This is a genomic window from Solibacillus merdavium, from assembly GCF_014836935.1.
Lineage (GTDB): Bacteria > Bacillota > Bacilli > Bacillales_A > Planococcaceae > Solibacillus > Solibacillus ferritrahens.
Map to the genome: position 1 here is coordinate 115,343 of NZ_JACSPW010000001.1, position 57,671 is coordinate 173,013.

General features: G+C 36.8%; 53 protein-coding genes, 1 riboswitch and 1 other annotated feature (2 of these 55 running past the window's edge). Of the genes, 38 read left to right on the forward strand and 15 right to left on the reverse strand.

Going from position 1 to position 57,671, the window contains the following annotated elements; all coding sequences use genetic code 11:
• Positions 1 to 195, reverse strand: partial view of a tryptophan--tRNA ligase gene (trpS, locus tag H9632_RS00440; RefSeq protein ID WP_191702167.1) — the beginning only. It extends 795 nt beyond the left edge of the window; only the first 195 of its 990 coding nucleotides appear in the window; the start codon lies at positions 193 to 195; its stop codon lies beyond the left edge, outside the window.
• 84 nt (positions 196 to 279) lie between these two features.
• Positions 280 to 508: a binding site (T-box leader), on the reverse strand.
• Positions 509 to 982: 474 nt separating this feature from the next.
• Here trpS and spxA point away from each other — a divergent pair.
• The 4 genes from spxA to pepF all read left to right on the forward strand — a co-directional run bounded on the left by spxA (position 983) and on the right by pepF (position 5,512).
• A complete protein-coding gene (gene spxA, locus H9632_RS00445) occupies positions 983 to 1,381 on the forward strand; it encodes a transcriptional regulator SpxA (RefSeq protein ID WP_008403575.1) in 399 nt (132 codons plus the stop codon).
• Between the two features lie 316 nt (positions 1,382 to 1,697).
• On the forward strand, positions 1,698 to 2,351 hold the full coding sequence (gene mecA, locus H9632_RS00450; RefSeq protein WP_191702168.1) for an adaptor protein MecA: 654 nt from the start codon (positions 1,698 to 1,700) through the stop codon (positions 2,349 to 2,351).
• Between the two features lie 170 nt (positions 2,352 to 2,521).
• On the forward strand, positions 2,522 to 3,646 hold the full coding sequence (locus H9632_RS00455) for a competence protein CoiA (protein ID WP_191702169.1): 1,125 nt from the start codon (positions 2,522 to 2,524) through the stop codon (positions 3,644 to 3,646).
• Positions 3,647 to 3,703: 57 nt separating this feature from the next.
• A complete protein-coding gene (gene pepF, locus H9632_RS00460; RefSeq protein ID WP_191702170.1) occupies positions 3,704 to 5,512 on the forward strand; it encodes an oligoendopeptidase F in 1,809 nt (602 codons plus the stop codon).
• 551 nt (positions 5,513 to 6,063) lie between these two features.
• On the opposite strand, the gene H9632_RS00465 is transcribed toward pepF, so the two are convergent.
• From H9632_RS00465 to H9632_RS00480, 4 genes are all read right to left on the reverse strand, one after another.
• The gene (locus tag H9632_RS00465) at positions 6,064 to 6,870 is read right to left on the reverse strand and encodes a DsbA family protein (RefSeq protein ID WP_191702171.1); all 807 of its coding nucleotides are present in this window, start codon (positions 6,868 to 6,870) and stop codon (positions 6,064 to 6,066) included.
• Positions 6,867 to 7,265, reverse strand: a complete 399-nt coding sequence (locus H9632_RS00470; protein ID WP_191702172.1) for a globin domain-containing protein — start codon at positions 7,263 to 7,265, stop codon at positions 6,867 to 6,869. Before H9632_RS00470 ends, H9632_RS00465 begins: the two co-directional genes overlap by 4 nt.
• Positions 7,266 to 7,556: 291 nt before the next feature.
• On the reverse strand, positions 7,557 to 8,309 hold the full coding sequence (locus H9632_RS00475) for a lytic transglycosylase domain-containing protein (RefSeq protein WP_191702173.1): 753 nt from the start codon (positions 8,307 to 8,309) through the stop codon (positions 7,557 to 7,559).
• Between the two features lie 8 nt (positions 8,310 to 8,317).
• On the reverse strand, positions 8,318 to 8,905 hold the full coding sequence (locus H9632_RS00480) for a CYTH domain-containing protein (protein WP_191702174.1): 588 nt from the start codon (positions 8,903 to 8,905) through the stop codon (positions 8,318 to 8,320).
• Between the two features lie 197 nt (positions 8,906 to 9,102).
• Between H9632_RS00480 and H9632_RS00485 the strand changes: the two genes are divergently transcribed.
• The 6 genes from H9632_RS00485 (at position 9,103) to H9632_RS00510 (ending at position 14,058) form a co-directional block, all read left to right on the forward strand.
• On the forward strand, positions 9,103 to 9,480 hold the full coding sequence (locus H9632_RS00485; RefSeq protein ID WP_191702175.1) for a UPF0738 family protein: 378 nt from the start codon (positions 9,103 to 9,105) through the stop codon (positions 9,478 to 9,480).
• A 167-nt stretch (positions 9,481 to 9,647) separates the two neighbouring features.
• Entirely contained in the window at positions 9,648 to 10,325 is a 678-nt protein-coding gene (locus tag H9632_RS00490) for a GTP pyrophosphokinase (RefSeq protein ID WP_191702176.1), read from the forward strand.
• Positions 10,325 to 11,119, forward strand: a complete 795-nt coding sequence (locus H9632_RS00495) for an NAD kinase (RefSeq protein ID WP_191702177.1) — start codon at positions 10,325 to 10,327, stop codon at positions 11,117 to 11,119. The genes H9632_RS00490 and H9632_RS00495 overlap by 1 nt, the downstream gene beginning before the upstream one ends.
• Before the next feature lie 11 nt (positions 11,120 to 11,130).
• Positions 11,131 to 12,015: an RluA family pseudouridine synthase gene (locus H9632_RS00500; RefSeq protein WP_191702178.1), complete on the forward strand. Its 885-nt coding sequence runs from the start codon at positions 11,131 to 11,133 to the stop codon at positions 12,013 to 12,015.
• Between the two features lie 311 nt (positions 12,016 to 12,326).
• Positions 12,327 to 13,697 (forward strand): magnesium transporter, encoded by a 1,371-nt coding sequence (gene mgtE, locus H9632_RS00505; RefSeq protein ID WP_191702179.1) that lies wholly within the window; start codon positions 12,327 to 12,329, stop codon positions 13,695 to 13,697.
• 40 nt (positions 13,698 to 13,737) lie between these two features.
• On the forward strand, positions 13,738 to 14,058 hold the full coding sequence (locus H9632_RS00510; RefSeq protein WP_225223608.1) for a 4-diphosphocytidyl-2C-methyl-D-erythritol kinase: 321 nt from the start codon (positions 13,738 to 13,740) through the stop codon (positions 14,056 to 14,058).
• 42 nt (positions 14,059 to 14,100) lie between these two features.
• Here H9632_RS00510 and H9632_RS00515 read toward each other — a convergent pair whose 3' ends face one another.
• Complete coding sequence (locus tag H9632_RS00515) at positions 14,101 to 14,613, reverse strand: CotY/CotZ family spore coat protein (RefSeq protein WP_191702181.1); 513 nt, start codon at positions 14,611 to 14,613, stop codon at positions 14,101 to 14,103.
• A 158-nt stretch (positions 14,614 to 14,771) separates the two neighbouring features.
• On the opposite strand from H9632_RS00515, the gene H9632_RS00520 reads away from it, so the two are divergent.
• The 6 genes from H9632_RS00520 (at position 14,772) to H9632_RS00545 (ending at position 17,489) form a co-directional block, all read left to right on the forward strand.
• Positions 14,772 to 15,173: a YhcN/YlaJ family sporulation lipoprotein gene (locus H9632_RS00520; protein ID WP_191702182.1), complete on the forward strand. Its 402-nt coding sequence runs from the start codon at positions 14,772 to 14,774 to the stop codon at positions 15,171 to 15,173.
• A 1-nt stretch (position 15,174) separates the two neighbouring features.
• On the forward strand, positions 15,175 to 15,630 hold the full coding sequence (gene spoVAC / locus H9632_RS00525) for a stage V sporulation protein AC (protein WP_191702183.1): 456 nt from the start codon (positions 15,175 to 15,177) through the stop codon (positions 15,628 to 15,630).
• Positions 15,624 to 16,619, forward strand: coding sequence for a stage V sporulation protein AD (locus tag H9632_RS00530; protein ID WP_191702184.1), 996 nt, complete (start codon positions 15,624 to 15,626; stop codon positions 16,617 to 16,619). The genes spoVAC and H9632_RS00530 overlap by 7 nt, the downstream gene beginning before the upstream one ends.
• Positions 16,616 to 16,990 carry a stage V sporulation protein AE gene (spoVAE, locus tag H9632_RS00535; protein WP_404828997.1) on the forward strand — a complete coding sequence of 125 codons (375 nt, stop codon included), beginning with the start codon at positions 16,616 to 16,618 and terminating at the stop codon, positions 16,988 to 16,990. The genes H9632_RS00530 and spoVAE overlap by 4 nt, the downstream gene beginning before the upstream one ends.
• 62 nt (positions 16,991 to 17,052) lie before the next feature.
• On the forward strand, positions 17,053 to 17,226 hold the full coding sequence (locus tag H9632_RS00540) for a YjcZ family sporulation protein (RefSeq protein ID WP_191702185.1): 174 nt from the start codon (positions 17,053 to 17,055) through the stop codon (positions 17,224 to 17,226).
• 14 nt (positions 17,227 to 17,240) lie between these two features.
• Positions 17,241 to 17,489: a stage VI sporulation protein F gene (locus H9632_RS00545; RefSeq protein WP_191698606.1), complete on the forward strand. Its 249-nt coding sequence runs from the start codon at positions 17,241 to 17,243 to the stop codon at positions 17,487 to 17,489.
• A gap of 170 nt (positions 17,490 to 17,659) precedes the next feature.
• Here the strand turns inward: H9632_RS00545 and H9632_RS00550 are convergent, their stop codons facing one another.
• From H9632_RS00550 to H9632_RS00560, 3 genes are all read right to left on the reverse strand, one after another.
• The gene (locus tag H9632_RS00550) at positions 17,660 to 18,088 is read right to left on the reverse strand and encodes a GNAT family N-acetyltransferase (RefSeq protein WP_191702186.1); all 429 of its coding nucleotides are present in this window, start codon (positions 18,086 to 18,088) and stop codon (positions 17,660 to 17,662) included.
• Positions 18,089 to 18,091: 3 nt separating this feature from the next.
• Positions 18,092 to 18,607: a YjcG family protein gene (locus tag H9632_RS00555; protein WP_191702187.1), complete on the reverse strand. Its 516-nt coding sequence runs from the start codon at positions 18,605 to 18,607 to the stop codon at positions 18,092 to 18,094.
• A gap of 169 nt (positions 18,608 to 18,776) precedes the next feature.
• Positions 18,777 to 19,496 (reverse strand): alpha/beta hydrolase, encoded by a 720-nt coding sequence (locus tag H9632_RS00560; RefSeq protein WP_191702188.1) that lies wholly within the window; start codon positions 19,494 to 19,496, stop codon positions 18,777 to 18,779.
• Between the two features lie 119 nt (positions 19,497 to 19,615).
• On the opposite strand from H9632_RS00560, the gene H9632_RS00565 reads away from it, so the two are divergent.
• From H9632_RS00565 to H9632_RS00635, 15 genes are all read left to right on the forward strand, one after another.
• The gene (locus tag H9632_RS00565; protein ID WP_191702189.1) at positions 19,616 to 20,197 is read left to right on the forward strand and encodes a phosphatidylglycerophosphatase A family protein; all 582 of its coding nucleotides are present in this window, start codon (positions 19,616 to 19,618) and stop codon (positions 20,195 to 20,197) included.
• Positions 20,198 to 20,217: 20 nt separating this feature from the next.
• Positions 20,218 to 20,853, forward strand: a complete 636-nt coding sequence (locus H9632_RS00570; protein WP_191702190.1) for a thermonuclease family protein — start codon at positions 20,218 to 20,220, stop codon at positions 20,851 to 20,853.
• Positions 20,854 to 21,015: 162 nt separating this feature from the next.
• A riboswitch (cobalamin riboswitch) is annotated at positions 21,016 to 21,211 on the forward strand.
• Between the two features lie 170 nt (positions 21,212 to 21,381).
• Positions 21,382 to 27,288, forward strand: coding sequence for an S-layer homology domain-containing protein (locus H9632_RS00575; protein WP_191702191.1), 5,907 nt, complete (start codon positions 21,382 to 21,384; stop codon positions 27,286 to 27,288).
• Positions 27,289 to 27,356: 68 nt separating this feature from the next.
• Entirely contained in the window at positions 27,357 to 28,898 is a 1,542-nt protein-coding gene (locus H9632_RS00580) for an S-layer homology domain-containing protein (protein ID WP_191702192.1), read from the forward strand.
• A complete protein-coding gene (locus H9632_RS00585; RefSeq protein ID WP_191702193.1) occupies positions 28,898 to 29,794 on the forward strand; it encodes a DUF4430 domain-containing protein in 897 nt (298 codons plus the stop codon). Before H9632_RS00580 ends, H9632_RS00585 begins: the two co-directional genes overlap by 1 nt.
• Positions 29,791 to 30,672, forward strand: coding sequence for an energy-coupling factor transporter transmembrane component T (locus H9632_RS00590; RefSeq protein ID WP_191702194.1), 882 nt, complete (start codon positions 29,791 to 29,793; stop codon positions 30,670 to 30,672). Before H9632_RS00585 ends, H9632_RS00590 begins: the two co-directional genes overlap by 4 nt.
• On the forward strand, positions 30,645 to 32,291 hold the full coding sequence (locus H9632_RS00595) for an ABC transporter ATP-binding protein (RefSeq protein ID WP_191702195.1): 1,647 nt from the start codon (positions 30,645 to 30,647) through the stop codon (positions 32,289 to 32,291). The genes H9632_RS00590 and H9632_RS00595 overlap by 28 nt, the downstream gene beginning before the upstream one ends.
• A 173-nt stretch (positions 32,292 to 32,464) precedes the next feature.
• A complete protein-coding gene (locus tag H9632_RS00600; RefSeq protein ID WP_263618311.1) occupies positions 32,465 to 32,971 on the forward strand; it encodes an ECF transporter S component in 507 nt (168 codons plus the stop codon).
• Between the two features lie 343 nt (positions 32,972 to 33,314).
• Positions 33,315 to 34,094, forward strand: coding sequence for a heme uptake protein IsdC (gene isdC / locus H9632_RS00605; RefSeq protein WP_191702197.1), 780 nt, complete (start codon positions 33,315 to 33,317; stop codon positions 34,092 to 34,094).
• 19 nt (positions 34,095 to 34,113) lie between these two features.
• Positions 34,114 to 35,922: an S-layer homology domain-containing protein gene (locus tag H9632_RS00610; RefSeq protein ID WP_191702198.1), complete on the forward strand. Its 1,809-nt coding sequence runs from the start codon at positions 34,114 to 34,116 to the stop codon at positions 35,920 to 35,922.
• A gap of 216 nt (positions 35,923 to 36,138) precedes the next feature.
• Positions 36,139 to 37,044: a heme ABC transporter substrate-binding protein IsdE gene (isdE, locus tag H9632_RS00615; RefSeq protein ID WP_191702199.1), complete on the forward strand. Its 906-nt coding sequence runs from the start codon at positions 36,139 to 36,141 to the stop codon at positions 37,042 to 37,044.
• A 63-nt stretch (positions 37,045 to 37,107) separates the two neighbouring features.
• Complete coding sequence (locus H9632_RS00620) at positions 37,108 to 38,061, forward strand: FecCD family ABC transporter permease (protein WP_191702200.1); 954 nt, start codon at positions 37,108 to 37,110, stop codon at positions 38,059 to 38,061.
• Positions 38,062 to 38,065: 4 nt separating this feature from the next.
• Complete coding sequence (locus H9632_RS00625; protein ID WP_191702201.1) at positions 38,066 to 38,836, forward strand: ABC transporter ATP-binding protein; 771 nt, start codon at positions 38,066 to 38,068, stop codon at positions 38,834 to 38,836.
• Complete coding sequence (gene srtB, locus H9632_RS00630) at positions 38,833 to 39,522, forward strand: class B sortase (protein WP_191702202.1); 690 nt, start codon at positions 38,833 to 38,835, stop codon at positions 39,520 to 39,522. Before H9632_RS00625 ends, srtB begins: the two co-directional genes overlap by 4 nt.
• A 13-nt stretch (positions 39,523 to 39,535) precedes the next feature.
• Positions 39,536 to 40,360 carry an EfeM/EfeO family lipoprotein gene (locus H9632_RS00635; RefSeq protein WP_191702203.1) on the forward strand — a complete coding sequence of 275 codons (825 nt, stop codon included), beginning with the start codon at positions 39,536 to 39,538 and terminating at the stop codon, positions 40,358 to 40,360.
• Positions 40,361 to 40,471: 111 nt separating this feature from the next.
• Here H9632_RS00635 and H9632_RS00640 read toward each other — a convergent pair whose 3' ends face one another.
• Positions 40,472 to 40,906: a hypothetical protein gene (locus tag H9632_RS00640; protein WP_191702204.1), complete on the reverse strand. Its 435-nt coding sequence runs from the start codon at positions 40,904 to 40,906 to the stop codon at positions 40,472 to 40,474.
• A gap of 179 nt (positions 40,907 to 41,085) precedes the next feature.
• Positions 41,086 to 41,238: a hypothetical protein gene (locus tag H9632_RS00645; protein WP_191702205.1), complete on the reverse strand. Its 153-nt coding sequence runs from the start codon at positions 41,236 to 41,238 to the stop codon at positions 41,086 to 41,088.
• A 244-nt stretch (positions 41,239 to 41,482) separates the two neighbouring features.
• Here H9632_RS00645 and H9632_RS00650 point away from each other — a divergent pair, with 244 nt between their 5' ends.
• Positions 41,483 to 42,871 (forward strand): aldehyde dehydrogenase, encoded by a 1,389-nt coding sequence (locus tag H9632_RS00650; protein WP_191702206.1) that lies wholly within the window; start codon positions 41,483 to 41,485, stop codon positions 42,869 to 42,871.
• A gap of 57 nt (positions 42,872 to 42,928) precedes the next feature.
• On the opposite strand, the gene H9632_RS00655 is transcribed toward H9632_RS00650, so the two are convergent.
• Complete coding sequence (locus tag H9632_RS00655) at positions 42,929 to 44,503, reverse strand: two-component system sensor histidine kinase NtrB (RefSeq protein WP_191702207.1); 1,575 nt, start codon at positions 44,501 to 44,503, stop codon at positions 42,929 to 42,931.
• A 371-nt stretch (positions 44,504 to 44,874) separates the two neighbouring features.
• Between H9632_RS00655 and H9632_RS00660 the strand changes: the two genes are divergently transcribed.
• The 3 genes from H9632_RS00660 to H9632_RS00670 all read left to right on the forward strand — a co-directional run bounded on the left by H9632_RS00660 (position 44,875) and on the right by H9632_RS00670 (position 48,623).
• Entirely contained in the window at positions 44,875 to 46,344 is a 1,470-nt protein-coding gene (locus tag H9632_RS00660; RefSeq protein ID WP_191702208.1) for a UDP-N-acetylmuramoyl-L-alanyl-D-glutamate--2,6-diaminopimelate ligase, read from the forward strand.
• 68 nt (positions 46,345 to 46,412) lie between these two features.
• Complete coding sequence (locus H9632_RS00665; protein WP_318247661.1) at positions 46,413 to 46,985, forward strand: VanZ family protein; 573 nt, start codon at positions 46,413 to 46,415, stop codon at positions 46,983 to 46,985.
• 66 nt (positions 46,986 to 47,051) lie between these two features.
• On the forward strand, positions 47,052 to 48,623 hold the full coding sequence (locus H9632_RS00670) for a peptide chain release factor 3 (RefSeq protein WP_191702209.1): 1,572 nt from the start codon (positions 47,052 to 47,054) through the stop codon (positions 48,621 to 48,623).
• A 61-nt stretch (positions 48,624 to 48,684) separates the two neighbouring features.
• Here the strand turns inward: H9632_RS00670 and H9632_RS00675 are convergent, their stop codons facing one another.
• A complete protein-coding gene (locus tag H9632_RS00675) occupies positions 48,685 to 49,491 on the reverse strand; it encodes an NRDE family protein (RefSeq protein ID WP_191702210.1) in 807 nt (268 codons plus the stop codon).
• 143 nt (positions 49,492 to 49,634) lie between these two features.
• On the opposite strand from H9632_RS00675, the gene H9632_RS00680 reads away from it, so the two are divergent.
• The 3 genes from H9632_RS00680 to H9632_RS00690 all read left to right on the forward strand — a co-directional run bounded on the left by H9632_RS00680 (position 49,635) and on the right by H9632_RS00690 (position 55,397).
• Positions 49,635 to 52,679, forward strand: a complete 3,045-nt coding sequence (locus H9632_RS00680) for an efflux RND transporter permease subunit (protein ID WP_191702211.1) — start codon at positions 49,635 to 49,637, stop codon at positions 52,677 to 52,679.
• A 502-nt stretch (positions 52,680 to 53,181) separates the two neighbouring features.
• Positions 53,182 to 53,946 carry a TerC family protein gene (locus H9632_RS00685; RefSeq protein WP_191702212.1) on the forward strand — a complete coding sequence of 255 codons (765 nt, stop codon included), beginning with the start codon at positions 53,182 to 53,184 and terminating at the stop codon, positions 53,944 to 53,946.
• 101 nt (positions 53,947 to 54,047) lie between these two features.
• A complete protein-coding gene (locus tag H9632_RS00690; protein WP_225223610.1) occupies positions 54,048 to 55,397 on the forward strand; it encodes a TrkH family potassium uptake protein in 1,350 nt (449 codons plus the stop codon).
• Between the two features lie 79 nt (positions 55,398 to 55,476).
• Here the strand turns inward: H9632_RS00690 and H9632_RS00695 are convergent, their stop codons facing one another.
• Positions 55,477 to 55,764, reverse strand: coding sequence for a transposase (locus H9632_RS00695; protein WP_191702213.1), 288 nt, complete (start codon positions 55,762 to 55,764; stop codon positions 55,477 to 55,479).
• A 198-nt stretch (positions 55,765 to 55,962) separates the two neighbouring features.
• Positions 55,963 to 57,671, reverse strand: the 3' portion of a protein-coding gene (locus H9632_RS00700) for a B12-binding domain-containing radical SAM protein (protein ID WP_191702214.1). It continues 25 nt past the right edge of the window; the window shows 1,709 of its 1,734 coding nt (coding positions 26-1,734); its start codon lies beyond the right edge, outside the window; the stop codon is at positions 55,963 to 55,965.

Below are 57,671 nucleotides of genomic sequence, written 5' to 3' on the forward strand. Positions count from 1 at the left end.
GTACATCGCTGCTAATGAGCGGATATTTTTGCGTAATTCCAATCGATCTTGTGGAACGGTAATGGCATGTTGGTCAACGATGCAGTAAATTGCATTATTGTCATTCTGTAGTGCAGGGAATTGTTTAATTGCACCGATATAGTTTCCTAAAGTAATTGTTCCTGTTGGCTGTACGCCTGAAAAGATGGTTTTCATTGGGGGTTCCTCCTTAAAATGGGTAAATCGAATTTTTTTCAAAAACTGAAAAAAACATCATGCGTCCTCTATTAAATAAATAATAGAAGGGACGAATGATGTTGAAATCCGCGGTACCACCCAGCTTGCCTTAATTGGCCACTCTTCTTCGTAACGTGAAGGGAACGAGCTTAACTAATGGGACTTATACGTTGAAGTCCTTTCATCAAGCTAACTCGGAAGTCCATTCCATTTAATGAATGATCTGTTTGCACCAACCACAGATTCTCTAGGCACTCGTTTTAAATGTACTACTCTTCGTCATCGTTTTTCGTAATCGTTATAATAATCTTGAAAGTGATTATAACGCAAATATCGAAAAGAAAGCAATTGTTTTATTTGAAAGAAATAGGAATAAAAATGCATTGTAGTGGAAATAGTAGTAAAATAACAAGCTGATTATTTGAAACAACAATTCTTCGCTTAGTTTGTTTCTCAATTATATTTGAATAAATGAGAAAAAACATTCGGCCTATTAAGTTTAAGTCTATTAGCATCGGGGTACAAAAATGGTGTAGCACAAAAATAAAGAAAGTGCGCTTAATAGAGAAAAATATGTAATAAAAATTATTACGGTAGTTGAATTATTTGTTGACAATGTGTATTCAAACAAGGCGTATTCATGTATAATAGGAACAGAATCTTAAATTAAATTAATTCTAAACTAAGTATTATATATTTACGCTTCTATATGAAATGAAGCAGCATATATCAGTTGAATTGAAATCAATTAGAGAGGAGTGAGACAATGTTAGTAACATTATTTACTTCACCAAGTTGTACTTCATGTCGAAAAGCAAAAGCATGGTTAGAGGAACATGATATCCCATATACAGAGCGCAATATTTTTTCGGAGCCACTTACAATTAGTGAAATTAAAGAAATTTTACGAATGACAGAAGATGGTACAGATGAAATTATTTCAACGCGATCTAAAATTTTCCAAAAATTAAATGTAGATGTTGAAACATTGCCATTGCAAAGATTATACGAACTAATACAGGAGTATCCAGGTCTTCTGCGTCGACCGATTATTTTGGACGAAAAACGTTTGCAAGTCGGCTATAATGAAGATGAAATCCGTCGATTCCTGCCTCGTAAAGTACGTGCTTACCAGCTGCAGGAAGCACAACGCATGGTTAACTAAATAAAAGACACTCATGATGCTACGGTTGCCTAGGGTGCAATTGTGGCATCTTTTTTTTTATTTTCGAACATATTAATAGTGATTCTTTAATACTTGATTTAAAATGATGCGTGCAATACAATTTCAATTATTCAAATAATTTATGCTGAATAATGTTTTTTCTTTTCATTTTTATCCAAACCATCATACAATAGAATTATAGATACTTCCCATTTATTAAAAGTATCTTAGTTCCGATGCAATAGAGCGTAATATTGTAGCATTTTGGAATATAATTGACGTTCTATACAATGACTGTGAAGGGAGTTGAGGTCTAATGGACATCGAACGCATTAATGAAAATACGTTAAAACTATTTATTACGTATAGTGATATCGAAGACCGTGGTTATACGCGTGAAGAAATTTGGTACAATCGCGCTAAGGGAGAAGAGCTCTTTTGGGATATCATTGGCGAAGTAAATACAGATGATTATTTCGACTTGGATGGTCCGATTTGGATTCATATTAATGCTTCTGAAAGTGGGTTAGAAGTCGTTGTAACGCGTGCATCTGTAGGGAATGATTCCGAAACTTCATCGATGGTTGGTACTTTTGAAGACGACCTTCATATAGCAGATCAATTAAACGAAATGGAAGAATCGATTTTCAATGCAATTGGTAAGGCAGCCAAAGATGAAGAGCAAACGCTTGAAAATGCACGATTCCGATTTAAAGATATTGATGAGCTAGTGCCTCTTGCAAAACGCGCAGCCCCGTTGGGAATTAAGTCTGTGCTGTATAAATGGGAGGACTACTACTATTTATATGTAGAGTTAGAAAACCTGGAAATCCAAGAAGCGAAAAATGTCGTTGCATTATGCAGTGAATATTTATCCGCTTCCAAAGTAACGGGTCACCGTCTGGACGAATACGCGGAGACAATCATTCCAGAAGACTGCTTTGAAACAATTATCACATATTTTGAATAATCAAGCAGTAGTTGAAGCCACCTGAAATTCCGAGGTGGCTTTTTTGTTTTGAAAGGGGTGCTTGCTTCTTAATGAAACTTATTGAAAATATCACTTTCCCACTAGTTACTAATTGTAAGTTGAAAGCTTTTATTCATTTGCTTACGATAGATAAAAAGGAGTGAAAGGTATTGCTGGTCGCACTGACAGAAAAACAACAGTTACTTTATTTAACGACAAAGCTATCAGAACAGGATCTGCAACAATTAAAGCAACAACGGCAGTTTTATTGTCCCCAATGCAAGGAGAAGCTTTTACTAAAAGCGGGACAGATTAAAATTCCTCACTTTGCACATTCTAAAAACAGTAATTGTGTCTCATTATTTTCAGAGCGGGAATCGGCCGCCCATTTATTAGGCAAGCAACAATTATTTCAGCTATTCACAAAACTAAAGCTGCAACCAATGCTTGAGCCATATTTGCCCTTTCTCGGTCAAAGACCTGATATTTTCATTTCTAAAAAGGACAGGCAATATGCCATCGAATTCCAATGCAGCCCAATTTCGCAGGAACTTTTTTTACAGCGAACAAAGGGGTATTTAAAGGCAAATATTACACCGATTTGGCTATTACACACACCTCAAAAATTTCAAGCATCAGGAATTATGAAAATTTCAATTAACTATTTCAATGCTCAATTTATTCAACAGTATAAAAATCAATATTTCCTCCTAACCTATGATGTAAAAAGTAAAAATTTTTACTATATGAGTAACTTAATTCATATTAATAAAATGCAGTACTTTGCATTCGTTAAAAAACTTCCACTACATCAACAGCAATTCCCATTCCTTATTCCCGAGAAACTCCCTAAGGAAGTATTCCGTCAGGTACTCACGAGTTTTAGAAAGTATCGAGATCAATATTTGCGACCTCGTTTAATGTTGAGCAAAAAGGGGGTCAATGACCGGTTTTTACGCGCTCTGTATGAACTGCATTTAACGACCACTAATTTACCGGTTTTTTTGGGGATTCCTGTATTGAATACGACTGCTTTTGATAGTTTTTGTTTAGAGTGGCAAGTACAATTATTTTATTTTATGAAATGTCACAACCTTATCCCCAAAACGATGAATCGAAAGGCTATTCCATATTTTTTAAAATGGAGTGATATGGAACAAACGAGTGAAAGGAAAGTGGCAGTTGAGCAGTATTTAAAAATATTAAGAGCGCTGAATATTGAGCAAGTACATGAAAAAATTAACTTAAATAAACTTTTTGAAGTTCTATACGACCAATGGGTTGCAATTGGATAGTGAAATTGATTAAATAGACTTATAATTTCGAATTTCGGAATATTAGGAGGCAAATGAATGGCAAAGCAAATTTTAACACGTGAAGAAGTACCTGAGCATTTAACTTGGGATTTAACATCAATTTTTGAGTCGGATGATGCTTGGGAAGCAGAGCTGAAAGAAGTGGACCAGTTATCCAAACAAGCTTCGGATTTTAAAGGGAAAGTAGCAGACAGCGCGGAAAGTTTATACAATACATTGCAATTTAGTGATGCATTATATGAGCGTCTACACAAATTATATGTGTATTCTCATTTAAAGCATGACCAGGATACAACGAACGGCAAATATCAGGATTTGGACGGTCGAGTACGTTCTGTTATTACAAATGTAGGAGCTGCATGGTCATTTATTACTCCTGAAATTTTAGCGTTGGATGAAGCGACATTAAACAGCTATGTGGATAGCTATGAACCGCTTGCTTTATACAAACAGAGCCTTAAAGAAATTAACTTAGGTCGTCCGCACGTATTATCTGCGGAAAAAGAAGAGTTGCTAGCGCAAATGTCGGAAGTCGCTTCTTCAGCGAGCAAAACATTCAGTGCACTAAATAATGCCGATCTGGAATTCCCGAAAATTATTGGTGAAGATGGGGAAGAAGTTCAAATTACACACGGTAATTACATCACAATGCTGGAAAGTGATAATCGTGAAGTACGTGAATCAGCATTTAAAGCAGTATACAAAACGTATGGCCAATATAAAAACACATTTGCGACAACTTTGGCAGGGAATGTGAAAGCACATAATGCCAATGCAAAAATCCGTAATTACGATTCAGCGCGTCATGCTGCGTTGAGCAATAACTTTATTCCTGAAAAAGTATACGATCAACTTATTTCAACAATTCATGACTATTTACCAGCACTACATCGCTACGTGGAGCTGCGCAAAAAGGTTTTAGGTGTAGATGAATTGCATATGTATGACCTATTTACACCTCTTGTAAAAGAAGTGAAAATGGAAGTAACATACGAAGAAGCAATGAAAACGATGGTTGAAAGCTTTGCGCCTTTAGGTAAGGAATATCAAGAAATTGTACAAAAAGGTTTGGATAGCCGTTGGGTTGACGTGTTGGAAAACAAAGGGAAACGCAGTGGTGCCTATTCATCAGGTACATTCGGTACAAACCCATATGTTTTAATGAACTGGCAAAACAATGTGAACAATCTATACACTTTGGCACATGAATTTGGTCACTCGATGCATAGCTATTATTCACGTGAAAATCAGCCATACCAATATTCAGATTACTCGATTTTCGTTGCGGAAGTTGCTTCAACATGCAATGAAGAGCTTCTATTTGATCATTTAATGAACACGCTAGATGATGAAAAGAAAAAAATATATTTGTTGAATCAATGGTTAGATGGATTCCGCGGCACAGTATTCCGCCAGACTATGTTTGCTGAATTTGAGCATATGACTCATGAGTTGGATGCTAAAGGCGAATCAATTACGGCTGAGAAGTTAACATCAATCTACTATGATTTGAACAAACAATATTTTGGGGACTCGATGACAGTAGATGAAGAAATCGGTCTTGAATGGGCACGCATCCCACACTTCTATTACAACTATTACGTATACCAATATGCAACAGGACAATCTGCTGCGACAGCATTATCTAAGCAAATATTGGAAGAGGGCGAGTCTGCAGTTGAGCGTTATATTAACAACTTCCTAAAAGCTGGTTGCTCAGACTTCCCAATTGAAGTATTAAAAGCAGCAGGTGTAGATATGGAATCACCAGAACCAATCGCGCTTGCATGTAAAGTATTCGAAGAGAAGTTAGAAGAACTTGAAAAATTATTATTAAATAATTAATTGTTTGTGAAAACGCATCTGTTTCAGGTGCGTTTTTTGCTTTTAAAAATAGAAATTTTGTATTTAAAGTTATGTATTTCCTAAAAAAATTTTTGCAGCAAATAGGTAACAAATGTATATATATCAATGATTTGAGAGCTTTTTAGTTTTCAGCATAATATATGGGATGTTTCAGATTTGAAAACGCTTACTATATGGCGAAATTGTGAAATTATAAAAGAATTATTGCAAGGAATATTATTTCATGATAGAGTAATATTTGTGAAATAAATCACATAACAAACATACACCCCTTTGTTTGAACGTGAACATTTCTCCCATCCCCTTTGTGAAAAAGAGGCGTCTTATTTCTCGAGAATAAGGCGCCTCTTTTATTTTTTTACTCCATGACTATCTATATTATTGTTTTCCGGATTATCTCCATTTATTTATACTTATTGTTTCAAACTTCAATAAATATTATAGGACAAAAAAACCAGCTCGCTTAAATGCGTCGCTGGCTAAAATAAATATATAAGGGCAATTAAATTATATTGTAATTATAAATTGTGCTATTTTGCACGCCATAGTGTTATTTCATCAGTCATAATACGTTCTACTTTTTGTTGAAGCATCCGTTTTTTTAGTTCACGTTCAGCAAGCTGTTCATTGATTGAATAAATTTCTGCTACTTCCGCAGTCGTCAAAATGCTGAAATGATCGAATAAATCATCTAATGTAGGAACGGGTTGGCGATTTAATTCTTCACCGAGTAATTCTGCTAAAATATGTTCATATACTTCATAATTGTATGAACCACTTACTTTTAATCCTTCATCTTCAATGCATTCGTTGAAAAATACAATGCTTGGAATTTCCTCTACTTCCATTTCACGCGTTAAGTATAAATCACATTGAAATGCACGGGCAGCTTCTTTGGAACCAAAGTCAGATACGAATTCATCCATATCCAAGTTAACTTGCTGCGCAATTTCTATTAATGTTGCATGAGAATTAATATTTCGGGTATTAAGAACCGCTACTTCCTGAACTTTGTTTAAATAGCGGAAACCAGCTCGCTTTCCTTGCAGTTCGGCGGCTTTAATTGCGATTGAAGGTAGTGCAGGATGTGTAATATCCAATTCCGCTCCGGAAACACAGCCTTTCATACGGCTAGTAATGCTGTTTAAAGCAGAAAGTTCCGTACTGAGGACATATCGACATGTAAAGTAATGACCATATTCTACCTGAAGCTTACGTAATGTCATTTGCATAAGTAATGCTTTTTCACAAAGAGGGTCAATGAAAATATAAAGCTCAATTGGTTTATTACATGTGGATGGTGCTACAGGTTGCTGTAAAAGTTGGACATTATTCACTCAAATCCCTCCTCATCATTTGGGGCATTAACCATATGGTGAGCAGTCATTACGAGACGCTTATAGTAAACTTCGCGGAATTTACCGTCTAAGCCAACCTCGTCCATCGCTTCTGCCATACATTCTAGCCATGCCTGGGCACGATCGGGTGTAATTTTAAAATGCATATGTCGGGCACGCATCATTGGATGACCGTGTTCTTCAGTGAAGAGATTAGGACCCCCTAGATACTGCGTTTGGAATTGTATTTGTTTACGAATTGTTTCACTTAAATCATCTGGGAAAATAGGAATTAATAATGGATGCTTCGCCACTCGAGAGTAGAACGCGTTAATTAATTCAGAAAGCTTTTCAGCGCCGAGTTCCTCATAAGGAATCGTAAAATTTCGATTCATTAGTTATACTCCTTTGTGTCTTTCTTTGCCCATAAATGAAATACGAATGATGTTTCCGTTATATAAATTTCATTTAGGCGTTACATTCATTCTAGCAACGGAATGATGTTTTAACAAATAAAGTGCCCTGCAAATAATTTGTAGGGCTCTTTACATCCATATAAACTATGCTAGAAACGCATATATATAGTAGGTTTATTTGTTTATTAAAAAATTTTATCGTAGGAACATTTACATGTTAAAAATCTATATACTCACATCAATTTAAAAATGAAATCGTTTTTCTATAAGCTATACGTTTACATAGTTCATTACTTTTTTTACATAATTCTGAGTTTCCTGGAAAGGTGGAATTCCTCCATATTTCTTTACATTTCCTGGACCGGCATTATATGCGGCAAGTGCTGTTTCTATATTGTTATCAAATTGGTCCAGCATTTGACGTAAGTATTTAGCCCCTCCCATAATATTCTGTTCTGGATCAAAGCGGTCTTTCACCCCTAAATAGCTTGCTGTTGCAGGCATTAGTTGCATTAAACCCGATGCCCCGGCAGAACTAATGGCAGACGCATTGAAATTCGACTCCTGCTTCATTACTGCGGTAATTAATTTTTCCGGAATATTGAATTTTTTTGCGGCAGCCGTAATTTCAGCCTGATACTTTTCTGCCCCATTAAAGAAATTATTTACATCGATTTTACGAGTATAATCTGTCATATATGATTCAAGATTGATTGGTGGTACGTTCGTTGCTTGAAGGTGTTGAGTACCTGCTGAATCCGTTGAGTTTGTTGAATTTTCTAACAAAAATGAAGCGATATAATTATTGGTAGGTGAATTTTGCAGCTCTGTATTTGTGAATTGCTGTAAAGTACCTACATCGCCAAGTCCATTAAGGGATTGCCCATTTAAAATATCACTCATTAAATCAGAAAATAAAGTTGAATTCGATGAGGATAACGTACTCGAGCCTGGTTGGTGTGATGTATTTATGTTTTGTATTGCCTGTAGTTCCAACAATGACTTCATTGATGAAATATCCATGACAGCACCTAGCCTTTCTGATTATTCAATGCCATCATAAATCGCACAATTTTCTTTTGTGCGGGCTGTGGCTCAATTGAATGGTTTACTAAAAATGTTGAAAAAATCTTTTTTCCAATCTTTTCATCATTTGTCTCATATTCTACCTCATAATCGTCGCAGTGCAAATAAAAAGAATGATCGAACACAAGTAAGCCACCCTCGTATGGTATCTCTACTCGGTCTGTTGTCAATGTTCCGTAGCAGTGTAACGTGTTCATAGGAATGTCAAAAAGTGCTAAACGCTCATTTACAGCAGGCAATAAAATGCTCTTGCCAGCCAGCATTTGGTCGGCTTGTTCCCTTGTTATAAAATCGGTTGTTTCTAAATGTTGATGTTCTGATGTTTTTTCTTTTAATGTACACTCGATTGTTTCTCCAATCTCTCGAATTCGCAGCGCACATTGGAGTTCCTTTAAATGGTTCCCGGATGTATCAAAGTAATGGTTAACTTGACGAATAATCTGCTCTGGCTGTATAGAAAAGGCCTGAAGAAGCCCTTCATATTGAGCTTTTGTTATAATATTTTTAAATTCTATTTCGATATGCTGTGTCATTTTTTAATCTTCCTTTGCTGTCTTGGTTTTTCTTTTAAATCACTAAAACGAAACTGCACCAATTGATAGTCCTATGGTAAAATATGAAGTGAAGGTCCGTAGAGGATGGCATAGATTTTTCAACATAAATTTCATGCCCGTTTAAAAAAAATGCAACATAACACGTTGAGGCGTTATTGAAAAAGGAGTTCAATTCATTGAGAAATGTATATATAGTTAATCAATTTCAAGCAGTACATAATGAAATCCATTTTATTTTAAATGAAAAGAAACAACTTAGCCAATTACAACCTGTAGGACAAGTGATTGTTGATTCGGATAATGAGGCGTTTCTTTATATCATAGAAGAAAATGATGCATATAGTTATATTGGTTTTCCACAAGCTATATGGTCGCAATTAGTACAAATGTTAAAGTCAGGGCAACAGCCATATTTAAAAGTAGAAGATGGTTTGATGCCTCTTAATCAGTTTACCGATGAATTAAAAGGATTGCTTTACAATATAGTAGGAAACAGTAACTATGGTAATCGCTTTGTAGAGGCCGTAGAAAAGGAATTTGCTGATTTTTTGTAAAGAGTGAATCTGCAGTTTAAAGGTGTTGAAATGAAAAAAAGCGTCATTTCGTGCGATTTAAGTGTGAAATGTGTTTTTCTTATGCACAAGAAGTATAATTGTTTGAAACAACGTGTTTTGGAATAGTGTGATATGAAAGTACTATTTCAAGTTGGGGGGCTTTGTAAATGGGGCAGTGGGAAGTATTTTTAAGTCCATACCGACAGGCAGTGGACGAACTGAAAATTAAATTAAAAGGAATGCGTTCGCAGTTCGGGATCATGAGTGCAAATTCACCAATTGAATTCGTAACAGGTCGCGTTAAACCACTTGCGAGTATATATGATAAATCGTTTGATAAAGGGATACCATTTGAACCGAATCCGCGCCTAGGCAATGAATTACAGGATATTGCAGGCGTACGTATCATGTGCCAATTTGTGGACGATATTGCTACAGTGACGGAATTGATTCACCAGCGTAATGATATGAAGGTTATTGAAGAAAAGGATTATATTACACATAGTAAACCGAGTGGCTACCGCTCCCATCATATAATTGTAGAATATCCTGTAGAAACGATTCAGGGCCGCATTGTTGTCGTTGCCGAAATTCAAATCCGTACATTGGCCATGAACTTTTGGGCATCTATCGAGCATTCATTAAACTATAAGTATAAGGGAATTTTCCCAGAAGAAATAAAAAATCGATTGCAAAGTGCGGCTGAGGCGGCATTTCGTCTGGATGAGGAAATGTCCTCAATTAAAAGTGAAATCCATGAGGCCCAAGCATATTTTAGTGAAGTAAAAGAAGCAACTAATACAGCTATTCATAAGTCAACTGACAAAGAGGAGCGTGAAAGCTAATGAAGTTTGCAATTCAATCACGCAGAGATGACCAATCAAATGAATTGATGGAGCTCGCAAAATCTTATTTAATCGATTTCGGGTTGAAATTTGATGAGGAAGAGCCTGAAATTGTTCTTTCCATTGGCGGCGATGGGACATTATTGCATGCATTTCATCGCTATTTGCATCGTTTGGACAAAACAGCATTTGTTGGTATCCATACTGGGCATTTAGGTTTTTATGCTGATTGGAAACCTTCCGAGCTGGAAAAGTTAGTATTGTCTATTGCTAAAAGAGAATTTAACGTAGTTGAATATCCGCTGTTGGAAGTGCAGGTACATCGCCATCACTCGGACTCCAGCACTTATTTGGCACTGAATGAAGCTACGATAAAATCTCCGGACGTTACTCTTGTAATGGATGTTGAGCTAAATGGGGAGCATTTCGAACGGTTCCGTGGTGATGGATTGTGTATTTCGACACCATCCGGCAGTACAGCATACAATAAAGCTTTAGGTGGAGCAATTATCCATCCAACATTACAAGCGTTTCAAATTACAGAAATGGCTTCGATCAACAATCGTGTCTTTCGTACTGTAGGTTCATCCTTAGTGTTGCCTGCACATCATAATTGTGTATTAAAGCCAGTCCATGAGCAGCAATTTAATATGACGGTAGACCACATAAGCATGACGGAAACAGATGTAAAGTCGATTACCTTCAATGTTGCAAATGAAAAAGTGCGATTTGCGCGCTTCCGACCATTTCCATTTTGGGAACGTGTACATGATTCATTTGTGTCGAATGAATAGAATGAGGTTATATGGATAAAAGATTTCAATTACAATTTGTTAATTCAATAGAAAACACGCTGTTGCGTGATGCGATTGCTCAATGGGGAATTTCGAAGCGTGCTTTGACTGCCATCAAGTTTGATGGTGGTGAACTTTTGGTCAATGGGGAAGAAAAAAATGTACGGCATAAGCTTAAAATTGGGGATGTTGTAACAATTATTTTTCCGCAAGAGGAAGTTAGCGAAGGTCTGGCCGCACAAGTAGGTGCTTTAGCCATTGTGTATGAAGATGAGGCATTACTCATATTGGACAAGCCCTCTTTTATGAATTCAATCCCTTCAAGAGAGCAGCTAAACGGCAGCATCGCAAATTATGTATATGGTTATTTCGTTCAACAGCAACTCGCTTCTACGGTGCATATTGTTACACGACTCGACCGTGATACATCAGGACTGATGGTAATTGCGAAACATCGTCACATACACCATATCATGAGTGGTCAGCAAAAAAATGGATGCATTCATCGTGAATATGAAGCAATTGTAGAAGGGTATGTAGAACAAGATCAACAGTCTATAATTTTACCAATCGGACGAAAAGATACCAGTATTATTGAACGTGAAGTCCGTGCTGATGGTCAATTTGCACATACAGATGTATCGGTAATAGCGCGTAAAAATAATATGTCTCATATTCGCCTTAAGCTCCATACTGGGAGAACGCATCAAATACGAGTTCATATGGCTCATATAGGGCATCCGTTAGTAGGGGACGAATTATACGGTGGAAGTAGGAAATTAATAAACCGTCAAGCACTCCATTGTCGAAGTATACAGTTCGAACATCCATTAACGAAAGAAAATATGCATTTTTGCAGCAAGCTCCCAACTGAAATATCGAGTCTTATTATTTAATAGAAGATGCCAATTCCTGAATTGGTGTCTTTTATTTTTTGATGAAAAAGGGAATATACTGGAGAGGGACTATCTGAAAGTTGTTTATATATATGCATAGAAGGATTTCACACAATGGATATTTTTAATCTAACCGCATAGTAAAGACAATATTTTCCCTCCTTGACGAACTGGAAAAATTAATAATAAAATAGTTCGTTGCTATATTAATATTGATTATGGCAATATGAAAGTTAATTTTGATGTTGCGAAAATTGGAAATTGTAAGCATATAATAGAATTACTACAGTAATTGAAAGGAGGGGACAAGCATGATAGAGGAAAAAAAGAATGAAGTCCAGTATGATGAGGAATTTTTGCGAATGCTACTCGATGAGGAAAATATTGAGGCATTCCGTGAACATTTTTTAGTTCTCCATCCATTTGATCAAGCAAAGTTTTACGAAGAGGTAGGTCCAGATATAAGGCAGGTTATTTATCGTTACTTGTCTCCTCAGGAAATGGCCATTATTTTTGAGTCGACAGAAATTGAAGATGATGAATATGAAAATTATTTAAATGAAATGGATCCATCCTATGGTGCTGCGATGCTAGGATTTATGTATACCGATAATGCGGTGGATATATTAAATGAATTAGACACTGAGCAACGAGAAAATTACTTAGATATGATGGATGACGAAACTGTTGATGAGATCAATGAGCTTTTAGGCTATGAGGAATACACAGCAGGGGCAATCATGACAACTGAGTATGTTTCGGTTCTGGAGAGTTCAACTGTTCGTGAAGCGATGCGGGTATTACGCCAAGAAGCGCAGACTGCCGAAACCATTTATTATATTTTTGTTGTCGACAGCGCTCATCGACTACTTGGTGTCATGACGTTACGAGAATTGATTGTCGCAGAAGGAGATTTATATATTCGTGATATTATGAGTGATCGTGTCCTTTCGGTGAAGGTGACCGACGACCAGGAAAATGTCGCAAACTTAATGAAAGACTATGACTTTTTGGCAATTCCGGTTATTAATGAAAATCGAGAACTCCAGGGCATCATTACATTCGATGATATTATCGATGTTATTGAAGAAGAAGCAGAAGATGACTACTCAAAACTTGCGGGTATTTCGGACATGGATGACAATGATGCAGGACCGATTCGAGCAGCAGGAAAACGTTTGCCTTGGTTGATTATTTTATTATTTTTAGGGATGCTTACGTCAGGATTAATGGGGATATTTGAAGCAACTCTCGATAAAGTCGCATTACTAGCAACGTTCATTCCACTCATTTCTGGCACATCAGGAAATAGTGGTACACAGGCACTAGCTGTAGCAATTCGTGGTATTGCAACAGGAGATATCGGAGGCAAAAGTAAGTTCAAGCTTGTCCTTCGTGAATTAAGTACAGGTATAATTATGGGATTGGTCAGTGGTGCTATTGTAGTGGGGATTATTTTCTTTTGGAAAGGTACCTTGATAGTAGGTTTACTTGTCGGGGCATCGATCTGTTGTTCCATTGTTGTCGCCACATTAGCGGGATCATTTATTCCGATTATCATGCATAAGCTTGGTGTCGACCCTGCCGTTGCATCAGGTCCTTTTATTACGACATTAAACGACGTCACGAGTATTGTTATTTATTTAGGATTGGCTACGACCTTTATTGGTCTAATTCTATAAGTAACGATTTGAAACTTTATTGCATATTGTATGAAAAAGGATGTGGAATGTGGAAATTCATCCATTACTTTTTATTGCAAGTCCGAGTTATATTCAAGAAAAGAAAATTGAGGAGGAAAGTACGTCTATTTATGTACGTCCTATCCCTGAAAAAATTGAAAACTCCCTCATTGCCCGACAGCTTAATTATTTCTCCAAGCCAATGAAGGAGCCAAGAATGTTATTGTTTATTTTACAATCAGGTGAAAGAATACATGCTTCCATTGATAAAATAAATGGCAGTCAAGTATTATTGAATTGTTTTCAGACAAAGCGCTGGATCCATGCAAATGAAATTGTAATGATTCATCATACGGTTTAAAATGAGGAGCCAATTATTTGGCTCCTCATTTTTATATTTCAATTAGTCACAAATGCCAAGGTCCACATCATCGATACATTGAACAGCACAGAAGCAATCTAAATCAACTGTAATACAGCTGTCTGAAGCTTCGAATTGTGTAACTCTACATACTTCACGGAAATCAATCTTAGAACCACAGTTACTTAATAAATCTACTGGATCCCCATTTGAATCTTCTGGTATTAGAACTCGTAATGTTGCACAGCAGCCATCAAAAATATCCTCTACACGGAAATAAATCGATACACATGGAGAAGACGATCCGTTACCTGAAAATGTAGCAAAGAACGGTGAGCCATCTTTATTTAATAATGTAAACACACGTGTATCAGCATTTGAACGTGCAGGGTTAACAATTCCTCCAAGTGGCTCTAAGAAGCAGTTTGTTGTACATTTATTACAATCATCCTGTACTGCAGCATTTTGAATTTCTAAAATTGCGCGAACAACTTCACAAACACACCCTTTTGAAGAGTGATTGCCTGAATCACTATTTCCTCTTCCACAACCCATAATTTTCACCTCCTAAAACTTAACTCTATCTAAAATATGACCTGTTTCCTGAAAGAATCGGGCGAATGATGGGGCTTTATAAAACTTCCTTGGGCCAATGAATAATTCAAAATACGACAGGTTATACTTGGAGAAAAATGGACATAAGGGGGACTGTCATGCGAAAAGCGCTCTTAGGAATAAGTTTAATTGTAATTCTTACTGGTTGTGGTGATCGTGAGAAGGTAGTGACTTATTCGAAAACAGACAATACGCAACATCAGCATGAAGTTGAAAAACTTTTTGAAAAGGATTCAGAAATTGAACAAGTAAATATTGTCGTAATTGAAAATGAATTATTTGTAGCAATGCAACTAAAGCCTTTAAAAAAGTGGAATCGTAAAAAAATTGAAGATCGTTGGCAGAAGAAGTTAGAAAAGCAATTTGCCAATACTACAGTAAATGTTTCGGCTGATTTTAAAATGTTTTGGGAGTCGACCAAACTTATGGAAGAAAAGGATCAAAAAAAAATGATGGAAGAATTACAGCATTTAAAAAAGCTTGCGAAGGAGGAAACGTAATTTGAAACAACAACAATACAATACTTTAAAGGATCAAATTACACCAAAAATACCTATACTCATAAACTGTTTAAAGGCTTTTGTTGTGGGCGGTTTAATTTGCTCTATAGGACAAGCAATATCATTTTTATACATGATCTTTTTTGATTTCACGGAAAAGACTGTGGGCAATCCGACTGTAGCAACGATGGTTTTTCTCGCAATGCTTTTAACCGGGTTTGGTCAATATCGGAAACTCGGACAGTTTGCGGGGGCCGGAAGCGCTGTACCTGTAACTGGGTTTGGAAACGCGGTAATTTCTGCAGCAATTGAACATAGATCCGAAGGGCTTGTTTTAGGCGTAGGTGGCAATATGTTTAAACTTGCAGGATCAGTTATTTTATTCGGAGTTGTATCCGCTTTTTTTGTGGCGCTAATTAAATTGATATTAGTATCGGTAGGTGTCGCATCATGGTGATCGTATTTCAATCAAAACCAGCAATTCTTTCTTCGGGCGTTGTTGTAGGTCCATTAGAAAAGCGGAGTGTTTTCCAAACATATTTTGATAAGATAAGTCAGGATGAACGGGTTCAAAAATCCACGAATGAGCAAGGTAATACAATGCTCATCTCAGATGCTTGTCAAATAATATTGAAGAAATCGAATTTAAATAATTTGGATATCGATTATTTATTAGGCGGCGATTTAGTCAATCAAATGACACCTACAAATTTTGCCGCACGTGAACTGGCGGTTTCATTTATAGGACTGTTTTCAGCATGCGCAACCTCTGTTTCATCGATGATAATTGCAGCTTTGTTAACAGAACTCGGCGCAAGTGATTTCGCTATTGCTGGAGCATCTAGTCAGCACAATTCTGTCGAACGACAATTCCGTTATCCTATTGACTATGGTTCTCAAAAACCAGCTACTTCACAATGGACTGTAACTGCTGCAGGATTTGTTTTAATCGGAAAACATGAGCAAAAGCTTCCATATATAGAAGCGGCGACTGTGGGGAAAGTGATTGATTATGGTGCAACAGATCCCTATCATATGGGCGGAGCAATGGCGCCAGCAGCATTTGATACAATTCAAGCGCATTTACAAAAGCGCTCACAAAAACTGGAAGATTATGATGTTATTATGACTGGTGATTTAGGGAAAATCGGATTAAAAATTTTAATTGCAATGTTCGCACAAAGCGGTGTGAAAAAAGAAGATTTATCAAGATTCCGTGATGCAGGTGCAGAGTTTTATGGGGAAGATGCATCGTTTTTAGCAGGGGCAAGTGGTCCAGGCTGTTCAGCTGCAGTTTATAGTGGCTACATGATGGAACAATTTAAAACAGGCCGCTATAAGCGCGTATTATTAGTAGCAACTGGTGCACTTTTATCGCCGCTTACTTTTCAGCAGGGTGACACAATCCCGTGCACAGCACATGCAATCGAAATTGGAATGGGGTGAGGACAATCGGCTTTTCATTTTTATTGGCATTCGTAGTAGGTGGTATCATTTGTGTAATAGGGCAGTTAATAATGAATATAGGAAAGTTGACACCCGGTCATACATTATCAATATTAGTCGTAGCAGGAGCGATTTTAGATGGACTTAACTTATATGAGCCTCTGATTAATTTGGCAGGAGCAGGTGCGACAGTACCCATTACCTCTTTTGGGAATTCGTTAACACATGGGGCGTTGGCTGAGGCTGAAAAACATGGTTGGATTGGTGTTTTAACAGGCATGTTTGAGGTGACGAGTTCTGGAATAAGTGCAGCCATTATATTTGGATTTATTGCAGCATTAATATTTAAACCAAAAGGCAAAGTAGACTAGACGAATACCCTCCTTTTTCTTGTGTGTATGCATACACTACAAAATAGAAAGGGGGGTTTAGTATGTCAGGATACGGATATGGTTGGCAACAACAACAACAAGGTTGGCAGCAAGGTTGCGATTATGGATATCCAAGTTATGGATCTCCAGGTTATGGCGGTAGCAATAGTGGCACGTTTGTACTAATTGTTGTACTATTCATTTTACTTATTATCGTTGGTAGCGTGATCATTTAAGGAGGTATTTTCAAATGGAACGTTCATTTTTTAAAAATATTGAGCGTAAAACAGGCGTTGACTTTGATGAAATTATGAATCTTGCAAATGCATTGACATATGCAGATTTTTCGGATGAAAAGCAAGTTCGTAAAATCGTCAAAAAAGTGAGTAAACTAGCAAATAAACCGGTATCTAGTGAGCTAGAAGAAAAAATCGTGGCATCAATCATTCAGGACGGTAAATCATTAGATTTTTCAAAAATCGAAAAAATGATGAAATAAAGTTCACTGCAGTTCAAGATATGAGATAATCTGGAAAGACACGTGAATACAGATTGTGCTTATTTTTAGCAACATCTATAACAATGATAGCCACCAAGCAAATCTACTTGGTGGCTATCGTTTCCTATAAATAGATATAACATATCATATGGAAAGAATAATACAATCTTTTAAATACTCTTTTCCATGGCACGATGCGGAATGCCGGCGTCCATGAACTCAGGAGAAATTACAGCGAACTCCAACTTTTCGTAGAAAGGTACGGCATAGCTTTGAGCATTAAGCTTAAGCTTTTTAAATGCTGCATTTTTTGCATATTCTTCCACTGCCTGCATAATTAATACACCGAGGCGCTTCCCTCGATAGCTATTCAAAACACATACTCGCTCCACCTTGCCAACTTTTGGCTCGATTTCACGTAGACGCGCTGTAGCAATCGTATTTTCACCTTCATTTACAAGAAAGTGGATGGCTGTTTCATCATATTCGTCTATTTCTAAGCTTAGTGGAACACCTTGCTCTTTGACGAAAACTTCTTTCCGTAAAGCATATGCGCGTTCACGGTCTTCGTCAGTTGTTACTAACTTTACTTCAAACACGTATTACTCAGCTCCAGTCAATTTGTATGTTTCATAAGTTGTCCATGAGCCATCTTCTAATTGGTACAGTAAATGGAAACGATCGATTACATCCTTTTCATCAACACCTACCATGCGCAGCTGACCATAAACATCATCATGTTCGGAAGCGCTCAACTTTTGTGCAATTGTAATATGTGGTACAAAGACATGCTTTGGCGCACCAAAATTGATTTTTTCTTGAATCAGCTTTTGAATGTTTTCCAATTGCGGTGTTGGATCAATTCGGAAAAAAATCGTATTCGTAATAGGGTAAAATGAACTGATTCGTGAAGCATGAATTTGTAAAGGGGCAAATTGTGATGCCACCTGCTGTAAATTGCTGGATATTTGATCCATTTGGGCTTCATCCGCATCAAATGCATCTTTCAAAGTAATGTGAGGTGTAATTAACGCATAATGTGGGTCATAACGTTTGCGATAAGTGTTCGCTAAATCTTGTATTTTCTTAGATGGAAAAGCAACAATACCATATTTCAAATTCATTACCCCCTAGAAAATTATTCAAATTTTATCAGCCTTTAGGTGCCCAATTTTCCCTTGGGAAATTTTTTCAGTAAATTAAAAAAACTGGACATTAATACCCCGTAGGCGCAATTGATATAAGTATAACAGAAAAAACTATGAATAAACATTTAAGAACCCATTATTATCCGAAAATTTCAATTAATGCGCGTTTTAAATCGGGCTTCCAATATGTCCATGTATGATTGCCATCGAATTCATCATAAAAGGTCTCAATCCCATGGTTTATCAACAATTGGTGAAGTTCACGGTTTGGTGTCAGAAAATCTTTGACGGTATTATCTTTTAAAGTCACTTTATCTTCTTGTAGTCCGATAATATGGTACACCGAAAGAAAATTGATGTTGTTTGCACTGCGAACAGCTTGTAATACATATTCATCTACATAAGGCGATTGCAAAGCAGCTTTACCGAAAATATTTGGATAATGGATAGCAGTCATTAATGAAATCGTTGCAGCCATGGAATCTCCGATTAAAGCGCGCCCGCCACCTATTTGTGCCGTTGAGTACTCTTCGTCTAAGTAAGGCACAAGCTCATGCGCCAAAAATCGCATATATGCTTCAAATTGGTCGCCTGTTGGAGTATATTTTCGCTTACGATCCACATAATTTTTGTATGGGACACCGACGATAATTGTATTTTCGATAATATAGCCATCTATTAGTTCGTCCGCTAAACGTGGTATGCCACCAAGCTGGAAGTAATCTTTACCATCGGAAGCGATTAAGATGTTATATTCGTACAGTGGAGAATAGTTTGCTGGAATATAAATTAACAGCTCCAACTCCTCGTTTAATGCCTTGCTAAAAAAAGCAACGTCTTTTACTGTGCCTTTTTCCAAAGTTGTCACCCCTGTCTATTGATGTATTCAAAATTGTATCATAAAGAAAAATAAAGGTGTAATATAGAGGGTAGACAAGTGAATGGGCGCTTAATATAAATAAAGGTGAGGATATATTTATGCATAATAAAAGAATTCGTGTACATTCAGATGAAGTGACGAAAGCTACACATGACGCTCTAGAACGCCGCCATGTAACTATTGAAGATATTGCTGAAATCGTTTATACGATGCAATCCCCATATAATGAAGGTTTAACGATTGAACATTGTATTCAGTCGGTTGAACGTGTGCTAACTAAACGTGAAGTACAGCATGCGGTCTTAGTCGGAATAGAACTTGATGAACTAGCCGAAAAAAGGTTATTATCTGCGCCGCTTCAAGCTATAATTGAATCAGATGAAGGGTTGTTTGGGGTGGATGAAACACTGGCATTAGGTTCTGTATTTACTTATGGAAGCATTGCGGTGACAACATTCGGTCATTTAGATAAGCAAAAGATCGGTATTATTGAGAAGCTTGATACAAAGGCTGGGGAATCAGTTAATACATTTTTGGATGATTTAGTTGGAAGTATTGCGGCTTGTGCAGCATCACGCCTGGCACACCGTATGCGCGATTTAGAAGAAGAAGGCGGGACATTTGCAGATATTCCCCCGGTTGAATTAGGACCTGCACCAAAGTTGAACACGGAGATATAGAAAGGGTTTAAACGATAACAATGGAATTAAAAGATATTAAAACGCTCATTACGAGTGGAACAATCATTTTAGCAGTAGGGTTATATTTAGTATTCAGCGAACCGAAGCAAGAGACAGAGCAGACAGATTCACCGGCAATTACAGAGCAAAATAGTGCATATAACATTACACCTGAAATGGTAATGGACAAAACAGGGAAACAACTGGTTGATGTGAAGTTTTTAAATGCTAATGACGGAGATACATTCAATGTTGAAATTGATGGTAAAACAGAGCGAGTGCGCTTACTTATGATCGATACACCTGAAATGAACTATAATAAAGGCGAACCGATGCCATATGCTGAAGAAGCGAAGGCACGTACTACCGCGTTATTGGAAAAGGCGGATTCAGTTCAGCTATTGTTCGACAAAGGTCCAGAAACGGATAATTATGACCGGCTGTTAGCATACGCATTTGTTGATAATATCAGCTTGCATGAAGTTTTATTAAGTGAAGGCCTTGCTGCAGTGCGTTATGTAAATAAACCGAACGATACATTGGAAAAAGAGCTGCTGGAAATTCAACAACAGGCTGAACAGAAAAAACTCAATATTTGGGCCCACGACAATTACTTACAGCATGACGGATTTCATCCAGAAGAAGTGAGTAAGTAAATAGATTTCTCTTAAAAAAATTGACTATATGCAAATCGAGAAGGTTCGATTTGCATAAGTCTTTTTTTATTTACAGTGGAAACAATTTTTGAAAAATATATTTGTTCTCTCGAAACATTTTGAAGATTTGGAAGTGATATGGTACACTCATTGTTATGTGAATAAGGATTGCAGAATAAAGGTGCTCAATTTGAGCTTAAAAGGGAATTCGGTGAAAAACCGAAGCTGTTTCCGCAACTGTAAATGTAGACGACCACAGAGTATACCACTGTCGAATGAAGAAAAATGCTTCTAGTAGATGGGAAGGTTCTGAATGGGATACATGAGCCAGGAGACCTACCTTTATTTTATCGTATTAACTCTCTTCGGAAGCTAGGAGAACTTACGGCAAATAGACGGGCAGGTATATTTTATACCCTTTTTTTCTGTTGTTTACCGGTGTTTCTCTAAATGGAGAAGCACCGTTTTTTTGTTGTAGAGAGTTAAGAGCAAAAACATTCACTATAACAAAATAGGAGGTTTTTGTAAGTGAAAATTTATAAAAAGTGGTTAAGTATTGCGATTATATTCATATTGTCATTTTCGCTATTATCACCCGCTGCAATCGTGAAAGGGCAAGGATTTGAAGCAGAAGAATCAAATGCCACTTCTAGTACATACAACCATGATGAACAGAGTCTTCACCCTAATGATGAGACGTCAAAGAATGCACCTTCATTACCGACAACGAGTGACAGTGCGCAAATCAATTCCTCAAACTTATCTGAAGTTCTCCCTTCAGGCTATGTGACGGTATCAGTAGAAAAATTTACACTTGGACAAGGATATGCAATTGACCCCATCCAAGTTCCTTTTTATGAAGGGGAAATGGCAGGACAAGTAGTTGCCAGAGTACTTGGAAGTGGTAACTATAATAATGGTATGGATGAAGAAAATATCTCATACCTTGCGAATATTAAAGATGCAGAAAGCACTGTTAATATTCCGACATATATTCAGAAGGAAATTTTGAAAAGCGGTTCTACAATAGGAGCGAGAACTAACAGCGACTGGCTTGGACAGTTTGACTATACCGATATGTCAGGCTGGATGTATACTGCCAATCATAAATTGCCGGATGTAGGTATGAGTGAATATGAAGTTACAGACGGAAGTGTAATTCGGTTACAGTTTACAGTATACGGTTACGGTGGTGACCTTGGTTTTAGTTTTGAATTACCCTATATCGAAGTCGCTAACAAAGACAGGCTTACAGCAAAGGTTGCCGAAATTAATAGTAATCCGGATAAAGGAGTAATTTTAGCTAATCAAAGTGTAAAATCTGCCTACGACGCTGCTTATGAACAGTTAAAAGATATGGAAAGCAGTCAAACAAATATTGATGACGCTTTAAAACAATTAGAAGCTGCTCTTGAGGGGCAAGTAGATGTAATAATAACTGATAAAACTGTATTACAAACAGCAGTTAATACTGCTGAAGTAAATAAAGATTCAGTAAAAATAAGCTCTAATGGCAAAGATGTGGAACCTATAGAGTATTGGGTTACTCAAGCCGAGTTTGACGCTTATACAAATATCATTGTTTCTGCACAACAGCTTATTGCAGATCAAGCAGTAATTCAAGATACTATCGATGCTAAAGTTTTGGCACTAAATCAAGCAACAGATTCATTTAATGCAGTAAAAAAAGAAGGATTAAAAAATGCTGTACCTACAGTAAATGAAGTGAAATTCACTATTGCACCAAAGACCGTTACATTCAAGCTTTTTGATGCTAACAATCAGGAAGTAAATATCGGAACTGGTGTTGTAGGTACGTATAAAGTATATACAGCAAATTTACAAGCCGGTGATTACCGTTATGAAGGTTTTGACAGCAGCGAGAAAAGTGTTGGTGGTGGTAAACTAACTGTTACAACTGAACCAAAGCAGGAATATCAGTTCCGTCAGCTTAATTTTAAGGCAACCAACACAAACTGGAAAGTCGGAAATGACTATACCATTAAAGTAGGCCTGGATAGCTACGACGACACGTCATTAAAGTTTGGTGATGAACTGTCAAGTGGTCACATACCTGTATTAGGTCTCACAGGAAAAACATACTTTTACTCTTTTGAACCTATTTCAACACACAAGGAATACACAGCTCTAAAAAATAGTATTACAGTAACAATTGCAGGATCGGCACAATCAATTAGCGGGTCCATTCCTTTTTCAGGGAATGTAACATTCACAGTACCTCTGGAAGCGGAATTGTTTTTAGGACGAAAAATTAAACATTTCATTTCATTTGAAGAAATTAAGCCTGAAGGTGAAGCGACTGTAAATAGTAATGGAACAAAAACATTTTCGTACAAGCTTGCTAACAATGGGCAATATAACTACCGTGTTAGCCAAGAAGGAAAACTTACAAATACAGGTATATTTACAGCCAACGCACAAAATGCTGCCTTGGAAGTCACACAAAAGCAGCTGGATATTTTATCACCGAGAGCAGTCTTAAATAAAGGTACACATTTCGAGGGGAATATTTATCTAAATATCAACGAACAAAACCATTTAAAATTAAGTCAAGGCGATAACTTTAAATTGCTTCCTCTTCGTAGTTGGCAAGCTCTAATAGATGGCATTACGAACTACTTCTTCGAGCCTGATTTTAACTATGAAATCATTACAGGTAATGACGTAGTTGAAATTGAGCCTGGAAAACCAGGGAGCTATGCCATAGTAAAAGCAATAAAAAATGGGACAGCTATTGTAAAAGTTACGTACGATGCTCTGAAGGTTAATGGTTCAACAGATATTAAAGCGGCAGATGATGCGTATAGCGCCATTTGGCCAGAAAATGTCGGTGTATTCGTAGTAACTGTTGGTCAAGGTAAAACAGGTATTTCAACAGGAATTGAAAGTAATAAAGAACGTAATCAAAAGGCAAATGAAAAAAAGGTAAATAACCTTCAAAACGGCATTTATGATGCAGATATTGATAGTGTTTACTATGTTAAAGGTGAGCCGGGAGCGTTTTTCAAATTTACGCCAACTGCCAATAGTACAGTAAGTATTTTACGCCCTGAAATTAATCATGCAGCAGGTACTGTTTCTTATGGCAATGCTGAATTTTCAACAGAAAATATAACGTTAAACGAAGATGGTTCTTATACGGTATTACTAACTGAAGGACGTAATATAGTTAAAGTTGAGAAGGACGGTAAGGCTGAATATCATGTAATGACTGCGCGTCCGCTTGACATAACAATTGAGAATGTTACAAATCCTAATGGGGAAATTGCAGCAGGAGATAAAGTGAAAGTTACATTTAAAGGTATTTCTTTCCCGGCCAACAAATTATCAGGAATATATAATTTCCGTGGTCAATTAAAATACCTAGGTGGAAATAATCATACATCCATTGTTGGTCAAGCAGTTCAATATAATATGACAACAATTGGAAACAGTATAACTTTTACAATTCCAGAAGACTATGAGGGCGAATACAGTTTGCATGATGGTCATATCCAATTAAGCTTTTTCGGAAGTCCTATCGGTGACCATCGAAATATTAACCCAACTGTAGGGGCAAATCCTAACTTTGCTGCTTCCGAAATAGAGGCATACTACGGCATTTTCCCGAAAATTACAATTATCGATGGTCCTGTTGATAAAACCAAACTACAGACATCGATTATTGAGGCTGGAGTAAATAAAGATTCCGTAAAAATAAGCAATGATGGAAAAGATATAGATCCAACAGAATATTGGGTAACGCAAGCGGAAGTAGATACTTATACAAATATCATTGTCTCAGCACAACAACTACTTGCAGATGAGAATAAAACACAAGTTGCAATCGATGCAAAAGTATTAGCATTAAACCAATCCACGGAAACATTTAATCAAGCGAAAAAATTAGGTGCAAAATCTAAAGTAATTATACCAACTCAACAGGCTTACAATACTGTTGGAAAATACATGATAGATAAATTACCGAATCCTAAATTCGGCAGTGAATGGTGGATTATTACTTTAGCTCGTGGTGGATATGAAGTTCCTGAATCCTATTACAACACTTATTACAATAATGTAGTGGACTATGTCATTTCAAAAAATGGCGACTTAGATCAAAGGAAATACACAGAGTATTCACGTCTAATCATTGCTCTTACCGCTATTGGAAAAGATCCTTCAAATGTCGGCGGCTATAATTTAATTGAAAAACTGTCAGATTACGATAAAGTCGTTTGGCAAGGTGTAAATGGTGCCTATTTTGCATTAATTGCGCTGGATACTTGGGGATTCGACTTACCAAATTCAGCAACTACTACACGTGAGAAACTGATTGATTTTATTTTAGATAAACAACTAGCAGACAAAGGCTGGGCTCTATCAGGAACTAAGGCAGATCCTGATATGACAGGGATGGCTATCCAATCGTTAGCGCCATATTACAACAGTAACCCACAAGTAAAAGAATCTGTTGATCATGCATTAGCTACATTATCTGCTATTCAAGAGGAAAATGGCGGCTATAAATCATGGAATACAGAAAATGCTGAAAGTGCAGCGCAAGTTATCACAGCACTAGCTAGCTTAGGAATAGATGCAAATCAAGACCCTCGTTTTAATAAGGTCATCTCGAATATTATGACCTACTACAGTAAAGAAGATGGTGGCTTTAAACATGTTCTGACTGAAACGAAAGCGAATGGTATGGCAACTGAACAGGTAGGATATACATTAGCTGCCTATCATCGCTTGTTAAACGGGCAAACAGCACTTTATGATATGACCGATACTAAGCAAAATAATCCATCAAATCCAGGAAACGGTGGAAACAATCCATCAAATCCGGGAGATGATGAAAATAATCCTTCTAAACCTGGTGACAGTGAAAATGGAAGTAAACCTGGCGCTGGAGGAGGAAATAACAGTCCAGGTGGTAATCTCGCATACGGCAAAACAACATTCCTAATTAAAATTTCCTCATCGGAAATTCCATTAAGAGCAACAACTGTTGATTTATTCCCAGGGGAAACAGTAGTTGACGTGTTAAAGCGTGTAACAGCAGAGAACGGTATTTCGTTAAGTTACCGTGAAACGCAATATGGTACTTATATTGAAGGTATAGCAGGTCTTTATGAGTTTGATCGTGGTCCATTAAGTGGATGGATGTATCGTGTAAATGGAAGCTTCCCATCATACTCTGCGGGAATTTATACGTTATCTCCCGGTGATACTGTTGAATGGCTGTACACACTGGATCTAGGAAAAGATATTGGCGGCTATGTGGATGGAATCGAAAATGGTTCAGCACCTGGTGCCACTCCTGGTGGAGGAGCAGAGTGTAAGGACGAAACAAAGGATTGTAAAGAAAAAAATAAATGTACAGATGAAGATAAACAATGTACAGAAGAACCAAGCAAGGATGAAGACAGTGAGGAAGAAAGCAAAGAGAATACAAAAGCTGAAATAACAGTTGAAGATGGCAGTGACAAAGCATTTATTACAGCTGAGAATATTCAGAAATACCTTGAAAATGATATGCAAACACTTGTCATTAAAATTAATGGCAAAAATTTAGAACTCCCAACGTCTTCATTAAAAAGCATTATTCTTGCAGAAGATGAAAAATTAGTTGCCTCTATTGTTTCAAGTACTGAGAGCAAAGAATTTACGGTGAATTTTGGAGTTGAGACTTCACAAGGACAAATAAAGCCTATTTCTCTGGGCAAAGAATATGTGAAAGTAACGCTACCAGCTGATGAGGTGAAACCAAATACTGTTGTTCTACAGCTTATTGATGGCGAGTATAAGCCTGTTCCACATAAAGTGATTAACGGCGAAATTGTATTATTTACAAAAATAAGCGGTACATTTGTCATTATTGAAAAGCAAGTTACTTTTAAAGATATAGAAAAGCTTGCAAATAAAGATGAAATAGAGTTTTTAGCCAGCCGTCTTATAATTCAAGGTAAAACTCCGGAGACGTTTGAACCAAACAAGCCAATAACACGTGCACAATTTGCCGCATTAGTTAGCCGGGCGCTGGGATTACAAACATCAGGAGAAAATCCGTTTAATGATACATCGGGCAAATGGTATGAGAAAGATATCCAAGCACTGTTTGAGGCCGGCATTACGAAAGGTACAACTGCTTCCACATTTAATCCGGAAGCGCCAATTACACGTCAGCAGGCAGCCGCATTTACAGGACGTATCCTTGAATATCTAAATGTAATGGCTAAGGAAAATGGTGACATTCATTTCAAAGATGCTAATAGAATCAGCGCTGAATATTTACGTTATATTGAGCTATTAAGCAGCCTCGATATTATGACAGGTAAAGAAGACGGAACATTTGATCCAAGAGAAAGTTTAACGAGATCGCAAACAGCAAAAATCCTGAAACGTGCGTTAACTATAGCAGACATGATGTAATTTCAAACTAACCCAATAGCACTTTGCTTTTGGGTTAGTATCTTTTAACTAGAATTGGGGATATCTAAATGAAGCAAAAATTAACGATGTTTATTATGCTACTACTTGCTGTTTTATTAATAGTTACACCCGTTTCTGCACAAAGTATTTCAACAATAGATGCTTATAAAACGACGGGTGATTATATTGTAAAACAAGCACCAAGTCCTAAGTTCGGTGATGAATGGTTTATTATTGCACTTGCTCGCGGTGAATATAATGTTCCAAAAAATTATTATGAAACGTATTATGAAAACGTTCTAAAACATATTCAGTCCATGAAAGGTGAATTACACAATCGTAAATATACGGAGTATTCACGTCTAATAATTGCTCTTACTTCAATTGGAAAAGATCCAACTAATGTAGGAGGATATAATTTAGTTGAAAAATTGGGGGATTTCGATAAAGTCATTTGGCAAGGTCCGAATGGTGCCTATTTTGCATTAATTGCGTTAGACACTTGGAACTTTGAACTTCCAAAAAGTGCTACGACTACAAGAGAAAAATTAGTAGATCATATTTTATCAAAGCAATTAGCTGATGGTGGATGGGACTTATCCGGAATGAAAGCAGATCCTGATATGACTGCAATGGCCGTGCAGGCACTGTCTACCTATAAAGATCGACCAAATGTAGAAAAATCAATAAATCGAGCGTTAGATACTTTACAAAAAATACAGGACGTTAATGGTGGTTATAAAAGCTGGGGAACATCCAACTCGGAAAGTGTAGCTCAAGTTATTACTGCATTATCCAGTATAGATATAGATTCAAAAGAGGATGCACGATTCTCTAAAGCATTCAATAGCTTTTTTACTTTCTACAATGCTAAAGATGGTGGGTTCAAGCATGTATTGACTGAAACAGCTTCTAACGGTATGGCAACAGAGCAGGCTTCCTATACACTGGCAGCCTATAATCGACTTTTGGCAGGAAAAACAAAATTATATGACATGTCGGATACAAAGAAAAATAAGCCTTCAACACCTGTTGAGCAAGAGAAACCAATTATAGCTCCTACTAAATTAAGCTTTAAAGATATTCAATCACATTGGGCAAAGGGTGATATTGAAGCTGCGGTAGCTAAAGGCTTATTAAAAGGATATGAGGATAATACGTTTAAGCCAAATAATCATTTAACACGTGTCCAAGCTGTATCCATTTTAGTTCGTTCATTAAACTTGACGAGTACACAACAAGCGCCATTTACAGATATAGACCGTTATAGTGAAATTACGAAAAAAGAAATCGCAGCAGCGTATGAGGCAAAACTATTAACCGTCAATTCAGGTGAATTTTTACCATCGGCACCTATAACACGTGAGGAATTATCGATTATGCTTTATCGTGCCTATACGTCTATAAATGGTCAAGCTTATATACCGAGCAAGGTAGTACCATTAAACGATATTAACAAGCTTTCGAATGAGTCAAAAAATGCGATTGCTTTATTATATGATTTTAATATTGCACAAGGTTCTAATGGAGCGTTTCAACCATTCAATTCATTAACAAGAGCGCATGCCGCAAAAATGTTTATTAACTTTTTAAAGGTAGTGGATAAATAATGAAAAGAACAATTCGCTTACTAACAGTTGTTATCTTCGTTTTTTTATTAGCGGCGTGTAATATTCAATCAGTCGAACAATATGAACAAATGAAAGAACAAGAGCGAAGTTTAGATTCAAAGTCTAAAATAGGCCAAGAACAAACAGTAAATCAGGAAATAAAAGATTCAGAAAAAAATCATGAAAATATAAAAGAAGATAAATCAGAATCAGATAATGAAGAAGCTAGCCCTCCAAAAAAAGAGGAAACTTCAGAAATAAATAATAAGAAACAACCAATAGAAAACCAGGAAAAGAAAGTGGAAGCTAAAGAAGAAGCAAAGGACTCGATAAAGTCAGAGCGGCAGCCTCACAAAGAATTACCGCCAAAAGAGGAGACTTCCAATAAAAAAACTGCTACTGATAATCAGAAAGTAGAAAAGCCGAAGCAGGTTCCTGTCGAAAAAAGTGAACTTCTAGCTGAAAAAAAGAAAACTGTTACAATTGCAATTCGCGTAGACACTTTGCTTAAAAATTGGGATAAGTTAGATCCAGCACTACAAAGTGATAAATATGTACCTAAAAACGGAGTCATATTAAAGCCGACAACGTACGAGCTATTATCTGAAAAAGATACCGTTTGGGACGTTCTACAACGTGCAACGAAAGAACATAAAATTCAACTTGAATATCAAGGGGCAAACGAAAATATTTATAACAGTGTTTATATAGAGGGAATTAATCATCTATATGAATTTAGCGCGGGTGAATTAAGTGGATGGATGTATAAAGTGAACGGTGTGTATCCTAATTATGGCTGTAGTCAATATGTTTTGAAAGATGGCGATGTAATAGAATGGCATTACACAGTTGATTTAGGACGCGATTTAGGACATGTCTGGAAAAGCAGCGAATGAAATCATTTGAAACTTTTCATCCACTGGTTATTTTCGCTTTTTTTGCTGCAGCTATTGGACTATCAATGTTTTTTATGCACCCGGCTTATTTAGTGATTACTATTTTCCTAGCAGTAAGCCTGAATATCGCCTTACGTAGAGGGCAGTTTTTTAAGGATTGGAAGCTATATGTTCCTTTATTTTTCCTTATGGCTATTATAAATCCATTAATTAGCCATAATGGGAAACTAGTATTGTTTTATATAAATTACAATGCCATTACAGTAGAGGCAATTGTTTACGGATTAAGCATTGCCACAATGATTGTTTCAATTATCCTATGGTTTAGCTGCTATAACGAAACGATAACTACAGATAAGTTTATTTACTTATTCGGTAAAATATCGCCGGTATTCTCTTTAACGTTATCGATTAGCTTAAGGTTAGTGCCACGTTTTCAACAGCAATTACACAAAATATCAAATGCTCAAAAGGTAATTGGCATGGATTATCGAAGTGGATCCTTATTACACCGTATTAAATGTACTCTTCGAATTATATCCATTCTAATTACTTGGGCATTGGACAATGCAATAGATACGGCAGATTCCATGAAGGCGAGAGGTTATGGTATAGGGAAGCGGACATCCTTCTCTTTATTTATTTTTGAACGTCGCGACGGAATAGTTTTGCTTTTCATTATGTTCCTTTTAATGGTGAATATTTGGGCAAGTATAATAGGTACAACAACTTTTTATTTTTATCCGACTTTTTCAATCATTCAATGGGATTTAAAAAATATCCTATTTTATTGCAGTTATTTTCTCCTGCTTGCTATCCCAATAATAATCGAGATAAAGGGGGGAATCGAATGGAAATTGTTAAAGTCGAAAATGTAAGCTTTACATATCCAAATGAGTCAAAACCCATTTTGAAAAACATTAATTTAACTGTTGAACAAGGTGAATTCATTATTCTAATTGGTCAATCTGGTTGTGGAAAAAGTACATTACTACGACATTTTAAAAGTGAACTTTCTCCTCATGGTAAGAAAGCAGGTACATTTTTTTATGATGGTAAAAGGTTGGATGAAGTTATGCCTGAAAAGGCCGCATCGGAAATTGGCTATGTCTTTCAAAACCCGGACAATCAAATTGTAACGGATAAGGTTTGGCATGAATTAGCATTCGGTTTAGAAAGCTTGGGAGTAGATAAACATACGATGCGTAGGAGAGTAGCGGAAATGGCTAATTTCTTTGGTATTCAGAAGTGGTTTCACCAAAAAACTTCAGAGTTATCTGGAGGACAGAAACAGCTTTTAAACTTAGCCTCAATTATGGTGATGCAACCAAAACTACTATTGTTAGACGAACCAACATCTCAGCTTGATCCGATTGCTGCTATGGAGTTTATTCAAACGTTAAACCGTTTAAATAAAGAATTAGGCATAACTATAATATTGGTTGAGCATCGTCTTGAGGAGGTCCTTCCTATTGCTGACCGTGTTTTAATAATGGAAAAGGGGGACTTATTATTTGATGGCGACCCCCGGGAAATTATCAATACATTACCCCCAAAACATGAATTGATTACAGCATTGCCAACAGCTACAAAAATGTACCACCTATTAGATGGTGAAGGACCAGTACCTCTGACGATTCGAGAAGGACGAAAATGGCTAGCAAAGAAAAAGGTCGATTTACATACTGGGAAACAGCTTCCTGTGGCCAGTGGCATTTCTAATACAATAGTTTTGGAAGCAAAAGATGTAGCTTTCCGTTATGAAAAAAATGCTACTGATATTATCCAGCACTTAAATTTACAAGTGAAAAAAGGAGAATTTCTAACTATTATCGGAGGTAATGGAACAGGGAAATCAACGGTCTTGTCATTATTGGCTGGCTTACAAAAACCATATCGAGGGAAGATTCTCCTGCACGATAAATTATTGAAAACTTATCGTAATAAAGAGCTTTATCAAAAATTTATAACATTGTTACCACAGGAACCTAAAACATTGTTTGTTCAAAAAACGGTAAAGCAAGAGTTGGAAGATACAGCAAAATATCATAATATTTTGGATGATAAAGTTGAGGAAATGATAATGCAATTTCAGCTAATTCATTTACTGCAGCGGCACCCCTATGATTTAAGTGGTGGTGAGCAGCAGAAATTAGCCCTTGCAAAGCTATTATTAATAGAGCCGGAAATATTACTGCTAGATGAGCCGACAAAAGGGCTGGATGCTTATGCAAAAGAAGAATTGGCTACTATTTTGAAAAAACTACAAGTAAATGGACTGACAATTGTTATGGTGACACATGATATTGAATTTTCTGCTCAGCATAGTAGTCGCTGTGCTTTATTATTTGATGGAAATATCGTTTCAGAGGCTGATCCGCGTACTTTTTATAGTGGAAATAACTTTTATACTACTGCTGCACACCGTATTGCTAGAGGAATAATGAATGAAGTAATTGTTTGTGACGATTTGGTGATATTATGCAAAAAAGATTAAGTCTCATAATTTCTTTAGTTATCATTTTTATATTCATCCCTCTCACTTTATACGCCGGCATTGTACTGTTTAATGATAGAAAATATTATTTTATATCAATCATGATAATAATTTTAGCATCGATTCCATTTTTCCTTTCGTTTGAGAGAAGGAAGCCACAGCCTAGAGAGATATTGATAATAGCAGTTATGTCAGCCATTTCTGTCACAGGGCGTGCATTATTTGTTATTACACCGGGTTTTAAGCCTGTTGCAGCAATTGCAGCAATAACAGGTTTTTCACTTGGAGCTGAGGCAGGTTTTTTAACAGGTGCTATATCTGCTCTTGTATCCAATATGTTCTTTGGTCAAGGACCTTGGACTCCTTTTCAAATGTTTATGTGGGGAATGATTGGTTTTATTGGCGGACTATTAGGAAGGACAGGAATTATGCATAAAAAAATACCACTTATATTATTTGGGATTTTTGCGGGCATCCTATTTTCGTTTGGCATGGATATTTGGGGGACGATGTCTTTATATGGAGTGTTTAGCATGGAAGCTTATATAGTTGCTCTGACGTCAGCAGTTCCATTTACGATTGTTTATGCAGTGTCCAACGTAATTTTTTTATTAATACTTGCAAGGCCAATTCGTGAAAAGTTGGAGCGGATTAATAATAAATACGGGACATTTCAGTAAAAGGTATAGGGCAAGTGAAATTCGGTATAAGGAAAAAAGTTCAATTTCTTCTCTGTTAGACTGTAGACGAACTCGTATAAATTCGAGTTTGCTTACAGTCTTTTTTAATTAAATATAGGTTGAAAAATACCTAAGTGAAAAGTATATAATAATACAGTATAAATATAGTCAAGTTAAAATAACGACAAATTTATGAAGTTTTAATCGATTCACAAAAATTTTATACTAAAGAAGAATGTTGGTATTTGAGAAACAATCACTTTTATGGCATGCTATATAATGGCATTGAGAAATATTCTCTATTAGTTAATTACATATTATGAAGAAAAGGAGGAGAATTCGTATGAAAAAAAACTTCTTCATGATTTTTGCGGCGCTTTTTTTGGTAGCGTTTACTTTGCCAAACACTTCATTTGCTGCAATTGCCGATGGGACTTACGAAGTGAACTATCAAGTAAATAAACCTGGCAGCAATTCGGCTTCCATGGCTAATGATTATTTTTTAAAGCCTGCCAAGTTAATTGTAAATAACGGTAAGATGACAATGCAGCTTACGATAAAAAACAGTAGCTGGGTTACAGAGTTTAAACCTCCGGGCGGGGCAAAAGTAATTAGTACAAATGAGTCTGCAGGTCAACGTACTGTTCAGTTTCCAGTGTCGAATGCAAATTTAGTAACAATCGCCATGAAAATAGATATTGATGATATTGATTACCACCATGCCTATAGTGTGGATTTTGTATTCAACAGTTCAGGTTTACCAGAAGCAAAAGTGGACGAGCCTAAAGCGCAGGTAAAGCCAGTAAAAGAGGAAACAAATCAAGCAACATCTGCTAAGGAGTCAACAACACAATCGTCAGGAAGTAATACTTCTTCAAATAAAACAGCACCATCAACTGAACCACAAAAAACAGAATCATCAACAGAGCAAGCAACTACAGAAGCAAATACAGATGATTCTACAAAGACAGATGAAGAAAATGCATCTGAAATGGCGCAAGCTGAAAATTCAGAGGTAGTAGAAAATCCGGAGACGAGCGATGAATTACCGCTTGTGGCGATGATGTTATTCATCGTAGCGGCGATTGTATTTATTCGCACAAAACAAACAAAAACAAGATAGAAAATTGGAGGAAATGAAAATGGTTAAAAAATCAAAAGCAACAAAAGCGGTCTTGGCATCGCTATTAGCAACATCTGCAATTGTACCAGCAATGGCAGTATCTGCTGAAGTAGGTGGGGAAACGACTCGTACGGGTGAAGCAACAACTACTGCAGCGGCAAAGACGATTGATTTTAAAGTAGATGCCCCTGAATCTTTACAGCGCTTTATTCCTACTACAGGTAAATTAGTTGAGCGAAATGGTCAGCAATTTATTAATCTGGAATTATCTGACGCAGTATTAGGTATGGTAAATAGCGTAACAGTAGCGGGTCAACCAGCAATGGCTGAATTTAACGGAAAAAAACATATTAATATTCCAGTAACAGCTGATTATGCGCCAGTGGAAGTAACTTTAAATATGACAATTACTTTCGTTGGTAAAGATCCGGTAGATTATAAAGTTACATTAACTCCAGATGCAAAATCAATAAAAGAAGCAACAGAAACAACTAAACCCGTTGAAGAAGCAAAAGAAGAAAAAATCTTCAAAGTAGGTAAAACATTCGATTCAGTAGCAGACGGTACTTATGATATTAAGTGGGATGCTTATAAAGATAAAGTAGGAAACTACAAAGCAATTACAAGCCATTTTTCACCTGATGCAAAATTAATCGTAAAAGATGGCAAATATTCAGTACAGCTAACTATTACTGAAGATTCAAAAGCAATGGTACCGGATGTAACAATTGCGGGTAAAAATGTTGTTGCAAAAGATGGCATCGTTACTTTAGAAATTCCATCAATCAGTGATTTACATGAAGCTTCAGTACACGTTGTTGTACCTGCAATGAATATGGATAAACCTTATCCATTTGGCTTCGCTATTGAAACGGCTAACTTAGAATTACCAAAAGCAGAAGCTGCACCAGCACCAGCTCCGGTTGAAGCAACAAAAATGCCTGTTACTGTATTTAAAGATGGAACAAAAGAACAATCAATTATGCAAGGCACATATTTAGCTAATGAAGTAATGGTTACTTCTACTGAGGGCGGATACGATGTTGATGTAACATTCCCACAAGGTCAATGGTTAAATGACTTCAAAGTTGAAGGTGCGACAGTAGCATTGAAATCAGAAGAAACTGTAGGGAAAAATACAGTTCAAATTTACACGATCTCATTAAAAGATATTAATGAGATTTATAATGCAACTGTTGATTTAACAGTTGATGCTGCTGGTGTAAAATATGATTCAGTTCATAAAGTACAATTACAATTCGGTGAAAAGAAACCAGTTCCTGTAGCAGCTCCATTTAAAGATATTGCTAACAACGGAAACAAAGATGCAATCGTTAATCTATTCAACAAAGGTATTTTCATCGCTGCAGACAACTTTAATCCAGGCAATAACGTTACACGTGCTCAGTTCGCTTTAATGTTAAACCGTGCATTAAAATTAGATGTACCAGCAAAAGCGGCGTTCACAGATATCGTGAAATATGGTGACGAAGCGAAAAAAGCGATTAACGCTTTAAATGGTTATGGCATCATCAATGGTAAAACAGCTACTACATTCGCACCTGCACAAGATGTGACTCGTAAACAAGCTGCATTAATGATCTACCGTTTATTAGAGAAGAATGGTTATACTGCAACTGGCGATACAGCTAAATTCTCTGATATGCCAAAAGAAGTGGAAGCTTCAAAAGCAATTTCTGAATTAAATAAATTAGGTATTATTTCTGGTTTTGAAGGTAAGTTTAATCCAGAAAACAAATTAACTCGTTCACAAATGGCTAAAATTTTAAACAATACTTTAACAGTTGTTGAAGGTTTAAAAAAATAATTAAATGAACTGCAGACGGTTTGAGTAACGGATTTTAAAAAAGCCATCAGCAAATAGTTATAGTAGGTAGGGTTGTGTTAAAAGTGTTACTTTTAGCGCAGCCCCAATCCTATTTTTACGAAAAATATTTATAAGATGACGCTTAAATTGAAGTAAAATTCCATCTATGTTGGAGATGAAATTTTACTTCAGTTTAAACACTAGGAGGAAAAATAAATGAAAAAGTGGCTTATCGGACTCGCACTAAGTGGTGCTGTACTTGCGGGTTGCGGAGATGGAGAGAAACAAACAGAAAACGCCGAAACAGTGGCAGAAAATACGGCTTCAGGCCAAGCGTCTGCTATAGAAGAAGAGCATCGAATTATTGCGGGAACAGTGGTAATCGCGCAAATTCTGGATCGATTAAATCTTAATGCTGTAGCGATTCCCGATACGGTTAAGGAATTGCCCTCGCGTTTTGATGGACTGCCTGACATTGGAAATGCGATGGACCCTGACGCAGAAATTATTAAGTCACTTAATCCTACTGAGGTATTGTCAGTTTCAACATTGGAATATGATTTAAAGGATAAATTTGAACAATTAAAAATTCCTGTAGATTTTGTGGATCTAACAAGTATTGAAGCAATGATGGATGAGATAACGGTACTTGGAGAGCGCTACAATCGTGTAGAAGAAGCGAAACTATTAAATGATGAGTTACAGACGGAAATTGATGCAGTAAAAGTAGCTGCAAGTGATAAAGAAAAACCACGTGTCTTGATTTTACTAGGTGTACCAGGCAGTTATTTAGTAGCAACAGAAAATTCGTACGCGGGCGACTTAGTTCGTTTAGCCGGCGGGGAAAATGTAATGGCCGGTCAGGATGCAGAATATTTGCCTTCTAACACTGAATATTTATATTCTTCAAATCCTGATATAATTTTACGTTTAGCTCACGGCATGCCAGATGAAGTAATAAAAATGTTTGATGAAGAATTTGTGAAAAATGATGTTTGGAAACATTTTAATGCAGTGAAAAATGGACAAGTATTTGATCTAGAAGAAGAGTTATTCGGTACGACAGCAGCATTGAATGTACCAGATGCACTTCATCAATTGGAGAAAATTTTCTATCAATAACAATGTGAAAAAGCAAAGCCTTGAGGGAGGTTTTGCTGTTTCCTTACATAAAGGGTGTTTGCTGTGACAAAAAAAATCATTAGCTTTATAGCTGTTGCTGTTTTATTAATCATAACTGTTATTTATGCCGCGACAACTGGCAGTATCCAAATGTCATTTATTGAATTTATAACAAATTTTTTTAATCCAGATAATGCAGATATGGCTGCCATTAAAGACTTGCGCTTTCCACGAATTATCGTTGCATTATTTGCTGGAGCAGCGTTATCAGTTGCGGGCGTATTGCTGCAGGCCATTATGAGAAATCCATTAGCCGATGCAGGATTTATTGGAATTTCCGCCGGGGCAGCATTTACTAAACTATTTATTGTTAGCTTCGTACCAACACTATTTTTCTTCACGCCTATCGCGGCATTTATCGGTGGTGCGCTAGCTTGTTTCTTCGTTTTTTTACTTTCATGGAAATCAGGATTGAATCCATTAAAATTAATATTGGTCGGCATTGCGATTAATGCAATGTTTTCTGGTCTTACAGAAGCAATGATTAGCTTTGGTGCTTCTGCATCAGGATCGATTACATCTAATTTATCATTTAAAACTTGGGATGACGTATCGTTAATCGTAACATACGGCTCAATCGGACTTATTTTGGCAATAATTTTATATGCTTCCTGTAATGTCCTCGTGCTATCTGATAAAACAGCTAAAAGTGTGGGCTTTAACGTAACGGCTGCAAGAATAGTTATCGCCGCTGTTGCCGTTCTATTGGCGGCGGCTTCGGTTGTCGTAGCAGGTGTCATTTCTTTTGTCGGAATATTAGTGCCACATATTGCGCGCCGACTTGTTGGTTATGATCATAAAGTGCTGATTCCTTTTACAGCACTATTAGGAGCATTTATTATATTATTAGCAGACACGTTAGGTCGTACGATGTTTAGCCCGATGGAAGTGCCGGCTTCGACAATTATGGCGATTATCGGTGGTCCGTTCCTCATATTTTTACTTAGAAAAGAGTGACAAAATGGAAATTAAACAAGTAGTCGTTTCGCATGATGGTAAGGCGCGGCATTTAAATGAAGTATCCACAGTCATTCCGAAAGGGAAAGTAACGACAATAATTGGTCCAAATGGTTGTGGGAAGTCGACATTATTAAGTGTAATGTCACGAAACAAGGTTCCGCTCGAAGGGAAAGCTACTCTTGAAAACCGAGATTTAGTCGAATATAAACCGAAAGAATTCGCAAAAAAGTTTGCGATTGTTTATCAGCAAAATGATATTCCGGCAGATTTAACTGTGGAGAAGCTTGTCATGTATGGTCGCATGCCACATAATTCCCTATTTAAAAAGAAGACTAATGAAGATGAAGAGGCAGTAACATGGGCATTGCAATGTACGAATTTACTTGGTAAACGGCATAATGATTTATCTGCCCTATCAGGTGGGGAGCGTCAACGAGTATGGATTGCGATGGCACTTGCTCAGCAATCTGAAATACTGTGCCTGGATGAGCCGACAACGTATTTGGATATTTATTATCAACTTGAACTGTTAGAGCTTGTAAAGCAATTAAATGAACAATATGGTTTAACGATTGTCATGGTTCTTCATGATATTAATCAGGCAATTCGGTACAGTGACCATGTTATTCTAATGAAAGCCGGAAAAATCATTGCAGAAGGCCTTCCACGCGATGTCATTACAAAGGAAGTCATTAAGGAAGTATACGGTGTCAATTCCGTGTTTCATGAAGATGAAAAACTGGGACTTTATATGATGCCGTTAAGCATATGATTATGCGACAATGGATTCGTGTATTGAGCGCAGTTGTAATGATTGTTTGTGCAGTTATCGTTGTTCGGCATTACTTAGGATATAGTGAAGTAAACGAAAAGCTAGAACAGGCACAGCAAACAATGGAACTAGGTGAGCTTAAGGAACTTCAGCAACAAAATAATAATATCATCGGGTGGCTTACATTGGAAAATACCCGATTAAATAATCCTGTATTACAAACGGATAATAATGAATTTTACTTAAAGCATAATTATTTAGATGAAAAAAGTCGTGGTGGAAGTATTTTTGCTGATTTCCGAAATGATGTAATGGAAGATCGGCATACGATTTTTTATGGGCATGTTTTACGTAATGGTACGATGTTTGGCGATTTAACGAAGTTTAACGAGCAAGCTTATGCAGTAGAGCATGCTGTTTTTTATTATGAGACAGATGCCAATCGCTATGCTCTGCATGTATTTGCTGCATATGAAACGACAACAGATTTTTATTATATCGAAACGCAATTTACGAATGATACATTTGACCAGTTCTTATTAGATATTCAACAAAAATCTTCAATAAAAATGCCAGTCGAAGTAGCAAATTCTGATAAAATCGCGACTTTTTCGACTTGTACGACATCCCCTGACGACAAAGAACGATTTGTTGTTCATACAAAGGTAGTCGAACTAGAAAAATAAGAGGTGAATCAATATGAAAAACAGAAAAAAAATAATGTTTGCTTTGCTTGCAGTAGGATTATTGTCTGCATGTGGCACAAAAGAGGAAAATCCAGTAACAGAGCCTGTAGAACAGCAAGAAATTAAAATAGATGTAGCTGACGAGGCAGAGCAGTATAAATCACTAGTATTGGGGCAAACGGACAGCTTCACAGCAGATACCGAGCTTCTTGCCACATATGTGAAAGAAGGGAAGCTGGAAGAAGCACAAAAGCTATATCCTTTAGTAACAATGTACTATGAACGAATGCAGCCTCTTGCGTCAAATTTTCAGGAGCTTGACGTGAAAATTAATAGTGAAGTAGAAGAGGGAAAAGAAGCGGAGGCATCGGGCTTCCAAAGTTTGGCCCATGGATTATTTGTAGAGAAAAAAACTGCAGGCTATGAGGGAGTTGCCGATGAGCTTGTTGAAAATGTGAAGGCATTACAGTCAGAGCTTCCTACGATGGATGTTTCCGAAAATAATGTGTTAGCTTCAGCTATAACGATGTTCAACACGATGGCAACGAACCGTTTGTCTGCACAAAGCATTTCTAATAATGAAGTATACGCTGTCAAAGCACAGACAGAAGCTGCGGAAGATTTATTGGAGATATTTATTCCCCGCGTCTCGACAGAAAGTGCTGAAACTACATCAGAAGCTTTGAAAGAATTAAATGAAATTGTCGCTTATTATGAAGTAGGAAAAGAAGACTATGTGAACTATAGCTTCTTTACAGCAAAACAAAAAGAAGAGCTGAAAACAGCTGTTCAGCGTGTAGGCTCTGCATTACAGGAAATGAATGATTCATTGAAATAAATGTTCGAATGTAACAGAGAACAATACAAAAAAGCAGTACAAATTTTTTAAGTTAGGTAAAAATTTGTACTGCTTTTTTTGTATGGAGTATAGATTATGTCCAGGCTCTTTTTAGTTTAAAGCTGCATGCTTTATATATTGTTTTGCCGCTTGAGGTATATCTTTATATGAGATTTCATTAATTGTTTGAAGTGTTTGAGCATCGAATGCCAATGTGAATACTTCCGTATTTTTATTTTGCACCGGTCTGAACCATTTCAATGTGACATCATTTAAAGCTTCTACATGCTGGAGCTCATTTAATAAATTGTAACTGTCTTTTAACAATGTAGTTTCATGTAAAAATTCAGTTGCCTGAAGTGAAATGGTAACATTATGTTTATCATCCATTGGTGTGATTTCAATATTAAGTATAATATTTTCAATAAATTGTTGGAGCACAATTTCAGATATGGCAAGCATCGTTTGGAGCTTCAACTGTTCCGGAGAAACAGCAGCTTGGGCCTCTTCAATCGATTCTAGATGTTCCAAATTGTTTTTTTTCATAATATATTGTACTGAAATGACACAGACGAAAATAAGTAAAAATATTAGCATGAATTTCAGCATTTTATTTAAAATAAGGATGACCTCCTATGGACTTTGACCAAATTTCTATTATATATAGTCATTATGCCATAGAAAAATGCAAAAAAGGACTGACAAATGTGACAGTCCTTTTACGGTTAAGTATTTTGTTCTTCATGAGGAATTGTAGCAACAAATTCGTCGAAGTATAAAAATGATTCATCCTCTAGCTGCTTAATCTTTTGTTCATTTAATCCAACAGATAATGGTCCAGAAAAAATTTCGCCCCACCAAGTTTCAGTCATAATCATTTATATAGCCTCCTTGTACGATTGTTTTACAGTAGTATTATGTCTGTTTAATTAATTACTTATGAATTTCCCACTTAGACTTTCCAGTAAACATTTTTCAGGAAATTGATATTACCTCCTTACATAACTTCCTTGCTAATATTTGAAGGAATTAATTTTAACTTTGTAGTAGTTATTACTATAGTTAATATGTGTGAACAGCTATAATTTATGCATACATTTCTTTTTGAAAGGATGATAAAAAATGAATTTTACTGCACAAGATGTAGAACAAATGATTGAAGATCAACGCTCGTTTTATTTTACCGGCGCCACAAAAAACATAGAATATCGTAAAGAACACCTCATATTATTAAAGGAAACAATAAAAAAATATGAGGAACAAGTAATAGAAGCATTAGCACTGGATTTAAGAAAAAGTGAATTTGAGGCGTATTCCACTGAAATCGGAATTGTCTATGATAGTATTTCCTATTTCTTGAAAAATATAGATGGCTGGATGGAACCAGAGCCTGTGAAAACACCCATACATTTCCAACCCGCCAAAAGTTACATTGTCCGTGAACCATATGGGGTTACATTAATTATTGGACCTTTCAATTATCCTTTTCAATTAATTATGGAGCCATTAATCGGGGCGATTATCGGAGGCAATACAGCGATTGTCAAACCATCTGAAACTGCCGTTCATACTGCAATTATGGTAAAGAAAATTTTAGAGGAAGTTTTCCCACCTCATTATGTTCGTGTTGTGGAAGGTGAAAGAGAGGAAGTTACTGCCCTGATTCATGCGCCATTTGACTATATTTTCTTTACGGGTAGTGTAGCTGTTGGGAAAGTAGTAGCAAAGGCTGCTGCAGAGCGTCTAACACCTATTGCATTGGAACTTGGAGGCAAGAGCCCTGCCATAGTAGATCAAACCGCTAATTTAGACGTGGCGGCAAAACGTATTGTTTGGGGGAAATTTAATAATACAGGGCAAACATGTGTAGCACCTGATTATTTGCTTGTTCACTCTTCAGTAGCTAAAAAGTTTACACGTTTACTTAAGAAAACGATTCGTGAATTCTTTGGAGATGATGCACAGCAAAGTCCGGACTATGGGCGAATAATCAATGAGCGCCAATTTGACCGTCTACAAACTATATTGGATAACGAACGTGATACGGTAACATTTGGTGGTCGAACGGATCGAGAAGATCTATATATGGAGCCTACAGTGTTGGAAAATATTACGTGGGATCGTCCATCAATGGAAGATGAGCTATTTGGACCAATATTACCGATTTTGACTTACGAGCAATTACCAAAAGCGATTCATGAAATACGCCAATTGCCTAAGCCATTAAGTGCCTATCTGTTTTCCGAAAATGAAAAGGCAATCGCTTATTTCCTACAGGAGCTGCCATTTGGCGGAGGCTGTATAAATGATGTTATTACACATGTAGGAAATACTCATTTACCGTTTGGAGGGGTTGGTCCTTCAGGCGTAAAATCCTATCATGGAAAGGCAAGCTTCGAGAACTTTACACACCCTAAATCGATTATGCAGCGCTCTAATAAGCTGGCAAATAGTTTACTATATCCGCCGTACAAACAAAAAGTCAAACTTGTACGTACGATTATGAAGTAACAGTAGTAATGCATTTAAAGAGGCTTTCTTGAACAACGATTCAAGAAAGCCTCAATTCTAATTTTCCATTAATACTGGAAATGATAATAATATTTCTGTCCCTACGTTCAGTTGACTATTGATTTTAATTGTTCCATTGTGATCTTGAATGATTTTGTTTATGATAACCATTCCGAGACCGGTACCTGCAGTTTTCGTTGTATAAAAAGGCTCAAAAATCCGATCCAATACTTGGGGGGAAATACCGCATCCCGTATCGACTATACTAATGTATATGTCTTTCTCATCTTTGCATACTTCTACCGTAATTATTCCACCATCTGATATTGCTTCAATAGCATTTTTAAATAAATTTATAAATACTTGTTTAATTTGATTTTTATTACCTAAAATAGTCATGTGGGAATATTCATTCGAAATATTTACGGTAATGGATTTTTGTTGAAGCTCATATTGGAAAAAATTCGCTACTTCTGTTAAGGCTTCCACTAAGTTAATCGGTATAAACTGATTTGGTTGTGGTTTTGATAATACAAGGAACTCAGATAAAATCAATTCTATTCGCTCTGTTTCGCTTTGGATAAGCTTTGTATACTCATAGTATGGCGAATTGGGGTTTTCATTCATCATTTGAACATAACCGGAAATGACAGTCATGGGGTTACGTATCTCATGTGCAACCCCGGCAGCAAGTTCACCGACAAGCTTTAATTTTTCGGATTGCAAAATTAGATTTTCATTTTCCTTAATATATGAAATGTCCCGTGAAATTACAGATGACGCTATTATTTCGCCGTGTGGACTTAAAATCGGAGACAAAGAGATTTGGGCATCAAACACCGTACCATCTTTTTTCATATCAATTGATTCAAATAAATGGAAGCTTTGTCTCTGTTTCAGCATGTTTATCCGCTTTTTGGCCTCTTCTTTATGTTCTGGAGGAACAAGGGGCAATTTCCTTCCGATTGCTTCATCCTTTGTCCAGCCATATAATTTTTCAAATGCAGGATTCACCGCAATCACACGATCTTCCAAATCAAATACCGCAATTGCATCATTAGCCTGCTCGAAAAACAAATGTAAATACGCATGTTTGGAATTCAAATAATATTCACGGTCAATTGCACTTTTCTCTAACTTTAACCAAATATTTTTAATAAAGTAACTTTGACCAATACTCATGATACAAACTGCAATTAAAAAACCGAGAAGTAAAAGATAACCATCCGATTTAAAACTTAGATATGGAATCATCGATAACTTATCCAAAATAAAAATCTCAATGAACACTAGAGCAATGTTGATGAAAGTAATAATAAATGAACGGTAAATTGTTAATATCGCTATAAGCCAGATAAAAGTATAAAACGAAAGTATAGTTACATTTTGATAGTTAAAAAGGAAAACGATCATATGCCAGGTACAAATCAAAATAATTTGAAGTACTTTTGGCGGCGTTTTCACATAATACAAGGCAAAAAGTATAAGACAACTTCCAATACTAATACCTAAAAAATAATAAGGTTGATTGAACAGCTGTGAAACAATGACTGTGGTAAAAATAAGCGTCGAGAAAAAATAAGTAATAACCATAAGCAAGTTGCGCTTATTCAGAATTTCATTTTGCTGCATAAAACACCTCGGATAAGTAATAATAACTGTAATCATACAGTAATTTCTAATGTCGATAAATGGCGAATTTTGATATGATAGATATAACGTATAAATAAAATAGGTGAACAAAGAGAAGTCTTTATATAAATACGGTATTTTAGTTCATAATTTCTGGACGTTGAGTCAATAACTAGAAAATTGAACTTATGTATTATATGTCCAAAGTCCTTATTTTGCAAACATGTTTATTTTGTACGGGATCATTACAGTTAATGAAAAGCATGGAAATTTCAATCTATGAGCAGTATGATGGTTAATACATATAAATAACAATACTTAACTGAAAAAATTAGATTCGCAAGTATATTGCAAGTGTGGGGGAAAAAATTATGTATGCAGAAGAGCTTTTAAGTACACTCATGCAAAAGAAAATAGTAGGGCAATTGCCGAAGATGATTACGGATATTGCGATTGACTCTCGCAGTGTACAGCCGAACAGTGTGTTTATTTGCATTAAAGGTTTTACGGTAGATGGTCATGATTATGCGCAAAAAGCTGTCGATGCGGGTGCAACAATTATCGTAACAGAGCGTCTATTGGAGTTAGAGGGCGTCATTGCACAAGTAATCGTTAAGAATACGACACGTACATTAGGTATTCTAGCAGCAAAGTTTTTTGACTACCCATCGAAAGACATTATGATGATTGGGGTAACAGGTACAAACGGGAAAACAAGTGTATCTGGCATTATCCACAACATTCTAATTGGATTAGGTGAAAAGTCAGCATTGTCTGGTACGATAGGATTCAATTTAAATGGCGTACTATATGAATCGGCCAACACAACTAGTGACTCTTTAAATACTCAGCAAATGATTTTCCGAGCTAAAAGTGAAGGCTGCCGTGCGATGGTAATGGAAGTTTCGTCACATGGTTTAGCACTTGGTCGTTTAGCAGGCGTCGATTATGATGTCGCGGTATTTACAAATTTGACACATGATCATTTAGATTTCCATGGAACGATGGAAAACTACGGTAACACGAAAGGCTTGTTGTTCTCTCAGCTTGGTCAGGACCTGGAAAAGAACAAGCATGTCGTATTAAATGCAGATGATCCATGGTCAGAGCGCTACGCCCAAATAACGCCGTTTCCGATTTGGACATATGGCCTAAAAAATAATGCTATATTCCGCGCAGTAAATTGCCACTATGAAAATGGGATGACACAATTTGATATGGAAACACCTGAAGGTACATTCCCAGTGACTATGCATTTGTTGGGGGAATTCAATATTTACAATGTACTTGCAGCAACAGCGGTGTTTTATGCACGTGGCTTCCCGATTGAAGTCATTATTGAGCAGATTGAGATGCTTCCACCGGTCAAAGGTCGTATGGAAAAAGTGGAATCGGATCTACCGATTCAAATTTTTATTGATTACGCACATACACCGGATGCAATTGAAAAAGCGATCAATGCGGCCCTTCCATATAAAAAACCGGAAAATAAATTGATTTTCCTTGTTGGAACGGGTGGTGGCCGTGACAAAACGAAGCGTCCAACGATGGCAGAAAAGGCATCAGTTGCAGATTATGTTGTACTTACAACCGACGATCCACGCTATGAGGAGTACGACAGTATTACAGGCGATTTAGCTAAAGGGATGCTGCATAATAACTATGCATGTATCGGTGATCGTGCAGAAGCCGTTAGACATGCTGTGAGCGTAGCAAATCCTGGTGATATTATTATTTTTGCCGGTAAAGGACATGAAGATTACCAAATTATCGAAAATACGAAATACCCGCATAGTGATGCAAAAATTGCGATTGAAGCTGGGAAGTTAAAATTTGTATAGATGAACCTATATCTTTTTCAAATCCGCCGTGTTAACGTAATTGCGTTAACGGTGGATTTTTTTTGGAGGTGAAAGAAAAAATGATTCATTCCTATTTACTTAGTATGATTGGGTATTGTATATTGAGTTTTCCTTTTTATATAATCAGTCGAACACTATACTTAAAAAACAAAAAGAAAGATATGCTTCGTGAGCTTGTCATGCTCGTATTTTTCCTGTATTGCGTGAGCATTTTTTCGCAAACGATTATACCGAATTTTTATATTTCAAATGGACAAATTGTATTAGATACATCTACTGCCTATGTCCGCAGTAATTTCACCCCATTACAAACAATTCTTTTATATTATGATCAATTAAATGGACCATTAGCGAATATCGCATTTTATAATTTGGCAGGCAATATTGTTCTGTTTATTCCTTTTGGTTTTTTTATACCTTGGCTATGGAAAAAACTAAGAGGCTGGCGCAAAATGCATATCGTTGCATTCAGCATTCCGTTATTTATAGAAGGGACACAATATTTTATCGGTCGCAGCATTGATGTAGATGATGTATTATTAAATGCGATTGCAATTGTCATAGGCTTTGTCCTATTTAAAATAATGAGAAGAATACGCAAAATGCTATCTCAAAAGTAAAAAAGGTTGTAACGAATGACTATTGTCTTTTAAAATAAGAAAGTATGGAAAAAGGAGACGAAAACAATGACTTTAGAACAAGATATATTATCGCGTCGAACATTCGCCATTATCAGTCACCCTGATGCTGGTAAAACGACGATTACCGAAAAGCTTTTATTATTCGGTGGTGCAATCCGTGACGCGGGTACAGTAAAAGGGAAAAAATCAGGAAAGTTCGCAACATCCGACTGGATGGAAATCGAAAAACAACGTGGGATTTCAGTTACATCTTCTGTTATGCAATTCGATTATTCAGGCTGTCGCGTTAACATTCTTGATACACCTGGTCACCAGGATTTCTCGGAAGATACGTACCGTACTCTAATGGCAGTAGACTCTGCTGTTATGGTAGTCGATGCTGCAAAAGGGATCGAAGCACAAACATTAAAGCTATTTAAAGTATGTAAAATGCGCGGGATACCGATTTTTACATTTATAAATAAATTAGACCGTCAAGGAAAAGAGCCATTGGAGCTTATTGAAGAACTGGAAGAAGTGCTGGGTATTTCAGCATATCCGATGAACTGGCCAATCGGTATGGGGAAAGAGTTCCTTGGGATATACGATCGCTATAATAAACGCATTGAGCAGTTTCGTACAGATGAGGCGAATCGTTATTTACCACTAAATGAAGAGGGTGGATTAGCGGTTGATCATCCAATGAAAGTAACATCTTACTATACACAGGCAATGGATGATATCGAATTGTTAAATGAAGCGGGTAATCAATACTCGGAAGATAAAATACGTCGTGGGGAATTAACACCAGTATTCTTTGGATCGGCATTGACTAACTTCGGGGTACAAACATTCCTTGATACGTATTTAAAATTTGCACCAACACCACAGCCTCGTATTACAGAAGATGAGCAATTTATCGATCCTGTAGAGCACAAAGATTTTTCAGGATTTATTTTCAAGATTCAGGCAAATATGAACCCTGCTCACCGTGACCGTATTGCGTTCGTACGTATCGTTTCCGGTAAGTTTGAACGTGGGATGAATATGACGTTAGCTCGAACAGGGAAATCATTCAAAGTAACCCAATCAACTCAGTTTTTAGCAGATGACCGTGAAATAGTGGACGTAGCAGTTGCAGGGGATATTATCGGTCTATATGACACTGGTACTTATCAAATTGGCGATACAGTGGTTGGCAGTAAAAAAGGATTTAACTTTGAGAAGTTACCTCAATTTACACCGGAGATTTTCATGCGCGTTTCGGCGAAAAACGTAATGAAAGGTAAGCAATTCCAAAAGGGTGTACTACAGTTAGTCCAAGAGGGTGCAATTCAATACTTCAAGACTTTACACACTGAAGATGTCATTCTTGGTGCAGTAGGTCAATTACAGTTCGAAGTTTTCCAACACCGTATGATTAACGAATACAATGTTGAAGTAACGATGGAGCCAATCGGCAGCAAGATCGCACGTTGGATTGAAAATGAGGAAGATGTAAAGGAATCAATGCATTCTCAGCGCTCAATGCTAGTGCGTGACCGTTTTGACAACAAAGTATTTTTATTTGAAAATGAATTTGCAATGCGCTGGTTCTCTGAAAAGAACGAACAAATTCAATTATATAGCTTGCTGTAACAGGCAATTTTACTATACCCGGCAATTTCTCAGTAAGAAAAATTGCCGGGTATTTTTATATTCATTTATCATCATCTACAACTTGACTAGCTTTCGATTCAGTCTCGTTCTGTGTTTTAATAGAAAAAGGACGATCAAATAGAATGTTACCTTCATTGTATGTCCGTTCCAAAAAATCGATTGTTCCATTTTTATTATAAGTAATGGCTGTTGAACAACGCGTACCATAATTGGGTAATTTCACAAATTGTGCTGAGAGTGCTCGTTCTAAATGAATGCCTACCCCAGTATTTGGCAATACTTCATCATGTGCAATTTTATCATCTGCTAATAATAAAATCAGATCTTGTACTTCAAATTGTTTATTTTGAGTACTGTTTATTAATGAATTTTTCGCTTTTTCGACTTTTGGCCAAGACGTATTTAATGTAGCATTACTAAGACCGTAAGTACCTGGTTCGATCTTATTGTGCTCGTCAAATACGTTATTGTAATGATGCATTTGCTGCCCATCGAACAATAAAACGTTGTAGCCTCCATACAGATTCTTTTTTTCCCGTAATGAATCAATGAAGGATTCAATTGGCTGAGTAGAAAGTAAAAACTGGGAGACGATCTCTCCACGTGATAGGAGCACTGTTTCTGGCTGGCTTGGTTCGCGATAATTCGTAATGGCAGCAAATCGCCCATTCTTTGAGAGCCCCATCCAGCTGCCATGTTGCAGTAAATCCCTGCCACCTAATATAGAAGGCTTATCCTCCCAAAAATGGGCAGCAGCTGTAGGTCGATCATAAAATTCGTCGCGATTTGCAATGATAAAAAGTGGATAATTTGGATGAACTTTATATGAAAATGCAATTAAACACATAGTTAAACCCCCGAAAGTATATTGTTTGAAAATTTGTAACATTTTATTTTAGGAAAGTATTTTATTGTTGAATGGTAAAGGGAAAAGGAACCTTTACACGAATTTTAAATAATACGATGACAAAATGAAAGGATTTAACATCCATGAATATAAGCAGATTTTCTATTAAACGTCCCGTGTTTACGATTGTTTCGATGATCTTTGTATTAATATTGGGAGTTGTTTCTTTATTTAAAATTCCAATTACTTTAATACCCGATTTGAATCCGCCTATTGGAGTTGTTGTGACAAGTTACCCTGGCGCAAGTCCAATTGAAGTTAACGAGAAAGTGACAAAGCCATTAGAAGCTTCTCTTGCTACATTGCCAGGGATAAAAAAGGTGCAGTCGACATCCCTTGAAAGCTCGAATTTAATCATTTTAGAGTTTAATTGGTCAACAAATATGGATAAAGTGCAAACTGATATATTGCAGCGCATTGATCTTGTCCCTCTACCTGAAGATGCTGGGAGACCTAGTTTTTTGAAATTCGATCCTGCGCAGTTTCCGGTTATTCAGCTTGCACTGGCTGCTGAGAATGAAGAGATAGATATCCGACAGATAGCGGAGTCGCTGGAACAGGAATTACAACGGACTGATGGGGTAGCAAGTGTAACCGTTTCAGGGAAAATTGTTGAAGAGATTCAAATAGAGCTGGATGCGCAAAAACTTGAACAAAAAAATTTAACGCAAACGGACGTCATGCAAGTCATACAGGCAAGTAATATCTCGATGCCTGGAGCAGAATTAAGTTCAGAAGATAATCAATTATTAACGACACGTGTAGTGAGTTTATTCAATCACCCGGATGAAATAGCGAATCTTGTACTGTCCGTAAATCCATTAACAGGGGAAACCCTTAAAATTCAGGATATTGCGACTGTAGAACGAAAAGAGCAGGAAACAAATACAATAACGCGTGCAAACGATCAGTCGGCAGTTCTGATTTCGGTTCTACAGGAATCGGGTGCAAATACTGCGAGTGTTTCTGAAACATTTCAAAAGGAGCTCGATCGTTTATTAAACGAACCACAATATAAGGGAATTGAAGCAACCATTTTATTTGACCAGGGAGATTATGTACGTTTAGCGATTAGTAATATCAGCTCATCTCTCATTTTTGGCGGCTTATTTGCAATGCTTGTACTTCTATTCTTTTTATCTGGTATAAAAAGTCCACTTATTATTGGGATTGCAATTCCGTACTCGGTAATCGTAACATTTGTACTCATGTACTTTGCAGACTTTTCTTTAAATATTATGACGCTTGGAGCGCTTGCTTTAGGAATTGGGATGCTCGTCGATAATGCCATAGTTGTTATTGAAAATATTGAGCGGCATTTAGAGCTCGGTGAAAGCCCAATAGAAGCAGCAATTAATGGCACAAAGGAAGTAGCTTTAGCGATTACTGCTTCAACCGTGACAACTATTGCGGTTTTTGTACCTGTTATTTTTATAAGTGGACTAATCGGTAAAATTTTTATGGAGTTCGCATTAACCATTTCATTTAGTTTGATTGCTTCACTAGCGGTTGCATTAACAGTCGTTCCAATGCTTGCAAGCCGCTTTTTACGTACGAAACCGGCAAATTCTGTTGATAAGAGACAAAGCAAGGGGCTCTATCGAAATTATACTAAAGCATTGAAATGGGTATTAAAGAGACGGACGCTCATTTTATCAATTACGGTAGGTTTACTTGCTTTATCGAGCTTTGCGGTTTACAAAACAGGTACAGAATTTTTGCCTCCGACAGATGAGGGGTTTGTATCGTTATCCGTTAAGCTTCCAAACAGTGCATCGGTTGGAAAGACAGAGGAAATTGTTAGTGAAATAGAGGAGATGGCAAGGAAATATGAAGAAGTTGATGTCGTAGTAAGTTTAATAGGCGGCAATCAGCAATCTTTATCACGGGGGACCAGCAAGCAAAATGAAGGGGAAATTTCGATTAAGCTTGTTGAATTATCCGAACGTAATCGTTCGATTTTTGACTTTGTAGAGCAATTTGAAAAGCGGGTTCAGCAGCAAATTGGAGAGCGAGCGGAAGTAAGCTTTTCACTTTCTTCTTCATCAGGTTCGACTCCAAATTCATTATCATTCCGAGTCACCGATAGTAATGAACAGCGGTTAAAAGAGACAGTCACTCAAATTCAGCAAAAGCTTACAAATATTGATTCGATTGTCGAGGTTACAACTGATTTGGATGAGGTGAAAGAAGAAATCCAAGTGGAAGTAAAGCGGGATGAAGCAAATCAATATGGCTTGTTGCCTTCACAAATTGCTCAAACAGTCAATATGATGACTCGTGGTGCCTTTACAACACAGATTATCGCTGATGACAGTGAAGTGTTGGGCGTGTATACAGGCTTTGGCAAAGCTTTTCGGGAAGATGTAGAAGCTCTTAAAAAGATGAAGCTTCGTACGAATGCTGGTGTATTTGTAGAACTGCAGGAAATTGCAACAATTGAAATCCAAGAATCGCAGACGGCCATTCGTCGGTCGGATCAAGCCGCAGCTATTGCAATTTTTGTGAAATATCAAACTTCAGAATCATTGAGCGGTATTTCCAAAAAGGTGGATGAAGCAATTCAGCAAATAGGGATTCCATCGACAATGAAAATTGTATTTGGCGGTGACCGAGAACTATTTGATAGCGCAAAGCAAGATATGATCTTAGCGATTATACTTGCTGTAATACTTATTTATCTCGTAATGGGCGCTCAATTTGAGTCATTTAAGCTTCCATTTGTTATGATGTTTAGTGTTCCTTTAATGTTAATAGGGGTTGCAGCTTCATTATATTTAACAAATACATTGCTAGGGGTAACGGCGATTATTGGGATACTCATATTGGTGGGGATTGTTGTAAATAACGGAATTGTCCTTATTGATTATATTAACCAAAAACGTCAGCGAGGATTAAATGTTACGGATGCAATTATTGTAGGGGCTCAAGACCGGATACGCCCAATATTAATGACGGCTTTAACGACAATTCTAGGCTTAGTCCCATTAGCACTTGGAATAGGAGAAGGTACGGAAATGAATCAACCAATGGCCATCGTTGTTATTGGGGGGTTAATAAGCTCAACAATTTTAACATTGTTTATCGTACCAATCATTTACAGCTTAATTGAAAAAGAAACAAAGTAATGTTTGCTAAAGCACATTTATTTACTTCAGAACATGGAACTGCGTAGCATCCGACAGAAGGACATCATACTATAATGCTGGTCCCAAGAAAGCGTCGTAAGTGAATTTACGTAATACAGCAAAGAGTATTAAATTTATTTCATTTGTAAAGTTTTGATGATTTTTGGAAGAAAGATTTGATTTTTCAATACATTATCGTTAAAATAGCAATATAATTGAATTGAATATCCATTGACATTTGTCAAAGGGGAGTAGCTATAAGGAATTAAAATAGTAGCTTGTTAAGATGGCCACTACTTTTAGTTGAACTTACTTCACATTCGTCATTACATGGTTAGGAGCCATCGGGTGTGATAGCATAAAATGTGCTTAGCAAGACCTTTGCCTATTTTTATAGGCAGAGGTCTTTTCTTTTTGGCAAAAATAAGTGGATTTTTTTCAACTATCAATAATAAATGCCTGAATATTTGGCTACAAGTAAATTATTAGGAGGGAAACTTTCATGGAAGCAATTTTATTAGAATATGCATGGGTACTACTTGTATTAATTTTCCTTGAGGGGCTTTTGGCTGCTGATAATGCAGTCGTAATGGCGGTAATGGTAAAACATTTACCGAAAGAGCAACAGAAGAAAGCATTATTTTACGGATTATTTGGGGCATTCTTGTTCCGCTTTATCGCACTGTTTTTAATAACGTTTTTAGCAAAATACTGGGAAATACAAGCGCTTGGTGCAGCTTATTTATTATTCATTTCCATAAAGCATTTATATGATAATCACTTTAAGAAGCAAGATGAGAGTCTAGAAATAAAAGAAGGAAAAGGCTCTGGCTTCTGGATGACAGTGTTAAAAGTCGAGCTTGCTGATATTGCTTTTGCAATTGACTCAATGCTTGCAGCAGTAGCGATTGCAATTACGTTGCCGCATATCGGTGACTATCATATCGGTGGAATTAATGCAGGTCCATTCGCGGTTATGTTCCTAGGTGGTTTTATCGGACTTGTTATTATGCGATTTGCAGCTCAAATGTTTGTTAAGCTATTAAATAACTATCCAACACTGGAAACGACAGCTTTCCTAATTGTAGGCTGGGTTGGGGTAAAGTTAGCGGTGTTAGCATTAGGTCACGAAAATCTAGCTATTATTGACCCACATTTCCCGCATTCAACAATGTGGAAAGTCATCTTCTGGGCAGTACTGCTTGGTCTTGTAATCGGCGGCTACTTAGTAAGTGTGTATAAAAATAAAAAAGAACAGGCAAGTTAAATGTTTTTTTGGAGATACTTCTGTAATGAAGTATCTTCTTTTCATTTCCAAAAGAATTCATTATACTAGAAAAAATGTAACAATTATTGGAGGCCATTTGTATGCCTTTTAAAAAAATAGAAAGGCGAACTATTACGCCTTTCCAAATACTAATCACATATTATTCTATTGCTATTCTTATTTCATATTTACTGTTACGTATTCCAGGGGTTCATATAGAGGGTGTGAGCGTTTCACATTTAGATAGCTTTTTTACGGCTGTGAGCGCGGTCAGTGTGACAGGTTTAACAACGGTTACGGTTGCTGAAACGTATAGTGGCTTTGGGCTAACGATGATATTGCTCATCCTTCAATTTGGAGCTATTGGTATAATGTCAATCGGTACTTTTCTTTGGCTGCTGTTCGGAAAAAAGATTGGCATGCGTGAACGACAGCTAATCATGATTGACCATAACCAATACAATTTATCCGGAGTTGTTGCATTAATTCGCCAAATTGCAAAGCTGCTTTTAATGATTGAATTTACAGGTGCACTTATTTTAGCTATACATTTCAAGCGTTATTTTGCGACTTGGGAAGAGGCAGCGATAAACGGAATATTTGCAGCGATATCTGCAACGACAAACGGTGGCTTTGATATTACCGGGATGAGTTTACAGCCATTTCATCACGACTATTTCGTTCAGTTTGTTTGTATGATTTTAATATTCCTAGGAGCAATTGGTTTTCCTGTTTTAATTGAAGTGAAGACATATTTAATGAAAAAAGACCCGGCATTTCGTTTTAGTTTATTTACGAAGGTGACAACTGTAACGTATGTAGCGTTATTTGCTTTAGGTGCTGTCGTTATTTTTATCATTGAAATTTTTCAGTCATTTAAAGGAATGCGGTGGCATGAGGCGGTATTTTCAGCAATGTTCCACTCAGTCTCTACAAGATCTGCAGGTTTAACAACATATGATGTCACCTCATTTAATGAAGCGACTCAGCTATTTATGAGTGTGCTCATGTTTATCGGAGCATCGCCTAGTTCTGTTGGTGGGGGAATTCGAACGACAACATTTGCGATTGTTATTTTGTTTTTAATTGCATTTTCCCGTGGACAATCCGACATACAGGTTTTTAATCGTGAAATTCACCTTATCGATGTTTACCGCTCTTTCGCAGTGTTAATTTTTGCAATAATTATGGTACTGGGCGCGGCGATGGTGTTATTTATTACAGAAACACATGCTACGATGATTGAAGTCATATTTGAAATAACCTCGGCTTTCGGAACATGTGGGATGTCGCTAGGCATAACGGAAGAGCTGACTGCCTTTGGGAAAATGGTAATTATGGTTCTTATGTTTGTAGGCCGAGTTGGACTAATCTCATTTCTCTATACAATCGGAGGTTCATCAAGCAAGAAAAAATACCATTATCCAAAAGAGCGGATCATCATAGGATAAATATTAAATTGATTATATTCTTAAGTAAAACATCCATTTCTCGAAGGGGAAATGGATGTTTTAATTTTCAGTAATAAACTTATCGTTCCTCCAGTGTTAGAACCATTAATCTATAAATAACATAAAGCCCGATGTACGCACCAGAAATTAAAAAAAGTTCATTTAAAAATAGGGCATGTATTTTCGTCATAAATACAGCATCATCAATAATGATTTGATATATCGAAGTGGATGCAATACTGCCAAAAATAATGACAAAAATAACTGCCAATATATTAAAAACAATTGCTAACTTACTGATTTTTTTTCTTAAATAAATCATAATGAGCGGAACAACAATAGTTGAAGCTACTAAAATAATTTTCAAAACTACACTCCTCTCTTTTATTTGAATTATGCCCTCTTTTTTGGGGTATAAAACGAATAGGTTGACTGTAGCTCTGATAAGAATGGACACCATGAAAAACAAATGAATGATTCTAAAGCGAAAAAGTAATAAGTATTCACTTCATATAAAAACGCTGCCCACTCAATATCAAGAGTTTGCAGCGTTTTTAGATTTAAATTATTTAAATGTACTGAAATAAGGCTGTTGCCCGTTGCGGAAGTAGGTGAATAAATAACCCGTTTTCTTTTGTGGGGCACCGACTTCATAATTTTGTAAATCGATGTGGAACGGAATAATTAAAGAATGCTTAAATAATTCCCTTTCAGGAATTTGCATTGCTTCAAATTTCTCGCCTACGAGAGAGGGATTTTCTTTAATACTTCCATAGACATCCTTCATTTCATCCTCAGAAAGGCGATCGTCCCACCAAAGTTTACGTGGCTGGAACTGCTGGCCCTGAAGGAAGTCGTATTTCATCAAGCTTGTAATCACTTCTAAATCGACATCCTGGACCGTTTGCAGAAACTCAAGTAAGCGACGGAATAAATCCTCAAGCTGATGTCCGATTCGTGACCAACCTTTCGTTTCCCAATACGTACCAAAGCTTTGGAAGAAATCGAATGGCGTATCAAATACTTTTGTTACTAAATATTCAATCGTATTGTCCATACGGTGTGCATTCCAATACTTTTCCAGCACGTCTTCTGCATGTTTAATCCGTACGATATCATCGAACGTTAACACATTATTGGAGAAAATCTCATAAGGCGAAATATCAACATATGTGTAGCCATACTTTTCGGCTTCCAGTCGTAAGCCTGTCCCACGCAATAGTTTTAAGAAGCCAAGCTGTAATTCTTCAGGACGCATTGCAAATACATCATTAAAAGTTTTGCGGAATGATGCATAATCTTCTTCAGGCAGACCGGCAATTAAATCCAGATGCTGATCGATTTTGCCGCCCTCTTTTACCATTGTGACAGTACGTGTAAGCTTTTCAAAGTTTTGGCGACGTTTTACCAGGTCATTCGTTAAATCATTTGTTGATTGGACACCGATTTCAAAACGGAACAGCCCTTTTGGAGCATTATCATTTAAAAACTGAATAACTTCAGGACGCATAATGTCGGCTGTAATTTCAAACTGGAACACGACACCTGGCTGATGCTCATCAATTAAAAATTGGAACATTTCCATCGCATAGCTTCGGCTAATATTAAAGGTACGATCTACGAATTTAATCGTTCTTGCGCCATTGTCCATTAAGTAGCGGATATCTTCTTTAATCTTTTCACGGTTAAAGTAGCGGACTCCTACTTCAATTGAAGACAAACAGAATTGACAGCTAAAAGGACACCCACGGCTCGTTTCAATATATTGAATTCGTTTACCTAAATGAGGTAAATCTTCTTCGAAACGGAAAGGTGAAGCAATTTCACGTAAATCGATTTTAGGCGGTTGTGCGTGGATTTTTAATTTGCCTTCTTCCAAATAGCAGATTCCAGGTACTTTTTCTAATGGAAGCTCTCCATTAAAATAACGGAGCATTTCCTTAAATGAAACTTCTCCTTCACCCATTATAATGTAGTCAATTTCTTCGTGTTTACGAATCCATTCATGGACATCGTAAGAAACTTCCGGACCGCCCAATACGATTTTGACATTGGGTAATACCGTTTTTAACATACGAATTACAGCAATCGTCTCATTGATGTTCCAAATATAACAGCTAAATCCAACAACATCCGGTTTCTTCTGGAATATATCAGATACAATATTAAATGCAGGATCTTTAATCGTATATTCAGCAAGCTCACAATCGAATTCAGGCTGGGCTGCTGCTTTTAAATAGCGAATCGCTAAATTTGTATGAATATATTTTGCAT

Excerpts from the sequence above, each read along its gene's own strand:
- H9632_RS00585 (WP_191702193.1), top strand. The coding sequence starts at position 28,898 with ATGAAAAGAACAATTCGCTTACTAACAGTTGTTATCTTCGTTTTTTTA.
- mecA (WP_191702168.1), top strand. The coding sequence starts at position 1,698 with ATGGACATCGAACGCATTAATGAAAATACGTTAAAACTATTTATTACG.
- H9632_RS00530 (WP_191702184.1), top strand. The coding sequence starts at position 15,624 with ATGGTGATCGTATTTCAATCAAAACCAGCAATTCTTTCTTCGGGCGTT.
- H9632_RS00675 (WP_191702210.1), bottom strand. The coding sequence starts at position 49,491 with ATGTGTTTAATTGCATTTTCATATAAAGTTCATCCAAATTATCCACTT.
- H9632_RS00520 (WP_191702182.1), top strand. The coding sequence starts at position 14,772 with ATGCGAAAAGCGCTCTTAGGAATAAGTTTAATTGTAATTCTTACTGGT.
- H9632_RS00690 (WP_225223610.1), top strand. The coding sequence starts at position 54,048 with ATGCCTTTTAAAAAAATAGAAAGGCGAACTATTACGCCTTTCCAAATA.
- H9632_RS00610 (WP_191702198.1), top strand. The coding sequence starts at position 34,114 with ATGGTTAAAAAATCAAAAGCAACAAAAGCGGTCTTGGCATCGCTATTA.
- H9632_RS00650 (WP_191702206.1), top strand. The coding sequence starts at position 41,483 with ATGAATTTTACTGCACAAGATGTAGAACAAATGATTGAAGATCAACGC.
- H9632_RS00545 (WP_191698606.1), top strand. The coding sequence starts at position 17,241 with ATGGAACGTTCATTTTTTAAAAATATTGAGCGTAAAACAGGCGTTGAC.
- H9632_RS00510 (WP_225223608.1), top strand. The coding sequence starts at position 13,738 with ATGTGGAATGTGGAAATTCATCCATTACTTTTTATTGCAAGTCCGAGT.
- H9632_RS00490 (WP_191702176.1), top strand. The coding sequence starts at position 9,648 with ATGGGGCAGTGGGAAGTATTTTTAAGTCCATACCGACAGGCAGTGGAC.
- H9632_RS00635 (WP_191702203.1), top strand. The coding sequence starts at position 39,536 with ATGAAAAACAGAAAAAAAATAATGTTTGCTTTGCTTGCAGTAGGATTA.
- H9632_RS00480 (WP_191702174.1), bottom strand. The coding sequence starts at position 8,905 with ATGACACAGCATATCGAAATAGAATTTAAAAATATTATAACAAAAGCT.
- H9632_RS00590 (WP_191702194.1), top strand. The coding sequence starts at position 29,791 with ATGAAATCATTTGAAACTTTTCATCCACTGGTTATTTTCGCTTTTTTT.
- H9632_RS00565 (WP_191702189.1), top strand. The coding sequence starts at position 19,616 with ATGCATAATAAAAGAATTCGTGTACATTCAGATGAAGTGACGAAAGCT.
- H9632_RS00670 (WP_191702209.1), top strand. The coding sequence starts at position 47,052 with ATGACTTTAGAACAAGATATATTATCGCGTCGAACATTCGCCATTATC.
- H9632_RS00540 (WP_191702185.1), top strand. The coding sequence starts at position 17,053 with ATGTCAGGATACGGATATGGTTGGCAACAACAACAACAAGGTTGGCAG.
- H9632_RS00680 (WP_191702211.1), top strand. The coding sequence starts at position 49,635 with ATGAATATAAGCAGATTTTCTATTAAACGTCCCGTGTTTACGATTGTT.
- H9632_RS00640 (WP_191702204.1), bottom strand. The coding sequence starts at position 40,906 with ATGAAAAAAAACAATTTGGAACATCTAGAATCGATTGAAGAGGCCCAA.
- H9632_RS00595 (WP_191702195.1), top strand. The coding sequence starts at position 30,645 with ATGGAAATTGTTAAAGTCGAAAATGTAAGCTTTACATATCCAAATGAG.
- spxA (WP_008403575.1), top strand. The coding sequence starts at position 983 with ATGTTAGTAACATTATTTACTTCACCAAGTTGTACTTCATGTCGAAAA.
- H9632_RS00495 (WP_191702177.1), top strand. The coding sequence starts at position 10,325 with ATGAAGTTTGCAATTCAATCACGCAGAGATGACCAATCAAATGAATTG.
- H9632_RS00645 (WP_191702205.1), bottom strand. The coding sequence starts at position 41,238 with ATGATTATGACTGAAACTTGGTGGGGCGAAATTTTTTCTGGACCATTA.
- H9632_RS00500 (WP_191702178.1), top strand. The coding sequence starts at position 11,131 with ATGGATAAAAGATTTCAATTACAATTTGTTAATTCAATAGAAAACACG.
- H9632_RS00515 (WP_191702181.1), bottom strand. The coding sequence starts at position 14,613 with ATGGGTTGTGGAAGAGGAAATAGTGATTCAGGCAATCACTCTTCAAAA.
- H9632_RS00570 (WP_191702190.1), top strand. The coding sequence starts at position 20,218 with ATGGAATTAAAAGATATTAAAACGCTCATTACGAGTGGAACAATCATT.
- H9632_RS00475 (WP_191702173.1), bottom strand. The coding sequence starts at position 8,309 with ATGGATATTTCATCAATGAAGTCATTGTTGGAACTACAGGCAATACAA.
- srtB (WP_191702202.1), top strand. The coding sequence starts at position 38,833 with ATGATTATGCGACAATGGATTCGTGTATTGAGCGCAGTTGTAATGATT.
- H9632_RS00470 (WP_191702172.1), bottom strand. The coding sequence starts at position 7,265 with ATGAATCGAAATTTTACGATTCCTTATGAGGAACTCGGCGCTGAAAAG.
- isdC (WP_191702197.1), top strand. The coding sequence starts at position 33,315 with ATGAAAAAAAACTTCTTCATGATTTTTGCGGCGCTTTTTTTGGTAGCG.
- H9632_RS00685 (WP_191702212.1), top strand. The coding sequence starts at position 53,182 with ATGGAAGCAATTTTATTAGAATATGCATGGGTACTACTTGTATTAATT.
- H9632_RS00660 (WP_191702208.1), top strand. The coding sequence starts at position 44,875 with ATGTATGCAGAAGAGCTTTTAAGTACACTCATGCAAAAGAAAATAGTA.
- mgtE (WP_191702179.1), top strand. The coding sequence starts at position 12,327 with ATGATAGAGGAAAAAAAGAATGAAGTCCAGTATGATGAGGAATTTTTG.
- pepF (WP_191702170.1), top strand. The coding sequence starts at position 3,704 with ATGGCAAAGCAAATTTTAACACGTGAAGAAGTACCTGAGCATTTAACT.
- isdE (WP_191702199.1), top strand. The coding sequence starts at position 36,139 with ATGAAAAAGTGGCTTATCGGACTCGCACTAAGTGGTGCTGTACTTGCG.
- H9632_RS00580 (WP_191702192.1), top strand. The coding sequence starts at position 27,357 with ATGAAGCAAAAATTAACGATGTTTATTATGCTACTACTTGCTGTTTTA.
- H9632_RS00625 (WP_191702201.1), top strand. The coding sequence starts at position 38,066 with ATGGAAATTAAACAAGTAGTCGTTTCGCATGATGGTAAGGCGCGGCAT.
- H9632_RS00655 (WP_191702207.1), bottom strand. The coding sequence starts at position 44,503 with ATGCAGCAAAATGAAATTCTGAATAAGCGCAACTTGCTTATGGTTATT.